This is a genomic window from Staphylococcus sp. HMSC061G12, assembly GCF_001838465.1.
Taxonomy (GTDB): Bacteria; Bacillota; Bacilli; order Staphylococcales; family Staphylococcaceae; genus Staphylococcus; species Staphylococcus simulans.
In genome coordinates, this window is the sequence record NZ_KV837057.1 from 104541 (window position 1) to 162211 (window position 57671).

The 57671-nt window shown below is 33.2% G+C and carries 62 protein-coding genes and 1 riboswitch (1 of these 63 only partly in view); of the genes, 5 read left to right on the forward strand and 57 right to left on the reverse strand.

Annotated features, from left to right (window positions below):
* From accC to HMPREF2937_RS04950, 4 genes are all read right to left on the reverse strand, one after another.
* Window positions 1-1227: acetyl-CoA carboxylase biotin carboxylase subunit (gene accC / locus HMPREF2937_RS04935; RefSeq protein ID WP_070864139.1), on the reverse strand; the 1227-nt coding region annotated here is incomplete at its 3' end.
* Window positions 1228-1229: 2 nt separating this feature from the next.
* A complete protein-coding gene (gene accB / locus HMPREF2937_RS04940; RefSeq protein WP_002481024.1) occupies window positions 1230-1703 on the reverse strand; it encodes an acetyl-CoA carboxylase biotin carboxyl carrier protein in 474 nt (157 codons plus the stop codon).
* A 212-nt stretch (window positions 1704-1915) separates the two neighbouring features.
* Window positions 1916-2473 (reverse strand): elongation factor P, encoded by a 558-nt coding sequence (gene efp, locus HMPREF2937_RS04945; protein WP_002481025.1) that lies wholly within the window; start codon window positions 2471-2473, stop codon window positions 1916-1918.
* Window positions 2474-2500: 27 nt separating this feature from the next.
* Entirely contained in the window at window positions 2501-3559 is a 1059-nt protein-coding gene (locus HMPREF2937_RS04950; protein WP_070864140.1) for a M24 family metallopeptidase, read from the reverse strand.
* A gap of 244 nt (window positions 3560-3803) precedes the next feature.
* Between HMPREF2937_RS04950 and HMPREF2937_RS04955 the strand changes: the two genes are divergently transcribed.
* Both HMPREF2937_RS04955 and HMPREF2937_RS04960 read left to right on the forward strand, forming a co-directional pair.
* Complete coding sequence (locus HMPREF2937_RS04955; RefSeq protein WP_070864141.1) at window positions 3804-4391, forward strand: hypothetical protein; 588 nt, start codon at window positions 3804-3806, stop codon at window positions 4389-4391.
* Between the two features lie 26 nt (window positions 4392-4417).
* Window positions 4418-4630, forward strand: a complete 213-nt coding sequence (locus tag HMPREF2937_RS04960) for an SA1362 family protein (RefSeq protein WP_057510475.1) — start codon at window positions 4418-4420, stop codon at window positions 4628-4630.
* A 49-nt stretch (window positions 4631-4679) separates the two neighbouring features.
* On the opposite strand, the gene HMPREF2937_RS04965 is transcribed toward HMPREF2937_RS04960, so the two are convergent.
* Window positions 4680-5510 (reverse strand): lipoate--protein ligase family protein, encoded by an 831-nt coding sequence (locus HMPREF2937_RS04965; RefSeq protein ID WP_002481029.1) that lies wholly within the window; start codon window positions 5508-5510, stop codon window positions 4680-4682.
* A gap of 224 nt (window positions 5511-5734) precedes the next feature.
* On the opposite strand from HMPREF2937_RS04965, the gene HMPREF2937_RS04970 reads away from it, so the two are divergent.
* Complete coding sequence (locus tag HMPREF2937_RS04970; RefSeq protein WP_002481030.1) at window positions 5735-6121, forward strand: rhodanese-like domain-containing protein; 387 nt, start codon at window positions 5735-5737, stop codon at window positions 6119-6121.
* 99 nt (window positions 6122-6220) lie between these two features.
* On the opposite strand, the gene gcvPB is transcribed toward HMPREF2937_RS04970, so the two are convergent.
* The 28 genes from gcvPB to HMPREF2937_RS05115 form a co-directional block, all read right to left on the reverse strand.
* Window positions 6221-7696: an aminomethyl-transferring glycine dehydrogenase subunit GcvPB gene (gene gcvPB / locus HMPREF2937_RS04975; RefSeq protein WP_002481031.1), complete on the reverse strand. Its 1476-nt coding sequence runs from the start codon at window positions 7694-7696 to the stop codon at window positions 6221-6223.
* Window positions 7686-9035 (reverse strand): aminomethyl-transferring glycine dehydrogenase subunit GcvPA, encoded by a 1350-nt coding sequence (gene gcvPA / locus HMPREF2937_RS04980; protein ID WP_057510473.1) that lies wholly within the window; start codon window positions 9033-9035, stop codon window positions 7686-7688. The genes gcvPB and gcvPA overlap by 11 nt, the downstream gene beginning before the upstream one ends.
* A 21-nt stretch (window positions 9036-9056) precedes the next feature.
* Window positions 9057-10151: a glycine cleavage system aminomethyltransferase GcvT gene (gene gcvT / locus HMPREF2937_RS04985; RefSeq protein WP_070864142.1), complete on the reverse strand. Its 1095-nt coding sequence runs from the start codon at window positions 10149-10151 to the stop codon at window positions 9057-9059.
* An 81-nt stretch (window positions 10152-10232) separates the two neighbouring features.
* A riboswitch (glycine riboswitch) is annotated at window positions 10233-10352 on the reverse strand.
* Window positions 10330-10869, reverse strand: a complete 540-nt coding sequence (locus tag HMPREF2937_RS04990) for a shikimate kinase (RefSeq protein ID WP_002481034.1) — start codon at window positions 10867-10869, stop codon at window positions 10330-10332. (Overlaps the previous riboswitch by 23 nt.)
* A 164-nt stretch (window positions 10870-11033) precedes the next feature.
* A complete protein-coding gene (gene comGF / locus HMPREF2937_RS05000) occupies window positions 11034-11528 on the reverse strand; it encodes a competence type IV pilus minor pilin ComGF (protein ID WP_070864143.1) in 495 nt (164 codons plus the stop codon).
* Between the two features lie 218 nt (window positions 11529-11746).
* Window positions 11747-12172 carry a competence type IV pilus minor pilin ComGD gene (comGD, locus tag HMPREF2937_RS05005; RefSeq protein ID WP_070864144.1) on the reverse strand — a complete coding sequence of 142 codons (426 nt, stop codon included), beginning with the start codon at window positions 12170-12172 and terminating at the stop codon, window positions 11747-11749.
* Between the two features lie 2 nt (window positions 12173-12174).
* Window positions 12175-12504, reverse strand: a complete 330-nt coding sequence (gene comGC / locus HMPREF2937_RS05010; protein ID WP_002481038.1) for a competence type IV pilus major pilin ComGC — start codon at window positions 12502-12504, stop codon at window positions 12175-12177.
* 17 nt (window positions 12505-12521) lie between these two features.
* Window positions 12522-13595 carry a competence type IV pilus assembly protein ComGB gene (comGB, locus tag HMPREF2937_RS05015; protein ID WP_070864145.1) on the reverse strand — a complete coding sequence of 358 codons (1074 nt, stop codon included), beginning with the start codon at window positions 13593-13595 and terminating at the stop codon, window positions 12522-12524.
* A complete protein-coding gene (comGA, locus tag HMPREF2937_RS05020; RefSeq protein ID WP_002481040.1) occupies window positions 13567-14541 on the reverse strand; it encodes a competence type IV pilus ATPase ComGA in 975 nt (324 codons plus the stop codon). Before comGA ends, comGB begins: the two co-directional genes overlap by 29 nt.
* Window positions 14542-14597: 56 nt before the next feature.
* Window positions 14598-15221 (reverse strand): MBL fold metallo-hydrolase, encoded by a 624-nt coding sequence (locus HMPREF2937_RS05025; RefSeq protein WP_057510470.1) that lies wholly within the window; start codon window positions 15219-15221, stop codon window positions 14598-14600.
* A complete protein-coding gene (locus HMPREF2937_RS05030) occupies window positions 15221-15550 on the reverse strand; it encodes an MTH1187 family thiamine-binding protein (RefSeq protein ID WP_002481042.1) in 330 nt (109 codons plus the stop codon). Before HMPREF2937_RS05030 ends, HMPREF2937_RS05025 begins: the two co-directional genes overlap by 1 nt.
* Window positions 15550-16536: an ROK family glucokinase gene (locus tag HMPREF2937_RS05035; protein ID WP_070864146.1), complete on the reverse strand. Its 987-nt coding sequence runs from the start codon at window positions 16534-16536 to the stop codon at window positions 15550-15552. Before HMPREF2937_RS05035 ends, HMPREF2937_RS05030 begins: the two co-directional genes overlap by 1 nt.
* Complete coding sequence (locus HMPREF2937_RS05040) at window positions 16536-16736, reverse strand: YqgQ family protein (RefSeq protein ID WP_002481044.1); 201 nt, start codon at window positions 16734-16736, stop codon at window positions 16536-16538. Before HMPREF2937_RS05040 ends, HMPREF2937_RS05035 begins: the two co-directional genes overlap by 1 nt.
* The gene (locus HMPREF2937_RS05045) at window positions 16720-18177 is read right to left on the reverse strand and encodes a rhomboid family protein (RefSeq protein ID WP_070864147.1); all 1458 of its coding nucleotides are present in this window, start codon (window positions 18175-18177) and stop codon (window positions 16720-16722) included. The genes HMPREF2937_RS05040 and HMPREF2937_RS05045 overlap by 17 nt, the downstream gene beginning before the upstream one ends.
* A 12-nt stretch (window positions 18178-18189) precedes the next feature.
* Window positions 18190-18732 (reverse strand): 5-formyltetrahydrofolate cyclo-ligase, encoded by a 543-nt coding sequence (locus HMPREF2937_RS05050; protein ID WP_070864148.1) that lies wholly within the window; start codon window positions 18730-18732, stop codon window positions 18190-18192.
* A gap of 138 nt (window positions 18733-18870) precedes the next feature.
* Window positions 18871-20931, reverse strand: a complete 2061-nt coding sequence (locus tag HMPREF2937_RS05055) for a peptidoglycan D,D-transpeptidase FtsI family protein (RefSeq protein WP_070848395.1) — start codon at window positions 20929-20931, stop codon at window positions 18871-18873.
* A gap of 202 nt (window positions 20932-21133) precedes the next feature.
* Window positions 21134-21739 (reverse strand): superoxide dismutase, encoded by a 606-nt coding sequence (locus HMPREF2937_RS05060; RefSeq protein WP_002481048.1) that lies wholly within the window; start codon window positions 21737-21739, stop codon window positions 21134-21136.
* A gap of 179 nt (window positions 21740-21918) precedes the next feature.
* Window positions 21919-22326, reverse strand: a complete 408-nt coding sequence (locus HMPREF2937_RS05065) for a Fur family transcriptional regulator (protein ID WP_023015147.1) — start codon at window positions 22324-22326, stop codon at window positions 21919-21921.
* On the reverse strand, window positions 22327-23175 hold the full coding sequence (locus tag HMPREF2937_RS05070) for a metal ABC transporter permease (protein ID WP_070864149.1): 849 nt from the start codon (window positions 23173-23175) through the stop codon (window positions 22327-22329).
* On the reverse strand, window positions 23175-23945 hold the full coding sequence (locus HMPREF2937_RS05075; RefSeq protein WP_002481051.1) for a metal ABC transporter ATP-binding protein: 771 nt from the start codon (window positions 23943-23945) through the stop codon (window positions 23175-23177). The genes HMPREF2937_RS05070 and HMPREF2937_RS05075 overlap by 1 nt, the downstream gene beginning before the upstream one ends.
* 127 nt (window positions 23946-24072) lie before the next feature.
* Window positions 24073-24963: a deoxyribonuclease IV gene (locus HMPREF2937_RS05080; RefSeq protein WP_023015145.1), complete on the reverse strand. Its 891-nt coding sequence runs from the start codon at window positions 24961-24963 to the stop codon at window positions 24073-24075.
* Window positions 24964-24979: 16 nt separating this feature from the next.
* Window positions 24980-26320 carry a DEAD/DEAH box helicase gene (locus HMPREF2937_RS05085; RefSeq protein ID WP_070864150.1) on the reverse strand — a complete coding sequence of 447 codons (1341 nt, stop codon included), beginning with the start codon at window positions 26318-26320 and terminating at the stop codon, window positions 24980-24982.
* Between the two features lie 23 nt (window positions 26321-26343).
* Complete coding sequence (locus HMPREF2937_RS05090) at window positions 26344-27438, reverse strand: Nif3-like dinuclear metal center hexameric protein (RefSeq protein ID WP_070864151.1); 1095 nt, start codon at window positions 27436-27438, stop codon at window positions 26344-26346.
* Window positions 27435-28109: a tRNA (adenine(22)-N(1))-methyltransferase gene (locus tag HMPREF2937_RS05095; RefSeq protein ID WP_031262513.1), complete on the reverse strand. Its 675-nt coding sequence runs from the start codon at window positions 28107-28109 to the stop codon at window positions 27435-27437. The genes HMPREF2937_RS05090 and HMPREF2937_RS05095 overlap by 4 nt, the downstream gene beginning before the upstream one ends.
* Before the next feature lie 125 nt (window positions 28110-28234).
* Window positions 28235-29344, reverse strand: coding sequence for an RNA polymerase sigma factor RpoD (rpoD, locus tag HMPREF2937_RS05100; RefSeq protein ID WP_070864152.1), 1110 nt, complete (start codon window positions 29342-29344; stop codon window positions 28235-28237).
* A gap of 76 nt (window positions 29345-29420) precedes the next feature.
* On the reverse strand, window positions 29421-31193 hold the full coding sequence (gene dnaG, locus HMPREF2937_RS05105) for a DNA primase (protein WP_057510464.1): 1773 nt from the start codon (window positions 31191-31193) through the stop codon (window positions 29421-29423).
* Window positions 31194-31307: 114 nt separating this feature from the next.
* Window positions 31308-32132 (reverse strand): pyruvate, water dikinase regulatory protein, encoded by an 825-nt coding sequence (locus HMPREF2937_RS05110; protein WP_070864153.1) that lies wholly within the window; start codon window positions 32130-32132, stop codon window positions 31308-31310.
* Window positions 32133-32144: 12 nt separating this feature from the next.
* Entirely contained in the window at window positions 32145-32768 is a 624-nt protein-coding gene (locus HMPREF2937_RS05115; RefSeq protein ID WP_081705407.1) for a transcriptional regulator CcpN, read from the reverse strand.
* Window positions 32769-33081: 313 nt separating this feature from the next.
* Between HMPREF2937_RS05115 and HMPREF2937_RS05120 the strand changes: the two genes are divergently transcribed.
* Window positions 33082-34473: a glycine--tRNA ligase gene (locus HMPREF2937_RS05120; protein WP_002481060.1), complete on the forward strand. Its 1392-nt coding sequence runs from the start codon at window positions 33082-33084 to the stop codon at window positions 34471-34473.
* A 53-nt stretch (window positions 34474-34526) separates the two neighbouring features.
* Here HMPREF2937_RS05120 and recO read toward each other — a convergent pair whose 3' ends face one another.
* The 19 genes from recO to lepA all read right to left on the reverse strand — a co-directional run bounded on the left by recO (window position 34527) and on the right by lepA (window position 52437).
* Window positions 34527-35294: a DNA repair protein RecO gene (gene recO, locus HMPREF2937_RS05125; RefSeq protein ID WP_023015139.1), complete on the reverse strand. Its 768-nt coding sequence runs from the start codon at window positions 35292-35294 to the stop codon at window positions 34527-34529.
* A gap of 24 nt (window positions 35295-35318) precedes the next feature.
* Window positions 35319-36218, reverse strand: a complete 900-nt coding sequence (era, locus tag HMPREF2937_RS05130) for a GTPase Era (protein ID WP_023015138.1) — start codon at window positions 36216-36218, stop codon at window positions 35319-35321.
* Window positions 36215-36622 (reverse strand): cytidine deaminase, encoded by a 408-nt coding sequence (gene cdd, locus HMPREF2937_RS05135; protein ID WP_002481063.1) that lies wholly within the window; start codon window positions 36620-36622, stop codon window positions 36215-36217. Before cdd ends, era begins: the two co-directional genes overlap by 4 nt.
* Window positions 36623-36637: 15 nt before the next feature.
* Window positions 36638-36982, reverse strand: coding sequence for a diacylglycerol kinase family protein (locus HMPREF2937_RS05140; RefSeq protein WP_070864154.1), 345 nt, complete (start codon window positions 36980-36982; stop codon window positions 36638-36640).
* A gap of 3 nt (window positions 36983-36985) precedes the next feature.
* A complete protein-coding gene (gene ybeY, locus HMPREF2937_RS05145; protein WP_057510460.1) occupies window positions 36986-37447 on the reverse strand; it encodes an rRNA maturation RNase YbeY in 462 nt (153 codons plus the stop codon).
* A gap of 5 nt (window positions 37448-37452) precedes the next feature.
* Window positions 37453-38400: a PhoH family protein gene (locus HMPREF2937_RS05150; protein WP_070864155.1), complete on the reverse strand. Its 948-nt coding sequence runs from the start codon at window positions 38398-38400 to the stop codon at window positions 37453-37455.
* 219 nt (window positions 38401-38619) lie between these two features.
* Window positions 38620-39255, reverse strand: a complete 636-nt coding sequence (locus HMPREF2937_RS05155; RefSeq protein ID WP_070864156.1) for a superantigen-like protein SSL4 — start codon at window positions 39253-39255, stop codon at window positions 38620-38622.
* Between the two features lie 13 nt (window positions 39256-39268).
* Window positions 39269-40255, reverse strand: a complete 987-nt coding sequence (floA, locus tag HMPREF2937_RS05160) for a flotillin-like protein FloA (protein WP_002481068.1) — start codon at window positions 40253-40255, stop codon at window positions 39269-39271.
* An 18-nt stretch (window positions 40256-40273) separates the two neighbouring features.
* On the reverse strand, window positions 40274-40990 hold the full coding sequence (locus HMPREF2937_RS05165; protein WP_002481069.1) for an NfeD family protein: 717 nt from the start codon (window positions 40988-40990) through the stop codon (window positions 40274-40276).
* Window positions 40991-41203: 213 nt separating this feature from the next.
* Window positions 41204-41380, reverse strand: a complete 177-nt coding sequence (gene rpsU, locus HMPREF2937_RS05170) for a 30S ribosomal protein S21 (protein WP_000048060.1) — start codon at window positions 41378-41380, stop codon at window positions 41204-41206.
* A 130-nt stretch (window positions 41381-41510) separates the two neighbouring features.
* The gene (gene mtaB, locus HMPREF2937_RS05175) at window positions 41511-42857 is read right to left on the reverse strand and encodes a tRNA (N(6)-L-threonylcarbamoyladenosine(37)-C(2))-methylthiotransferase MtaB (RefSeq protein ID WP_070864157.1); all 1347 of its coding nucleotides are present in this window, start codon (window positions 42855-42857) and stop codon (window positions 41511-41513) included.
* Window positions 42858-42862: 5 nt separating this feature from the next.
* Entirely contained in the window at window positions 42863-43615 is a 753-nt protein-coding gene (locus HMPREF2937_RS05180; RefSeq protein WP_070864158.1) for a 16S rRNA (uracil(1498)-N(3))-methyltransferase, read from the reverse strand.
* A gap of 1 nt (window position 43616) precedes the next feature.
* Entirely contained in the window at window positions 43617-44555 is a 939-nt protein-coding gene (gene prmA / locus HMPREF2937_RS05185; RefSeq protein ID WP_070848383.1) for a 50S ribosomal protein L11 methyltransferase, read from the reverse strand.
* Window positions 44556-44560: 5 nt separating this feature from the next.
* Window positions 44561-45694: a molecular chaperone DnaJ gene (gene dnaJ / locus HMPREF2937_RS05190; protein WP_002481074.1), complete on the reverse strand. Its 1134-nt coding sequence runs from the start codon at window positions 45692-45694 to the stop codon at window positions 44561-44563.
* A gap of 170 nt (window positions 45695-45864) precedes the next feature.
* Window positions 45865-47700: a molecular chaperone DnaK gene (gene dnaK / locus HMPREF2937_RS05195; RefSeq protein ID WP_070864159.1), complete on the reverse strand. Its 1836-nt coding sequence runs from the start codon at window positions 47698-47700 to the stop codon at window positions 45865-45867.
* Window positions 47701-47750: 50 nt separating this feature from the next.
* The gene (grpE, locus tag HMPREF2937_RS05200; RefSeq protein WP_002481076.1) at window positions 47751-48341 is read right to left on the reverse strand and encodes a nucleotide exchange factor GrpE; all 591 of its coding nucleotides are present in this window, start codon (window positions 48339-48341) and stop codon (window positions 47751-47753) included.
* 26 nt (window positions 48342-48367) lie between these two features.
* Window positions 48368-49327, reverse strand: a complete 960-nt coding sequence (hrcA, locus tag HMPREF2937_RS05205; protein WP_070864160.1) for a heat-inducible transcriptional repressor HrcA — start codon at window positions 49325-49327, stop codon at window positions 48368-48370.
* 96 nt (window positions 49328-49423) lie between these two features.
* Complete coding sequence (hemW, locus tag HMPREF2937_RS05210; RefSeq protein ID WP_070864161.1) at window positions 49424-50545, reverse strand: radical SAM family heme chaperone HemW; 1122 nt, start codon at window positions 50543-50545, stop codon at window positions 49424-49426.
* 68 nt (window positions 50546-50613) lie between these two features.
* Complete coding sequence (lepA, locus tag HMPREF2937_RS05215; RefSeq protein ID WP_002481079.1) at window positions 50614-52437, reverse strand: translation elongation factor 4; 1824 nt, start codon at window positions 52435-52437, stop codon at window positions 50614-50616.
* Window positions 52438-52702: 265 nt separating this feature from the next.
* Between lepA and rpsT the strand changes: the two genes are divergently transcribed.
* On the forward strand, window positions 52703-52954 hold the full coding sequence (gene rpsT, locus HMPREF2937_RS05220; protein ID WP_002481081.1) for a 30S ribosomal protein S20: 252 nt from the start codon (window positions 52703-52705) through the stop codon (window positions 52952-52954).
* Window positions 52955-52986: 32 nt separating this feature from the next.
* Here the strand turns inward: rpsT and holA are convergent, their stop codons facing one another.
* From holA to HMPREF2937_RS05245, 5 genes are all read right to left on the reverse strand, one after another.
* On the reverse strand, window positions 52987-53961 hold the full coding sequence (gene holA, locus HMPREF2937_RS05225) for a DNA polymerase III subunit delta (RefSeq protein ID WP_023015129.1): 975 nt from the start codon (window positions 53959-53961) through the stop codon (window positions 52987-52989).
* Window positions 53962-54030: 69 nt separating this feature from the next.
* Window positions 54031-56268: a DNA internalization-related competence protein ComEC/Rec2 gene (locus tag HMPREF2937_RS05230; protein ID WP_070864162.1), complete on the reverse strand. Its 2238-nt coding sequence runs from the start codon at window positions 56266-56268 to the stop codon at window positions 54031-54033.
* A gap of 7 nt (window positions 56269-56275) precedes the next feature.
* Window positions 56276-56737 (reverse strand): ComE operon protein 2, encoded by a 462-nt coding sequence (locus HMPREF2937_RS05235; RefSeq protein WP_002481084.1) that lies wholly within the window; start codon window positions 56735-56737, stop codon window positions 56276-56278.
* A gap of 70 nt (window positions 56738-56807) precedes the next feature.
* Window positions 56808-57491: a ComEA family DNA-binding protein gene (locus HMPREF2937_RS05240; RefSeq protein WP_023015127.1), complete on the reverse strand. Its 684-nt coding sequence runs from the start codon at window positions 57489-57491 to the stop codon at window positions 56808-56810.
* A gap of 53 nt (window positions 57492-57544) precedes the next feature.
* Window positions 57545-57671: the 3' portion of a class I SAM-dependent DNA methyltransferase gene (locus HMPREF2937_RS05245; RefSeq protein ID WP_002481086.1), read on the reverse strand. It continues 590 nt past the right edge of the window; the window shows 127 of its 717 coding nt (coding positions 591-717); its start codon lies beyond the right edge, outside the window — the gene reads right to left on this strand; it ends in the stop codon at window positions 57545-57547.

The following is a 57671-nucleotide window of genomic DNA, read 5'->3' on the forward strand; positions in this document are numbered from 1 at the left end:
CTCGCTTAAAGCACGTAGACCTGCCATAATTGTTTCTTCACGTGTAGGTTCATGCACAATTAATTTAGCAACCATAGAATCGTAATAAGGTGGAATAGTATAGTTTGTGTAACAAGCTGATTCTATTCTTACTCCGTAACCGCCTGGTGCTAAATATTGTGTGATTTTACCTGGTGATGGCATAAAGTTTTTATAAGGGTTTTCAGCGTTAATACGAAATTCCATTGCATGACCATTGATTTTAATATCATCTTGAGTGAAAGGCAATGGCTCACCCATAGCAACTAATAATTGTAATTTGACTAAATCAATCCCGGTTACCATTTCTGTAACAGGGTGTTCAACTTGAATCCTAGTATTCATCTCCATGAAGTAATATTCATCAGTATCTAAGTCATAAATATATTCAATTGTACCTGCATTTTCATAGTTTACTGCTTTAGCAGCTCTGATAGATGCTTGACCCATTTCATGTCTTTTTTCAGGAGTTAATATAGGTGACGGTGCTTCTTCGACAAGTTTTTGCATTCTTCGTTGAATTGTACAGTCACGTTCTCCTAACTGAATCACATTACCAAACTGGTCACCAATAATTTGGAATTCGATATGACGGAAATTCTCAATGAATTTTTCAAGATAAAGTCCGCCATTACCAAAGGCAGTTTCTGCTTCTTGTTGTGTCATTTTGTAGCCATTTTCTAATTCTTTTTCATCTCTAGCTACACGAATACCTTTACCACCACCGCCTGCAGTAGCTTTAATGATAACGGGATAACCGATTTCTTCCGCTGTTTTCTTAGCGTCTTCGATTGAATCTACTAGTCCGTCACTACCTGGAACAACTGGTACGTTTGCGTTAATCATTTCATCTTTGGCTACGTCTTTGATCCCCATCTTTTGAATAGATTCGTAACTTGGACCAACAAACTTAAGTTGACACGCTTCGCATAATTCTGCAAAATCCCCATTTTCTGCTAAGAATCCATACCCAGGATGAACTGCATCGCATCCAGTAGAAGTAGCAATAGATAAGATATTTGGAATGTTTAAATATGAATCTTTAGATTGTGTAGGACCCACACAGTACGCTTCATCAGCAATTTGAGTATGTAGTGCTTCTTTATCCCCTTCAGAATAAATTGCAACTGTGTGTAACCCTAAGTCTTTACACGCTCTGATGATTCTAACGGCAATTTCACCGCGATTGGCAATTAAAACTTTTTTCATAATTATTTCACCTTAAATAACGGTTGGCCATACTCTACCATTTGTCCGTCTTCAACTAAGATTTCAGTAATTTCCCCAGAAACTTCTGCTTGAATCTCATTAAATAACTTCATAGCTTCTAAAATACATACTGTTGAATCGTTTGATACAGTATCCCCAACTTTTACATAAGCTTCTTCTTCTGGTGATGGTGATTTATAGAATGTTCCTACCATTGGTGCGTTAATTGTTTTCCCCTGATCAGCTTCTGAATTTGCAGCAGAAGAAGCTTCGCTGACAGCTGAATCATTTTGAACAGGTGCTGGCGCAGCTGCTTGTGCAGGGAAAGCTTGTTGAGAAATTTGTGGTGTAATGATTTCTCTTTCTTTCTCTTTCTTTAAATTAATGATACTTCCCTTGTTATCTTCTATATTAATTTCAGTAAGATTTGAATTATCTAGTATTTCAATTAATTCCTTGATTTCTTTAAAATTCATAGTACTGCTCCTTCAGATTGTTTTTACTCTTCTTGTATATTTTACTTGACTGAAATTATCAATTCAAGCATATCACTGTAACTTTAAACTTTCTCATCGTGTAATTTAACGATAATAAAATAAAAGAACCCCTTTCATTCATCGAATCCATCAGCATAAAATTGCTGATAATCATTAATGGATAGGATGTCAGAAAAGGGGTGATTTAAAATTTAGGCTCTTGAAACGTAACTGCCGTCGCCAGTGTTGATTACGAGAACGTCTCCTTCGTTAACGAATAGAGGTACGTTAAGCGTATATCCAGTCTCTACTGTAGCTGATTTAGTTGCACCAGTTGCAGTATCACCTTTAATACCAGGCTCAGTTTCTGTTACAGTAAGCTCAACAGTTTTTGGTAATTCTACACCAATCGTTTCGCCTTCATAAGTTTGGATTTGAACTTCCATGTTTGCTTTCAAGTATTTTAATGCTTCTTCTAAATAATCTCCAGGCAATTCAGTTTGTTCAAATGTTTGATTGTCCATAAATACATGAGTGTCACCATCTGCATATAAATATTGCATACGGTGGTTTTCAATCATTGCTTGTTCTACTTTTTCACCTGCGCGGAATGTTTTTTCTTGAATTGCGCCAGTTCTTAAGTTTCTTAATTTAGAGCGAACAAATGCTGAACCTTTACCTGGTTTTACATGTTGGAAATCAATAACTTTCCAAATACCATTATCAACAGATATTGTTAAACCTGTTTTAAAATCATTAACCGAAATCATTCAGTTTCCTCCTCATATACGCTTTCATTATAAAATAATAAGGTCTTTTGTGCATTTAGTAAAGACTTCATTACCATTTTCTGTGATTAAGATGTCATCTTCTATTCTGATGCCACCCAGTTCCTCTATATAGATACCCGGTTCTACCGTTACGCAATTATTTGGGACTAATATATAATCAGATTGTTTTGCAAGCATTGGTTGTTCATGAATTTCTAAACCAATACCATGACCTGTTGAATGTCCGAAATTATCTCCATAACCGTAACTTGCGATAATATCACGTGCGATAGCATCTGCCTCTTTACCTGTCATTCCTGCTTTAATTTGTGCGACTGCAGCTTTCTGTGCTTCTAATACAATATTATAAGCTTCTACTAGTTTAGGATCTGGTTGGCCAATTGCAAAAGTACGTGTGATATCAGATACATAACCATTATAATATGCACCAAAATCTAAAGTGATCAACTCACCTTCTTCAATCACTTTATCGCTTGCTACACCGTGTGGTAAAGCACCTCGATATCCTGAAGCAACAATCGTGTCAAATGAAGGGCCGCTTGCTCCTAATTTTAACATTTTACTTTCTAATTCAGCTTTTAATTCTTGTTCAGTCATTCCTGCTTTTGCGATACTTAAAATATGCTCATACGTTTTGTCTACAATATCTGCAGCTTTTTGAATCGTATCAATTTCTGATTGATCTTTAATAGCTCTGATATCTTCAATTACATTACCGACACTTTGATATTCAACGTCTGAATCATTTAATTGTTGGAATGTATCATAGCTTACGATGTGCCCTTCAAATCCTGCATATTTCACTTGGTTTTGTTCGAGAACATCTTTAACTTCGTCAATTAAACCTGCAGAACTATTCACAATTTCAAATTCAGAAGCTTGATTTGTAGCTTGATCGATATAACGGAAATCCGTGATCAAGATGCGACGCTCAGGTGTAATTACTAATGCACCGCTCGTACCAGTAAAACCTGATAAATAACGGCGGTTGTAATCAGATAATACAACTAACGCATCTAGATTTTTTTCTGAAATAATTTGATTTACTTTTTCAATTCTAGACATACATACTCCTCCTATGTCATTCTTAATCATGTAATTTTATGGAGCTGTGATAGTGACTATATCACTTTTATTATAACCAAAGTTTATCACAAAGCGCATAGAACTATAAGCTTTTATACCTTATATCAAAGAAGAATTCCCAAAATGTATAAGAAAATTAAAGTGCAAACTGAAATATAAGAATCTGAGAACTAAATATGATAAAATATTGCTATAATATTTGCTTTTGAATTAGGAGAAGGTTATGAAAAAGAAATTTATTTCGATTATTGGAGCAACGATTTTACTAACGGGCTGCGGGAGTCAAAACTTAGGTCCACTTGAACAAAAAACTACTAAATTAAGAGATGATAATCATCAATTAAAATTAGAAAACCAAGAACTAGAGCAAAGTATCAGTGATTTAAAAGATAAAGAAAAACAACTCGGCGCTGATAAAAAGAATACTAAAGAAGCAGCACAAAATAGCATGAAAACCAAAAATGCTAACGCGACATCAGATTACTATCAAAAAGTGACTGATACATTAAAGGATTATCACAAAATTGAAAGTGATGTCCAAAAGAATAAACGAAAAGAAGCTGTGGTCAGCAAACTCGATAAAATAGTCACTGATTTACAAAGTGCACATGATAAATACAAAATCGATCTTGAAAAAAGTAGTATGTCTGATAAAGATAAATCTGATAATAAAAACATTGAAGAACTTAATAATAAGTTGGTCAGTGCATTTAAAACTATCAGAGATGGTTACTCTACAAAAAGTGATAAGAAAATAAAACAAGGCCAACAAGAATTAGCACAAATTAAAGTTAGTAAAACTAATTCATAAAGCAAGAAGTATTGAAAGGTGAAAACATGCGTAAAGTATTATTTTATCTCATATTATTAATTGCGCTTATCGGGTTAATATTGAACTTAGATTCAATATTATTTTCCCTTGTAAGAACGATAATTAGCTTAGCTATTATCGCAGGTATTGCTTACTTACTGTATTTCTTCTTCTTTTTAACAAAAGATCAAAGAAAATATAAAATAGCAAAATGGAAATATAGAAACCGTCGTAAATAAAAATAAAATCCCCTGACCGCCGTTTAAATAGAGGTTCAGGGGATTTTACTTATTTTCTATAAGTCCACTCTTCAGATTTGTATTTTTCTGCAAGTTCTTTTACTTCAGCTTGTTGTTCTTTAGTAAGTTCTAATGGTTTAAAATTAATATTCAACCCTTTTTGGAATCCTTTTTCAAATGCTACTTCCATTTCTTCAATCGAAATTGTTTTATCCGAAATATCATTTATCGCAACAGCTTTATCTACAAAAGCTTGCTTCATTTTATCTTTTAAGCGGTCATTTTTAAAGATAAACATATCAAATAAGTCATCAATATCAATATCTTTTAAAATAGAACCATGTTGAAGAATAACGCCTTTTTGTCTAGTTTGTGCGCTACCTGCAATTTTTCTTCCTTCTACGACGAGTTCATACCAGCTTGGAGCATCAAAGCAAACAGAACTTCTTGGTTGTTTCAATTTTTCTCTTTCTTCTTTACTTTTAGGAACAGCAAAATAAGCGTCGAAGCCTAATAACTTAAATCCCTCTAATAAACCTTGTGAAATGACTCTGTATGCTTCTGTAACTGTTTTAGGCATATTAGGATGAGACTCAGGAACGATTACGCTATATGTTAGTTCTTTATCGTGTAACACGCCTCTTCCACCTGTTTGTCGCCTTACTAAGCCATAGCCTTTTTCTTTGACCTTTTCAATATCAATTTCTTTCTTTAATCTTTGGAAATAACCAATAGAAAGCGTTGCTGGATCCCATGTATAAAATCTGATGACAGGATCGATTTCACCTCTGGATACAAAGTTTAATAAAGCTTCATCCATAGCCATATTATAAAATGGGTCATGACTGCCCGAATTAATAAAATTCCATGTTTCTGTCAATTTTAAAATCTCCAATCACCTTGTATTTAACTATATGTATGTATATTACCATACATACAGCATATTTGATTAATATTCATGGCTGGATTTTCTTCAGTAAATATTAAATCTGATTTGCATTTTTGTACAAAATGAAATCTCGGTTCATTTCTGAGAAAAACTTTTTGATAAATGAGTGAAACAGTCTTATAATTGTAGTATCGGTAAATATAGGAGGAAGCAAGATGAATAGCTTTTGGATAATCATTTTAGCTGTTTTAGTTATTATTGCTGTATATATGTTAATCCAATTTTTCATCAATAAAAGAGCTGTAACAGAATTAGATCAAGAAGAATTCCATAAAGGTTTACGTAAAGCTCAAGTGATTGATGTAAGAGAAAAAGTTGACTATGATTATGGCCATATTATTGGTGCCAGAAACATTCCTATGACGCTTTTTAGTCAACGATTTAAAGGTCTAAGAAAGGATCAGCCTATTTATTTATGCGATGCCAATGGTGTAGCAAGTTATAGAGCAGCGCGTATTTTAAGAAAAAATGGATATAGAGATATCTACATGCTTAAAGGCGGTTACAAAAAATGGACCGGGAAAGTTAAATCAAAAAAATAGCATTATAATTAAAATGTAGCAGCGATGAATTGTCATTGCTGCTTTTTTCATGAAGAAAACCCTCGTTCATTAAAAACGAGGGTTTAATTATTATTGATATTAAAGTTTTTCTTCGTGTAAGTTTTCGAATTTCAAGACTGGATGTCTAGCTGCTTTAGTCTCATCAAGTCTATCGATTACTGTATTATGAGGTGCTTCAAGCACTTTATCTGGATCTTCTTTTGCTTCTTCAGCGATTTGAATCAATGCATCACAGAAGTAATCTAATGTTTCTTTAGATTCTGTTTCTGTAGGTTCAATCATCATACCTTCTTCCACATTAAGCGGGAAGTAAATTGTAGGTGGATGAACACCGAAGTCTAATAAACGTTTCGCCATATCTAATGTACGAACGCCTTCTTTTTTCTGCTTAGATCCACTTAATACGAATTCGTGTTTACAATATTGGTTATATGGAATTTCAAATGCATCTTTCAGACGTGCTTTAATGTAGTTGGCATTAAGCACTGCTGCTTCTGAAACTTCTTTAAGACCAATGTTACCCATTGTTCTAATATACGTATAAGCACGTAAGTAGATTCCAAAGTTACCGTAGAATGGTTTAACACGACCGATAGAATCTTTAATATCGTTGTCATATTTATAAGTGTCGCCATCTTTGATTACCATTGGTTTTGGTAAGAAGCTAGCAAGTTCTTTTTTAACTCCAACAGGACCTGAACCTGGTCCACCACCGCCGTGAGGCCCAGTGAATGTCTTGTGTAAGTTCAAGTGAACAGCATCAAAGCCCATGTCTCCAGGTCTTACTTTATCCATAATCGCGTTTAAATTTGCGCCATCATAGTATAATAAGCCGCCAGCATCATGAACAATTTTTCCAATTTCCATAATGTTATGTTCAAAGATACCTAAAGTATTAGGGTTTGTTAACATAATTGCTGCTGTATTTTCATTAACAAGAGTTTTTAAATCTTCTACGTCTACTTCGCCGTTTTCATCAGATTTAACTGTAACTGATTTGAAGCCAGCGAAAGCTGCAGAAGCAGGGTTTGTACCATGTGCTGAGTCAGGTACAATGACTTCATCACGGTGACCTTCACCGTTTTTTTCATGATAAGCTTTGAAAATCATTAATGCAGTCCACTCACCATGTGCACCTGCTGCAGGTTGTAATGTTACTTCATCCATGCCTGTAATTTCTTTTAATTCTTCTTGTAAGCTATGAATGATTTCTAAAGAACCTTGAATTTGAGATTCTTCTTGTAATGGATGTGCTTCAGCAAATCCAGGAATACGTGCTACTTTTTCATTGATTTTAGGGTTGTACTTCATTGTACATGAACCTAAAGGATAGAAACCAGTATCTACACCGAAGTTCTTGTTAGATAACTCAGTATAGTGTCTTACTAAGTCTAATTCTGATACTTCAGGGAATTCTGCTTTGTTTTTACGGATGAATTTATCATCTAATAATTCTTCAACTGCATTTGTATCAATCTCTTTTTTCGGAAGAGAGTATGCATATCTTCCTGCTCTTGAACGTTCGAAAATTAATGGACTTGATTTACTGACCATTAATCTCACCCACTTTCTTCACAAAAGTATCAATTTCATCTTTTGTTCTTAATTCAGTGACAGCAACTAGCATTGCATGTCCCATATCGTCATTGATTTCAGTTAAATCGAAACCGCCAATAATGCCCTCTTCTAATAATTGACCATTTACTTCTTTAACAGGTTTGTCCAACTTAATAACGAATTCATTATAAGATGTACCTGGTAATACTTCTACACCTGCTTTTTCAAACTCTTTCTTAGCATAGTTAGCATTTTCAAAGTTTTGTTCAGCAATATCTTGAATACCTTGTTTTCCTAGAGCTGACATAGCAATTGAAGATGCTAGAGCATTTAAAGCTTGGTTTGAACAGATGTTTGAAGTTGCTTTATCACGACGGATATGTTGTTCACGCGCTTGTAGCGTTAATACGAAACCACGGTTTCCATGATCATCATTCGTTTGACCAACTAAGCGACCTGGGATTTTACGCATTAACTTTTTAGTTGTTGCGAAGAAACCACAGTGTGGTCCACCGAATTGACTTGGAATACCAAATGGTTGTGTATCACCTACAACAATATCTGCACCGAATTCACCTGGAGGTGTTAACAAGCCAAGTGAAAGTGGATTTGCGTAGACAATAAATAATGTCTTTTTACTTTTAATAAATGATTTAACTTTTTCTAAATCTTCGATAGAACCATAGAAATTAGGATACTGAACAGCAACAGCTGCTGTATCTTCATCAATAGCTGCATCTAATTTTTCTAAATCAGTTACAGTACCGTCTAGATCAACTTCTACAATTTCATATTCACTTCTAACTTTTGAATATGTGTGAAGTACTTGTAATGCTTGATAATGCAAACCTTTAGATACAACAATCTTATTCTTTTTAGATTGACTTAATGCTAAAATACATGCCTCAGCAAATGCTGTGATTCCATCATACATAGATGAGTTTGCAACATCCATACCTGTTAATTCACAAATTAAAGTTTGGAATTCAAAGATTGCTTGAAGTTCCCCTTGTGAAATTTCTGGTTGGTAAGGCGTATAAGCTGTATAGAATTCTGAACGTGAAATCATAGCATCTACAACAGCTGGTGCATAATGGTCATAAACACCCGCACCTAAGAATGAAGTATGATCTTCTTTTGTAATGTTTTTATTAGCAACTCTGCTAAGACGTTTGAATAAAGTAGTTTCATCTTCTCCATTTGGAATATCTAACTCTCTATCCAATAAAATTTCTTTTGGCACATCTCCAAATAATTCTTCAATTGAGCTTGCGCCGATTGTTTCTAACATTTCTTTTTTGTCTTTTTCAGTTAATGGTATATAACGATGACTCACCACTGCCACCCCTTCATTAAATTATTTACTGATTTGATTTTTCTTGACAATTTTAGCTTTGACTTGACGTTTTCTTACTTGAACGATGACTTCTTTGCCCATTTCGAATTCATCACGGTCAATCATTGCTAATGCAATGCCTTTTCCAGTTGCTGGCGATTGCGTACCAGATGTAACTTGCCCAATTTTGTTACCTTCTAAGTCTAGCACATCATAGCCAGTTCTTGGGATACCTTTTTCGATCATTTCTAAACCAACTGATCTAAGTTTTGCTCCATTTTCTTTTTGATCTTTTAACACGTCTTTACCAATGAAGTCTGCTTCAATCAATGGTTTAGCAGCAAATGCAATACCACCTTCATAAGGTGTGATATCTTCTGATAACTCTTGTCCATGTAGAGGTAAACCTGCCTCTAAACGTAAAGTATCACGTGCACCTAATCCAGCTGGTTTTAAATCAGCATTTTCTAAAAGACCATCCCAAATATCTACGACGTCTTTAGAGTCGCAATAAATTTCAAAACCGTCTTCACCAGTATAACCTGATTGAGATAAGATAACATTTTTTCCAAAGATTTCAACATCTTTTTTGAATTCGAAAGGTTTCATTTCAGATATATCTACATCAACCAAGCTTGCAACATAGTCGCGTGCTTTTGGTCCTTGAACTGCTAATTGACCGTATTGATCAGAAACATTTTCAACATTTACATCAAATTTGTCTGAGTGAGATTTAATCCACTCATAGTCTTTATCTGTATTTGCAGCATTAACCACTAATAAAAATTTATTATCATCTAATTTATAAGTGATTAAATCATCAATCACGCCACCTTTTTCATTGCAAAGTGCAGTATATTGCGCTTTGTTATCTGATAATTGATCTGTATCATTTGAAAGCACATATTGAATGAATTCTGATGCTTCTTTGCCTTCAATTAACACTTCGCCCATATGGCTGACATCAAAGATTCCCATAACTTCCCTTACTGCGTTATGTTCTTCTTTGATACTAGAAAATTGAACAGGCATTGCCCATCCACCGAATTCAACAATTTTTGCTCCGCTTTCAATAAAACGGTCGTATAATGGTGTCTTTTTTAAGTCGTTTGACATCTTGCAACCCCCTATATGTGATTAAATATTAAAAACAGGATAGCAAAGCCAATTGCTATCCTGTAGTTACCTTCAGGAATGCGTCACAGTATTATCCTTTTGCCTGAGAGATTCGATATAACATCTTGCACCTTCGGCGATGAATACAAGCTAAAACACAAATAATGTTTTAGATAATTCATTCTCTCCAATACTGATCATTCGCTATAATGATATTCATCAAATTTTGATGTAATAAACTCAAATCATTGTCTGTATCCATTCTGCTGAATGCGATTTCATTATATCGTGAAACCCTTGATAAATACAACCTTTTTAATTCATCGAATGCTTTATTTGCAGCGTTAGGTCGATTACTATCGTTTTTAATTCTATCGTATATAAGTTGAATGCTTGCATCTAACCAAATTATAAATTTATAGTGGGATAAAATTTCCATAGAATCAGGGCTTTCAATCACACCCCCGCCAGTAGAAATGATGTCATATTCATTAATAGCTTCCTGTAAATATTGCGTTTCTAATTTCCTGAAGCCACTCTCTCCTTTCAATTCAAAGATTTCAGGGATTGTTTGATGTGTTCGCAATTCGATAAGTTGATCTAAATCAATAAAGCTCTTACCCTCTTTTTCAGCGATATATTTTCCTAATGTTGTTTTGCCCGTTCCCATAAATCCTATAAAAATAATGGGTTCTTTTTTAACTTCCTTGTTTTTCATATTTCTCATCCTTCTCAACAATTTGTTCTAGTTGTTGTTTGTAGTAGATGTTAAGGTTGTGTATTGTCTTTAATTTTAAGCTATATTGATAGCTATAGGAAGTCAAAATAAGAATAAAAATCATAAAAATTATTGTTGTAAACGGTAACAGGTAACCTTTCAGATTATAAGTATAGTACTTTGTAATATTTTTCTTCGTTTTCAATCAGAATCATTTCCACCTTTAAGTATTTATCGTCAATTTTTGTTACTTTGAAGTCACTTATATCCTGTATCAGCGTTATATTTCCGCGTGAATTTATATTTTTATAAATTTTCCGATTAGAAAAGATATACGCTGTTTGTTTGCTATCTTCTTGTAACGTTATGCGTCTATTACTGACATTGATTTTATCTATTGGTATATGTTTAATCTCTCTAGATATGTCTTGTGCAAAAAATTCATAGTGAATCAAAGATGCATCATCCATGTGTTTATTTAATGTTTTTACAGATTTGAATAAAGGTGGTATTAGACTCATTGTAATTGAAAAAATACATAACGCAAAAATCATTTCGATGAATGTAAAGCCTTTAATTCTTTTTTGATTTAACTTTAAAACAGTAGTGACTATTAGTTTCATTGCTTTTAATACAAATAGATTGTTCAATCTTTTCAATGGTATAATGCTCCAGTTGTATCCCTTGTTGAATTTCATTTATGTTAAAACGATTAATTACCGTTATTAATGTGCGATACATATCTGCTTTTTCAATTTCTTTACGAAACTGTAAGTGCTGATTAATTAATACAGGCAAGAAAATTAGAAGTAAAGTAATGATAAGAGAAAACGAAGTCAATGCATCAAGCATAAAAGATCCCTTGATATAATTTTTACTACGATGTCTTTTCAATTCTTAAACTTCCTTTCTCAATATGGAAAATAAAGCGAAATGTTGTTTGATTAAACATAATGTAAACAGATCCAAACCGATTAAACTCACCTTCTGGACTAATAACAACAATATCCATATTGTTACTTCTTACTATTTCTCCTTTTGTGATTGTTATATAACTTACTTGATGATTTTGATTTATTACTTTGATTCTATTGCTGCCACGATTAAAAAATAGTATAACATCATCATGATTTTTAATAGCAGTAGATTTCATGTATATTATTTGCGCAGCAAGATTTTTAGCTAATAATTCATTTTCCACGTCTTTTAAATGTGTTGGGCTTTTAACATTTAAACTTAGATATGTTAAAAGGCTAATAATCGCAAGAACTAGCAAAGTTTCAATCATAGTAAAAGCTTTCATGACTATTGACTAACGGTAGCTTCGCCGTCGCTGATTGTAATCGTTTTTCCAGATTTACATGTTTTTTGACCTTCTTTTAAAAATCCTTCACTAACTAATTCATCGATTGAAGAAGGCGCTCTATTTTTATTCAGAGTAAAAGCTTCTATTTGGCTATTCACCATTTTTTGTTGTGCTTCACACCCAGTATCTTGAACATGCTTAGATTGTTTAGCGATATTTGGAATAATGAGTATCAATAAAACGCTGATAACTAAAAGAACTAAAAGCATTTCTAGTAAAGTAAATGCTCGTAAATATTTATGTTTTAAGTTTTTGACAAGGTTTTTCATAGGTTTCTCCTTCTTTGTTATTTGATGGATTGAAGCATGTCGAACATTGGCAACATAATGACTAGATAAAGTGAGATAATTAGAAATCCTAGCAATAAAAAGATAACTGGTTGAATAAACTTTATTTGTTTGTTCATTTGACGCTCGATTTGACTTAGAAGAATCTGTGCGTAGATGCTTAATTCTATATCAATTTTTCCGCTCTTTTCACCTTGTTCAATAAAATGAATAAGTTCTTCTTGAAAACAACCAACTGCTTGTAAAATTTCAGGTAATCGCATCCCTTTTTCAATATTTTTAATCATGAAATCACCAAGGTAATTTAAAAACAAATCAACCTTCTGTTCTGTGTAAATATTTGATATCTGCTGTAAAACAATACCATTTCGAAAAAACAACGATAATTCATTTGTAATTTGATAAGTTTTAAAGAGTTTGTAGTAGGTGTTGATGAATGGGAGTTTAATAATAAATTTGATTCGTTTTTCTATTGGCAGCTTTCTTATATATTGGAATAGAATTAGGAAAATTATTGATAAAAATGCAATAAGGGAAAGAATGATGTGAGGAAAATGTTGAATTGTATAATTGAGTATCTTTAAAAGCGGAGACAATTGAATGTCCATTGTGGTATATATTTGTTGGAATTCAGGTAGTATAAAATAATTGATACCAAACAGCATGCACATAAATACACCTATTAGTATCACAGGATATTGAATTGTTTTGATCAAGCGTTGTTTTGATTCGCATTTCTGTTTTAGAAATGTATATGACTCAGTTAAGCTGTCAGACAGCCTTCCGAACTTTTCGGAAAAATATATTTGAGTCACAATAGTTTGAGGATAGTTTAGAAACGAGAGGATAAAATGACAATTCTTACCATCTTTTAAAGATTTTATAATCGTATGGCGCGTTTCTTTATCTTTATAATCAATGTGCATATTCAAGAATTCAAATGATTCTATCAAAGTAAATCCATGATCAAGTAATATTTTCAATCTGTTTAATAATATGAGTTGATCTTTGTCACTTATTTGTTTCTTATTACGAATCTTGGAATTAAGTATATCTTTTAAACACTTCTTCACAAATAACGCCTTCTTTGTTCATCTGACTAAGTACTTTGCTTAATTTTATAAAATGTTTGGGCAGCATATGATTGTTTTTAAAAAAGTATTGAATATCTGATTGATATAATGTCTCATATGCTAGTTCACGATGTCCTGATTGATTTGTAACTAGCCTTTGATTTGATATTAAGGCTATGGCTTGTTGCGCCTCTTGCGGTGTTATGCCCATTTCTAGTAAACGTAACAAGGCACCCTCGCAATCATTAGAATGTAATGTAGACAACACCAAATGTCCGCTTAATGAGGCTTGAATAACACATTTAGCAATAGATGCTTCACGAATTTCTCCGATAAGGATAATATCTGGATCACATCGTAAAATAGCTTTGAAAGAACTTTCATAGTTGATACCGGCTTTTTCATTTACAGAGATTTGAGTTATCCCAGGAATCCTCTTCTCTACTGGGTCTTCGACTGTAATAATGTTTAGGTTTAATTTTTCTTTCGCAAAAGAAACCATTTCATACATCATAGTACTCTTCCCTGAACCCGTTGGACCTGTAAATAAAATTAAACCTTGTTTTTTATTCATTAGGTGATGAAAGTGTTTTGGACCTTCACATTCAAATTCTTGAGTAAAATACTGTGGGGAAACTCTAATAACGCAGCTTTCCATTCCTAATGAGAGCGGCAAAGTAGATACTCTTAAATTGTAAAGCATTTGATGCTTGAAAGTTGTTTGGCCACTTTGTGCTTGGTGATAAGTAGAAACATCTAAGCCAGATAAGAACTTCATAAAAGTAAGTAACTTCTGATACGTTGTTATCTCAATGGATTCATAATTTAATAACATATCATTAACTCTGAACTTAATAAGTACGGCATGTTCTATTGGTATAAAATGAATGTCTGATACGCGTTGCGCGATTGCGTCGATTAAAATTTTTTCAAATAGTCTTTTCATAAAAAATCACCTCCTACATATACAAACGTAGGAGGTGAGAATATTACTTTTAAATTTTAGCCGTGTAGATAAGGATTTAATTGTTCACCTTCTACAGTGGTAGAAGGGCCATGTCCTGGATATAACGGTAGATCATCTTTTATAGTGAAAATTTTATCTTGTATAGAGTCTACTAATGTTTCGTAGTCTCCACGATATAAATCTGTTCTTCCGATACCGTTATTAAATAAAGCATCTCCAACTAATGCGAAATCATCAAAGATAAAAGTGAGCCCTCCTGGTGAATGACCAGGTGTATGCATGACTTCGACATTGAATCCTTCGATATCATGTTTACCTTCATCGAGTGCAATGGGCTTTGCATGACTTGTAATAGGCTTTAAACCATATTGACTGAATTTTTCAGAACCATTTTTTGCAGGTTCAGTAAGAAAATCAAATTCTTCTTTATGAAGATAAACAGGCACATCATAGTGCTCCAACACTTCGTCTAATGCACCGATATGATCAAAGTGCGCATGAGTTAAAATGATTGCTTTCAACGGTTTGCCAATAGATTTAAGTTTTGAAATAATCTCTTGTCCATCACTTGATGGATCTACAAGTAAAACACTGTCTTCATTTTCTATAAAATAAGTGTTTGTATCCGCTATACCTAAAGTTAAAAATGAAATTTCCATTATTTTTCACCACTATTTTTGTCTAATTGTTTTTGAACAGAGACCAATTTATCATTCATTTTTCTAGATTTGTCTCGACGGTCATCTATTCTTATATTAGTACATACCCTGTCTAGACCTTTATCAAAAGGCAGTTCATGAATTACTTGAACGACATGCAATAAGTCTTTCAAATCACCTTCTATTAGGGTATTCATAGGTGTTAGCTGGTAATCAATGATACCTTGTTCTTTGAATTCTTTTAATTTTGTTTGAATTTCCGCAATATATTTACTTACACTTGGACCTTCTGTTCCTACCGGAATTACGACTACGTCTACGATAGCCATTATTCAACACGCTCCTCTTCAATAACATATGTTTTTATTAAACCTGCAGCACCAGTAATGCCAGCATCGTTTCCTAATTGTGCTTTCACAATTTCAGTGCCGTTTTGTGCAGGTGTAAAAGTAAGGTTTCTATATTCAGTTTTAATATTTTCAATTAGAATATCTCCTGCTTCAGACATTCCGCCACCTAAGATAATATATTTCGGGTTGCTCATTACACTGATGATACTGCATGCATAAGCGATATAGTTTGCAACACGTTCAGTAATAAATAAGCAGAACAAATCACCTTTTTTAGAAGCATCGAAAACGTCTTTTGCAGTGACTCTATCTTCTTTAATGAGCTCTAAAATCGAAGATTTGATTGTAAGTTTAGGATGATAAAATTTAACTAAGTTAACTACACCTGTTGCTGAAGCAACAGTTTCAAAACAACCATTTTTACCACAATTACAAGCAAACCGTTGATCAAAGTCTACTCTGAAATGACCAATTTCAGCACCAGAACCATTATGACCGTGGACTAACTTACCATTTGAGATAATACCGCCACCTACTCCAGTGCCTAATGTAATGGCTACAACATCATCTGCATCATGACCTGCACCCTTATGTTTTTCACCTAGTGCCGCTGCATTAGCATCGTTGTCAACAAAAATCGGGAAACTTACAAATTGTGAAAGAATCGCTCGCACGTTAACATCCCCAGGCCAGTTTAAATTTACTGCTCCATGAACAATACCTGATTCGAAATCAACAGGTCCTGGTACACCAATTCCCAATCCAATAACATCTTCCATTTTTAGACTTAATTCATTCATTTTTTGTACAAACGCACTGTAAATAGATTTAAGTAAAACGACACCTGATGGATCACTGATATCAGTTTGTATCGACCATTTAGTGATTCTTTCAAGTTTGTTATCAAAAATTCCTAGTTTACATGTAGTTCCACCGACATCGGCTGCCAATATTAAATTTCTCATTACTTATTCATCCTTCTTTGATTGATTATTAAGATACACTTGATAAATGCGTCCTTAGAGATAAGTTGATATTCAAATAGCTCTCTAATTTCTTGTTCCATCATTTCATACATGTCGTGTTTATCTTTAAAGTAAATTATAAACCCAAATTGTTTAAGTAACTGTTGTACGTCGTAAAACGTGTTAATTTGACGATTCATTTTGTTTTTCCAACTCTTTTTTTAGATACTTATATTTTTCATTATGAGGATTTGATTTTACTGCAACCTTTATATGTTTAAGTGCCGATTTTTTATCTCCTAATGAACGATTAGCAATTGCTAGTTCATAATTTAGAACGCCAGAGTTAGGGTAATGTTTTAATCCGCGTTCCCATGTTGAAATTCCTTCAGCTTTTGAATCTTTTGTTGCTTTTAATAGACCACTTAAATAATATGTATAATCATCTTCGTAGCCTTTATTCATAGTATGTTTAATAAGCTCTTCAGCTTTGTTGTAATTACCATTGCTCATCTCTTCACTTATTAATTTATCATAAATATTATCCTCTTTAATAGTGAATGTTCTTATTAACAAGATAATCAATAGTAAAATACCGACACCAAGTAAAATCCAAAATAACTTTCGATCTTTATTAAAATAATAACCTATAAAAGTAGCTAGTAATCCACCAATAAATCCACCTAAATGTGCGTAGATATTTACATTAGCCATAAATAATGAAAATACTGTTAATAACGCTAATACACCAACTAATTGTAATAGCATTTTTGGTGTATATTGTTTACTAAGATACATAATTGCGAATAGACTGCCAATCAAACCGAAAATTGCACCACTAGCACCTACTGAAATCGAGTTTGTGTCCAGTGCTAAAGATACAATGTTACCAAAGATACCAGAGACGAAATAAATCCCTAGCATTTTCCAATGACCAGCAATGGCTTCAACAAGTTTTCCGAAGATAAACAATGAAAGCATATTCATCAATATATGTTCAAAGTTAAAATGAATGAACATAGATGAGATTAAACGGTATATCTCTCCATGCACTACATTAAAATGAACTAAACCGCCCCAATCTAATAAACTTCTGTTTGTAAATGCATTGATGATCAAAAACATAAACAGCCAAATTATTATATTAATAGCAATAAGCGAGTATGTGACTGGAGCAAATTTCAACATATATTTTTCTATAGGATTGTTACTATAAAGTCGTTTCTTGTAGTAGAGTGATGTTTTATCATTTTGACGCGAATAAAGCTTAGCTATAATAGGGTTCGGCAAAGTTTTTAATAAATCTTGTTGGTTTCGAATGACATTAAAATTCATGTGAATAGGATGAACTTCATTCAAGTTCTCATAAGTGAAGATTTTTTCAGTTAAATAATTGAAAGTCACATATTTTGGAATGAATCCTGTGTATTCACTTATTTCGTTTTGATGTTCTAAAACTCTGCTTTTGTCAAAACGTATTTCTTGCGAGCTGCTTACTCCAGTTTTAACAATAATAAGTTTTTTCTTATTTTTATTGGATAGCCAAACTTCTGTATCATTCTTACTGATATGTGCGATTTCGTAGTTGAAGTATTTAACATAATAATAAATTAATTTCCAAAATTGTTTTTCTATATTCATGGTGCCTCCAGTTTAACTAGTTTTAGCAATGATCAGACGTTCAACGACTTCATCATGTGCTTCTGGTTTAAATGTATTATCAATTTGTGTATCATACACTAGGCTTATTGTTTCTGTACGATGTTGATTTAAAAACTTATCGAAATAACCCCCACCATAGCCGATTCTATAGCCTTCTTGGTTAAAAACAACGCCTGGTACAATTAATAAATCTAATGAATTTGTGCGCTCTGTATCAGCATCAACGTATTGGATACCTTTTTCATCCGTGCTTAATTGGTTTAAATCATTTAGTCTTTGGAATGTCATACATTTAGTTTCATAATCAGTTGCTGGTACAAAAGGGATTTTTCCTTGACTGATGATTTCTTTAATAATCGGAAATGTATTAACCTCATGTTCCATAGACAATACAATGCCAACCGTTTTTGCGTTTCTAAAAGCGTCAGTCTTTAATAATTGTTCTTTTAACCATTGATCAGCTTTTTCTTTGTTGAGATTGTTAATATTTTTCATCTTCTGCAAAACTTGTTTGCGAAGTTCAGATTTTTTCATGATAACACCCCAATATTTTCTATTTGAATTAATATTTTCATTATAACGTTTATCTGCATAAGTGTCATTAGACTTAATATTTGAAGGTATATAGAAACAAAAAAGCTGATACTCGATGAGTGAGTATCAGCTGAAAAATTATGATTTTGATGATTTCTTTTCTTTACCGAAATAATAATTGATAATGTCGCGACCTAAATCTCCACCTTGTAACCATGGTTCTGGAACGGGTTGATTAGTATAGACAATTGAGAAAGCTAATTTAGGATTATCTTTAGGAGCATAACCGATATAAGTTGAGTTAACTCTTGGCTTTCCGTCTTGGAATACTTCTGCTGTTCCTGTTTTACCAGCAGATGGTACGACTGTGTCATGGAAACTCTTATATCCAGTACCTGGTTCCTTATTAAATGCCATATCAAACCCTTTTTGAACTTGTTTAATTTCATCAGGTGAGTTGTTAAGACGATTCAATACATTACCGCGTATTTTATGTTTAACCGGTCCTAAACTATCTTTATCTGTTGCTTTTCTGATTTCAAGACCAACGTGTGGTGTAATTCTATAACCGTTATTCGCAATCGTAGAAACATATTGTGATAATTGTAATGGAGAGTACGTATCATACTGACCAATCGCAAGGTCTAAGTAGTTACCGCTGTTTGAATCTAATTTCTCTATTTGACCTGCAACTTCATTAGGCAAGTCAATTCCTGTTTTAACACCCAAACCTACTTGATTTAGTCCTTTACGTAACTTTTGACCTGCATCTCTAATATCGTTTGGTAATGCCATATTATAATGATATGGATCTTTCGCTAGTTTTAAAGCTGTTTTAAACATATATACGTTTGATGAATGCATTAATGCCTCTTTATCGTTAATATCTACTTTTCCATTTTGGTTGAAGTAAGAACGTTTTGTAAGCCCACCTTGGAAATGTAGAGGTTCATCAATCATATGTTCTCCTACATGTATGGCTTTGTTTTGATAACCTGCTAATAAAGTTCCACCTTTAACAGATGAACCAACCGTATATTGAGAAGTAAAGTTACCAATATCATAATCTGTCATGGAACCATCTGGCTTAATTTGCTTACCAGCCATAGCCAAGATATCTCCATTATTTGGATCTTGCACTACAATGAATGCATTATCCATGTTCTTAGCACCTTCACCACGAAGTTTATTAATTTGATGTTCTAAAGATTCTTCTACTTTCTTTTGTAAGTCAATATCTATTGAAAGTACTAAATCATCTCCACGTGAACCTGGATTAACTACTTCTGCATTCGTTATTTCTCCTGATTTATCAGTTGTGTATTTCATTTCTTTCTTTTTACCACGTAATACATTTTCATATTGATACTCTAAATATGATTTACCAACTCTATCATTTCTTGAATAGCCTCTTGATAAATAGTAATCAGTTAGTTCTTTTGGTATACCTTCTTCTGATGTTGAAACACTTCCGAATAAACCTCTGAGTACATCTCCATAAGGATATTTACGATCCCAATCCATAGATGTATTTACACCTGGTAATTTTGAAAGTTGTTGTGACACAGCAGCATATTCTTTATTGCTGACATCATCCTTTTTAATAGTTTGAGGATTTAGTGTTGAACCTGACATCATTTCACGATAAATTGCTAATACTTGTAAGTCTTTGTCAGATAAATCATCAAGTTGTTTTTGCTTGATTTTATTATGCAATTCTTCATCGTACTGTTCTTGTGAAATTTTCCCTTCACTAAGCATCTTATCTTCTTTTTTCATCATGTCTGAAACTTTATCAGGATGTAATTGAATCCAGAAGTCTTGTTTATCTCTTTTGGTAATACGATCAGTATCCATTTTTATTAATTTAGATAAGCGTTCTGCTACGTTGAGTATATCTTTTTGTGAAGTCTTTCTACCTCTAGTATATGTAATAGACTTTTTAGAAGCATTATCAACAAGAATTTTACCATTACGATCTAAAATTCTTCCTCTTGGGACAGATTCATTTACCGTAATATTTTCATCATTTTTAATGAGTTGCTTGTAATGAGAACCTTGTGCAATTTGTAAGTAACCCAATCGTAAAACAATGATTACAAATACTACGACAACGAGACCGAAGAAGAATCCGATTCGTTTATCCATCAGATTCCTGATTTTTTCATCATTCGTTTTTTCCTTTAATCTTTTTAGCAATACAACCTACCTCAATTCAACAGTTCTCTAAACAAATGATATATGAAATCGGAACTTTTTTCTATAATTTGCATAGAAAACCAAACATAAATTTAAGATTTCTTCGTAAAAGAAGTGAAAATCAAATGAAACAATAAAAAAACAGCAATTGGATAACCAATTGCTGTTAAAGTTATAATTTAACTTTTCGTGGGTATTAAGATTATTTAGTTGCAGCGTTGTATAGCTCGTCAACTTTTTCCCAGTTAACAACGTTCCAGAATGCATTGATATAATCTGGACGTTTGTTTTGATATTTAAGATAGTAAGCATGTTCCCAAACGTCTAAGCCTAGGATAGGAGTTTTGCCTTCAGTAATTGGGTTGTCTTGGTTTGCTGTAGTAACGATTTCTAATTTACCGTCTTTATCTACTACTAGCCAAGCCCAACCTGAACCAAATTGTCCAGCAGCTTTTTTAGCAAATTCGTCTTTGAATTCGTCTAAAGAACCCCATTGTTCTTTAATTTTATCAACTACTGTACCTTTCTCTTCAGAGTTAGGTGAAAGGATTTGCCAGAATAATGAGTGGTTTAAGTGTCCACCACCATTATTACGGACTGCAGTTTGGATGTCAGATGGTACACTATCTAAGTTAGCAACAATTTCTTCGATTGATTTGTTTTCTAAATCAGTTCCTTCGATTGCTGCGTTTAATTTTGTAACATAAGTGTTATGGTGTTTGTCATGGTGAATTTCCATCGTTTCTTTATCGATGTGTGGTTCCAATGCATCAAACTCATATGGTAAATTTGGTAATTCAAAAGCCATAAATAATCATCCTCCTAAATTGTTTTCATATTTACTATATCAAGTCGTTAGATACCTTACAATTTTTATGCTTATAAAATAATGAAGTATCTAATTAATATGAACTCTTTCCTCTATATGTTTATCCTGAAAGTAAGGAGTTAAACATTATAAACTGATATAGTTACTAAATTTAATGGTTACTGACATTTTTCACAAATGCCATAAACTTCAAGCTTGTGTGTGTGAATTGTAACATTAGGAAGTTGTTTCCTAATTGCGTCCATCGGACAGTAGTCAATTACTTTCGTGTCTCCGCAAATTTCACAAATGAAATGATGATGATGGTGATGTGTACAAGCAATTCTAAATTTCATTTCACCATCTAGTTCAGTATTTTCGATAATTCCTAAATCTTTAAACAAATACAAATTTCTATAAATTGTATCGAAAGATATTCCAGGATATGCAGTATCCATAGTTTGTTGGATTGTTTTCGCACTTACATATTTGTTTTCCTTCACGAAAATATCGATAATCTTTTTTCGTTTATCTGTATATTTATGACCGTTATCTTTTAATAATTTGATAGCATCAGTCGTATTCATTTAACTATCTCCTTTTTTTACCCTAGTACGTAAAGTCTGAGTGAACATTGTAGCTACTAAAATAAGTACTAATAATACTACAATAACCCCACCTGGTGATAAATTTAAATAAAAAGCAATTACTAAACCACCAATAACAGATACTTCTCCAAAGATAATACTATAGAGGATTAATTGTTTAAATCCTTTTGTCATTCTCATTGCTATGGCCACTGGTAAAGTCATCAATGCACTTACAAGTAAAATACCAACTACGCGCATAGATGCTGAAATAACCATGGCTACAATGATAATGAATAAGAATTGAATCCATCTTGGTATACCAATAACTTTACTATATTCTTCATCAAATGAAAGGATAAAGAGTTCTTTATAAAATAACATAATGAAAAGTGTTACAAGTACAGCAATGGTCAAAACAGTAATCATATCACTTAAAGATACAGCACTGATTGATCCAAATAATAAACCTACTAACTCTTGGTTAAATCCGTCTGCAAGTGAAATAAAAATGGCACTTAAGCCAATACCTGCACTCATAATAATCGGTATCGCAATTTCTTGATAGTTTTGATAAGATGTTCTTAATTTTTCTATTAAAAGTGCACCGACTACCGCAAACAATATGCCACCCCACATAGGATTTATAAAGATAAATATCGGTGATAATGTGGTTAAAAACATTCCGAAAGAAATACCGCCTAAAGTTACATGACTTAATGCGTCAGCAATCAAAGAGAGTCTGCGTACTACGATAAATGCACCAATAAATGGTGCAATAAACCCAATCAAGATACCACTTAAAAGAGAATAGCGCATAAAATCGAAATTCATTAATGCTTCAATCATTAGTTACAGCACTCCCTTTCATGTTGATGGTCAACAAATTTAATTGGATAGCCGTAAATTTTTGATATTTCAACTTGATCTAGCGACTTAAACTCTTGTGCAGGACCATGGAAATGTAAATGTCTATTTAAGCAAGCAACTTTTGTTGCAGTATCCACGACAACTCCGATATCGTGTGTAACTAAAATAATAGTGACACCTTCATTTTTTAATTGCTCTAGAGTTTGATAAAACTCACTGACATGTTTAGCATCAATACCATTAGTAGGTTCGTCTAAAATAAGTACTGATGGGTCTGAAATCAATGCTCTTGCGATTAACACGCGTTGTTGTTGTCCACCTGATAATTCAGCAATGTTTTTGTTTAATAAGTGTTCAATATTTAAGCGTTTTAGGATGTTTTTTACTTTTTGTACATCCTTTTTATTAAACCATTGAAAAAGGTGTTTTTGTTTTGTTAATCCACTTAAAACAACTTCTTTTACACTAGCAGGAAAACCTGAATTAAATGCTCTTGCTTTTTGAGATACATAGCTGATTTTCAACTCTGATAATTTTCGTTGGTATTTCTGGCCATCAATATACATCTCACCGCTTTGAAGTGGAAATAAACCTAGCATAATTTTTAATAATGTAGATTTACCTGCCCCATTCGGTCCGACAATTGCCAAGAAATCACCTTTATATATTTTAATGTTTATGTTTTCCAGTACTTGTTTGTTTCCAAAATAGTAATTTATATTTTTTAATTCAAAAACTGGGGTAGACATATCTTCACCTCGCTATAAATATAACCTTGAATAAATAATATGTAAATTGTAATGCTTACGATTGAGCATGTAAAATTAAAAGACAAAGTAAGCTTTGTCTTTTAATTACATAATTACTCTAATAGAATTATTCACTCATAATGATATTCTTCATATCAGGATTGAAAGTTTGACTTTCCAACATTTCAATCTCATGTTTATATGGTGGTTTTTTATTTTTCTTATCTTCGCCTACAAAAGGTGTTTCTAAAATTTTTGGAATGTTTTCGAATACTTCATGATGAACAATATAATTCAATGCATCAAATCCGATATGACCAAAACCGATGTTTTCGTGACGGTCTTTATGTGCACCGACTTCATTTTTACTATCATTAACATGAAGTACTTTAATTCTGTCTAATCCAATTATTTTATCAAATTCCTCAAGTACACCGTCGAAATCATTTTTGACATCATATCCTGCGTCATGTGTGTGGCAGGTATCAAAGCAAATTGATAGTCGTTCGTTATGATTTACGCCATCTATAATTTGTGCTAATTCTTCAAATGTACGACCTACTTCAGATCCTTTACCAGCCATAGTTTCTAATGCAATTCTGACATCATTTTCATTTGTTAGAACTTCATTTAAACCTTCAATAATTTTTTTAATGCCAGCTTCAGAACCAGCTCCTACGTGTGAACCTGGGTGTAAGACGATGTCTTTTGCACCGATTGCTTCGGTACGTTCAATTTCTTTTTGTAAAAATTCAACACCTAAATCAAAAACATGGGGTTTTTGTGTATTTGCAATATTAATAATATAAGGTGCATGTACAACGATATTAGAAAGACCATATTCTTTCATTGCTTCGTGTCCGGCTTCAATATTTAGTTCTGAGATATCTTTTCTTCTTGTGTTTTGAGGTGCACCTGTATAAATCATAAATGTTTTTTCGCCTAATCTATGTGCTTCTTCTGCTGAACCCAGCAGCATTTTTTTACCATTCATCGGAACATGAGAACCAATTAACAATCTGTCCACCTAACCTTTACTTATTTTTTCTTTGTTGTCTGTTTTGACGTTTACTGTATTTCTTACGTTCTTGACGTTTTAAATTTTCTAATTCTCTCTTGAACTTTTTCTTATACCCTGGCTTTACTTTTTTCTTATTACCGCGCTTAACTTGTTGTTTCACTCGAGTAGTTAAGTGATCATCTTTGTTTTTACGTGTTTGTCTTGTATTATGCGCTTTGATTTCTTTTAGTTCACCATTTTTTATATCAACATCTTGGAATTTATAACCTTTTTTCTCAATCTCAGCAATTAAATATTCTTCATCGGGCATATATAAAGTAAATGCTTCACCTTTATATTGGCCTCTACCAGTTCTGCCGACACGATGAGTAAAGAAATCGATGTCTTTAGGAACATCATAGTTAATTACATGACTGACACCTTCGATATCAATACCTCTTGATGCTAAATCACTTGCGATTACAAACTGAAAGTCTAAGTTGCGGATGCGTTTCATTTGTTGTTTTCTTTCTCTAGGACTTAATCCGCCATGAATCATACCAATTTTTAAGCCTTCTGCAGTTAATGATTCTGCTAATTCATCAGCATTTTCTCTGCTGTTACAGAAAATAAGGCATAGATATGGATTGATAATATCAATTAAAGCTTTAGTTTTATCTAATTTTGATGAACCTTTTGTCGGTATCAAGTAAAAATCAATATTTTTCTTGTTTTGTGTTTTACTATCTACTTCAATAAGTTCTGGTTGATTTAAATATTTATTTAAGAACGGATGTAGAGATTTTGGAATCGTAGCGCTGAATACAGCGATATGTGCACTGTCATCTAAACGTGCTGCGATATGGTCGACGTCTTCAATTAAACCTAAATCAATCATTAAGTCAGCTTCATCTACAACTAAATACTGAGCTAAATGTGCATGTAATGTGCCGTCCTTTGATAAATCATTGATACGTGTTGGTGTTCCAATGACTAATTGAGGTTGCACGTTACAACGTTGTTTGTCACGTGCAAAATCAGTTCCCCCAATAAATAAAGTAACTTTAACTTCATCTTTAAATTGTGCTAAATGATGTGCTGCATTATAAAGTTGTTGTGCTAATTCTCTAGTTGGTGCAACGACGATAGCTTGGGGTTCTTGAATTGAAGTATCAATTTTTTCCATTAATGGTAACAAGAAAGCATGAGACTTCCCAGTACCCGTTTGTGATTGCCCGATAATATTTTGACCTTTGATAATTTTAGGGATTACTCTTTGTTGGATTTCAGTTGGCTGATTAAAATTCAAGTCAGCTACAGCATCTATAAGTTGTGGACTTAAATCAAATTGTTCAAATGGGTGTTGTGTGGCCATTAAAATCCCTCCTTTTTAGTTTTTTATACATAATTAAATGGATCTGTATTTAAAGTTGAAGCTTCAATAGTAAGGTTATCATTACTAATCCATTCTTTAAGTAATGATTTTAAACCTTCTTTCATAACATATTCACTATAATGATTGATATCGATTAAGTTATATCCTTCTGTTTCAGCATCTAATGCATCATGATGTTTAATATCACCAGTGATAAATACATCTGCACCTTTTTGATGTGCGAATTTTTCATAACCAATACCAGAGCCACCAATAATTGCCGCTTTTGAGATTACTGTGTTTGGATTCCCAGTGAAACGGACGCTTGGTATATCTAATTGTTTTTTAATAGTCGTAGCTAATGATTTTAAAGTTGTTTGTTCTGGTAATTGTCCTATCATGCCTAAACCGCGTTTTACCGATTTAGTTAATGGAATAAAATCATATACCGGTGTTTCATATGGATGTAGTACATTAATACAATCCTCTGCTTTTGTACGTTCGTACTCTTGAATCATGAATTCAACTTTTACTTCTTCTACTGTTTCGATTTGATTCAACTCACCGATATGAGGATGTGCATTCTCGACAGGTTTAAATTGACCAGCACCTTTAGTAGAAAAGAAACAGTATTCATAATCACCTTCAGATGCAAAACCTTCATCATTCATTTTATTTTTAAATGTCTCTACATTTTCTTCAGGAATAAACACTTGGACTTTATAATAATTTGTTTGTTGAGGTTCTAAAATTTCAGTATGTGTAAGTCCAATTTGCTTTGATAGCATCGCATTGACACCAAGACGATATACATCTAAGTTTGTATGCAAGGCAATTAATTGGATATTGTTTTGTATCAAACGACGAATAATAGCGCCATAACCTTGTTCATTGATGTTTTTAACTCCTTTAAAGATAAGTGGATGATGTGCAACAATTGTATTAATGTCTTTTTCTATTGCTTCATTTACCACTTCCATTGTACAATCTAACGCCGTCAGTATACCTGTGATTTCTTGTTGTTTGTCCCCGATTAATAAGCCAACATTGTCCCAACTTTCAGCAGAAGAAAAAGGAACATGCTGATTTAAAATATTTAGTAACTCTGAAGTTTTCATGATAACACCTCTTGAATTAATTTGATCTCATGATTAATCTCTTCTAAGCGGCTTTGATGCTTGTTCTTATCCAAGTGAGATTGGATGTTTTTTAAAGCTTCTAATTCTCTATTCCATTTTTTAATGAATAAAGCTGATTTAGAATTCATTAAAATCGGACCGAATTTCAACTCTACTTCTTTTAATTCTTTATGACCATATTCTGCAATAACTATTTCATAAATATGGCCTTTTTCTTCCATAATCTCTTCATCAATAATATGGTAATCCAATTGCATTAATGTACGTCTTAAAGTAGATGTTTGAATATTACTTTGTAACGCTAAACGTGGTTGATTCATTAGCTTTTCTTTTCCATTTTGGAGTATTTCTGCAATTAATGGGCCGCCCATTCCACATATTGTAATAGTATTAACGTTATTTGTTTTTTCTAGGACATTTAATCCATCTCCCAGTTTAACATCAATCCTATTTTGCATGCTATATTTTTTAACGTTATCTAAAGCAGCTTGATATGGTCCTTTTACCACTTCTCCAGCAATAGCAGAAGTACATAATTCGTTTTCTATCGCATAGATTGGCAAATATGCATGGTCTGAACCAATATCTGCCAATACATCACCAGTTATATATTTACTCACTGCAGTAAGTCGTTGGTTTAAAATCATCACTTTGGCTCCTCTAATAAAAGAGCGAGACAATAAGCAAGATATTCGATTGACTGTAGGTCTTTACATGATTCCTTGCCTTCGTCAGCCAAACATTATCAGCTCATTGTCTCGCTATTTTTACTTAATTAATCCATAAAGTCTTTAAGGCGTTTGCTACGGCTTGGATGTCTTAGCTTTCTAAGTGCTTTAGCTTCGATTTGACGAATTCGTTCTCTTGTAACACCGAATACTTTACCAACTTCTTCAAGTGTTCTTGTACGTCCATCATCAAGACCGAAACGTAATCTTAATACGTTTTCTTCTCTATCAGTTAGTGTATCTAAAACATCTTCTAATTGTTCTTTCAATAACTCGTACGCTGCGTGATCAGATGGGCTTTGTACTTCTTGGTCTTCGATGAAATCTCCTAAGTGACTGTCATCTTCTTCACCAATTGGTGTTTCTAAAGAAACAGGCTCTTGTGCAATTTTTAAGATTTCACGTACTTTTTCTGGTGGTAAATCCATCTCTTCACCAATTTCTTCTGGTGCTGGATCACGACCTAAATCTTGTAGTAATTGACGTTGAACACGAATCAATTTATTAATTGTTTCGACCATGTGTACTGGAATTCTGATTGTACGTGCTTGGTCAGCAATAGCACGTGTAATTGCTTGACGAATCCACCATGTTGCATACGTAGAAAATTTGAATCCTTTACTGAAGTCGAATTTTTCTACCGCTTTAATTAAGCCCATATTTCCTTCTTGGATAAGGTCTAAGAACAACATACCGCGTCCTACGTATCTTTTAGCAATGCTGACAACTAAACGTAAGTTTGCTTCTGCTAATCTTGCTTTAGCTACTTCATCACCTTGTTCGATACGTTTTGCAAGTTTAATTTCTTCTTGGGCGTTTAATAAATCAACACGACCGATTTCTTTTAAATACATACGCACAGGGTCGTTGATTTTAACACCTGGAGGTGCACTTAAATCATTAGGATTAAGTTTTTCGTCTGTATCAGAACTGTCTTTTTCATTAATAAGATTTATATCATTATCATTTAATTGTTCAAAGAACTCGTCCATTTGATCAGAGTCCATATCGAAGTTTTGCAGTTTTTCTGCTACTTCTTCATGGCTTAAATGACCTTCTTTTTTCCCTTTATCTAATAATTGTTTTTTTACATCTTCCAAAGTTAATGTCGGATCGATGGTTTGTTTTTTTACTACTTTCACTTGGTTTTCAGACATAAAAAGGCCTCCCGAAATTAATATAAGCACACAATGCGTTACTTAAATAAAACTCTTTAAATATATATTAACAATTTTAATACATTCGTTTTTGATTTAAAGCGACAATCTTTTGCAAATAATACTTTTGCAGTTCTGAATCACCAATACGTGTAGCCTCTCGTAACTTCTGGTTTAATGACTCAGAGGTCTCTTCATCTCTACTGCTAACAATAATTTGAATATACTCATCAATCTCATGTTCATATGGATTGTTATTGAGTAAAAGATTGTCTAATGCAATTAAAGTTTCTCTATCTATTTCTTCATCACTATATAATAATGCAGTACTCAGATTATAATATTCATTTTCAGCATAGTAGTCGTGCAAAATATTAAATATACGCTTAAATTGCTGATTTGTAAAGTCATCTGCTTCTACACGCTGGCTATGTTCAAGAAAAATGTCTTTATTAAACATAAAATGTTTTAATAGTTTACGTTCAGCATCTTCTTGTTTTGAATATTTTTTTTGTTTAACTTCTGGAACTGCAGCAGGTATTTGTTGAAATGAATGTTGGTTATGTCTTGACACTTCATTATTTAGACTATCAAAACTTACTTTAAACAATTCAGAAACGTCTTGCAATACTTTTTTCTGTAAAATCCCTGATTGCATTAATGAAACATCGTTCGTTATCTCTTTAAGGTATTGTTCATAAGCCATGTCGTTATTTTCGATTTCGTCTTTATATAAATTGACTTTATACAATACAAAAGCACGTTTTTCATGTTCCACGTATTTTTTAAAAGCATCTTCCCCATATTTAGTAATATACTCATCTGGATCCATTTTAGAAGGAAGTTGAATAACAAAAACATTCAGACCTTGCTCTAGTAAGTGCTGCCCAGTTTTAAGTGTAGCTTCTTGTCCTGCAAAATCGCCATCAAATAGTAATGTGACATTTGATGTTAGTTTTTTGATGAACGCTATGTGTTCTTGGGAAATTTGTGTTCCCATACTTGCCACAACCTGTTTAACCCCAGCATTGTCAGCTTTAATAACATCCATAAACCCTTCTAATAGTATAATTTCATTTTTTTGACGTATAATACGTCTTGCTTTGTCAACGTTGTATAAAAGTCGTCTCTTTTGAAATATAGGTGTTTCCGGACTGTTTAAATATTTAGGTTCTTGATTTTTGTATGTTCTTCCCGAATAACCTACAGTTCGTCCTTGTGCATTATGCAAAGGAAACATAATTCTATCTCTAAATCGATCATAATAACTAAAGTTTTCTTCATTGCGAGATAATAAACCGGCTTCATACGCTAGCTCAATATCATAACCTTTCTTTTGCAAGAAATCATGACAAAAGTGAGAGTTGTCGGGTGCAAAACCGATTTTTCTGTCTTTTAACAGTTCTTCAGTGAAACCTCTAGACTTCAAATATTTTAAAGGCTCTTCCCCTTCCACTGTTTTCATCAGTACATAATGATAATATTCTTGCATAAGTTCATGCATTTTAATCATCATTAAGTCATCAGAAGCGATTTGGTTTTGCTCATTATTTTGTCCAACATCTACTTTTATATTTACCCTTTCTCCAAGGGCTTTAACAGCATCGACAAACGAAATACCTTCTATCTCTTGAGTAAATTGAAAAACATTACCGCCCTTTTTACAACCGAAACAATGACAAATTTGTTTGTCCTCCGAAACAGTAAACGAAGGTGTTTTTTCATCATGAAAAGGACACAAACCAATATAATTGCGCCCTCTTTTCTCTAATTTCACATATTCACTTACAAGGTCAAGAATATCTGTTTTATCTTTTATTTCATTTATTACTGATTGCTCTATTCTCACCATAACCACCTGTATACATTAGTCTTATTATTATATCATTTTCTATAAAAAATAAAAGTTATTAGCTCAATAAGAAATACGCTGAGTTTAAAACACCAGCGTATTGTATTAGGCTTACTTATTCATTTTATTTTGTTCAATTATATACATGATATCATTAGCTGTTTCTTCTATAGCTTTGTCTGATACATCAATCACAGGACAGCCTATTCGATTAACTATTTTATCAAAGTAATCCAATTCTTCTTGAATACGTTGCCCTGTAGCATAACGTGCTGAATCTCCAAGCCCGAGTTGTTTCAATCTTTCTTTACGGATTTTATTCAACTTTTCTTCACTGATTTTTAATGCAATACATTTTTTGGGATCTACTTCAAATAACCCTTCAGGCGGATTGATTTCAGGAACGATTGGAATATTCATAACCTTATAACGCTTATGTGCTAAAAACTGTGATAAAGGTGTTTTTGAAGTACGTGAAATACCAATTAATATAATATCAGCTTTAGGTAAACCTTTCGGATCTTTACCATCATCATATTTAACTGCAAATTCAATCGCTTCAATTTTTTTGAAGTATGCTTCATCTAGTTTATGCACTATACCTGGTTCATAGTATGGTTTTTCATCGATTTCATCAATTAAAATATTCATTAATGGTCCCATGATATCGACATGTTTTATATTTTTTTCGGCTAATTGCTGTTCCATATATTCTTTAATGTCAGGTTTTACAAGCGTGAAAACAACAATATTCATTTCGTTTTCTTTCGCAACTTCCATAACTTCATCAACATTCTCTAACGTTTCAATATATGGATAACGTACAATCTGACTTTGGAAATTTTTCGAATTAAATTGAGAAACACAAGCTTTTGCAACTTGTTCGGCTGTTTCTCCCACCGAATCAGATGCAATTATTATTTTTATCTTTTGCATTAAATCCTACTCCTACTCATCGAAAATTGATACAAATAATTTTGTTATCGTGGTTTTTGAAATGCGCCCGATGACTTCCAACTTACCATTATCTTTACCACGAACTATCGGCAGAGAATCAATTTCTTTTTCAATCATAAGCTGTGCAGCTAGTACGACCAAATCATTTTCTAAAACGTGTGTTAAATTCGGCATACGTGTCATGATAACACTGACTGGCATCGTATGTATATCCTCGCCAATCATGGATGCTCTGAGTAAGTCTTTTCTTGAACAAACTCCAACAAAATCATTATTTGTATTCACAATAAATAACGTGCTGACGTCTTCAAGAAAAATTGTACATATTGCCTCATAAACAGAAGTATCGCCTTTTAAGACAATCGGCAAAGATTGATAGTCTTTAACAACATATTGACGTAATTTTTCTGTTAATAATTGATTTGTTGATTTACCAGAATAAAAGTATCCTACTCTAGGTCTAGCTTCGAGAAACCCAGACATTGTCAAAATAGCTAAATCAGGTCTAAGTGTCGCTCTAGTTAAACTTAGTTGTTCGGCAATCTTTTCACCGGTAATCGGCCCATTTTGCTTTACTATTTCGATAATTTCACTTTGCCTACTACTCAGTTCTATATGTCTTCACCCCTTCACACTTACAATTTATATTATAACTGTAATTGTTTTGGTCTACAAATCTATATAAACACTTGCCTTTAATTTTCGGATGCATTAGAATTAGGTTTGAAGCGAGTTAAGGATGGTGCGAGCTTAACAATTAAATTGGCCTAACAACTTTTATAATCTAAGCGAGTGTCTACACTAATTTGGGTGGAACCGCGGGTTATTACGAATTTCAATGAGAAATGAGATAACTCGTCCCAAGATTTCGAAATGTTTATTTCGTTATCTTGGGGCGTTTTTTTATTATTAAAGAGGAGTGTTATTTATGGCAAAAGATATGGAATCAGTAGTTCAGCTAGCAAAACACAGAGGTTTTGTATTTCCAGGCAGTGAGATTTACGGTGGTTTATCAAACACTTGGGATTATGGTCCATTAGGTGTTGAATTAAAAAATAATATTAAACGTGCATGGTGGAAAAAATTTATTTCACAATCACCTTATAACGTTGGCTTAGACGCAGCAATTTTGATGAACCCTAAAGTATGGGAAGCATCAGGTCACTTAGGTAACTTTAATGACCCTATGATCGACAACAAAGATAGTAAAATTCGTTACCGTGCAGATAAATTAATTGAAGAATATATGCAAAATGAAAAAGGTGACGAAAACTTTATCGCAGATGGTTTAAGTTTTGATGAAATGAAACGTATTATTGAAGAAGAAGGTATTAAATGCCCAGTAAGCGGTACTGCTAACTGGACTGATATCCGTCAATTCAACTTGATGTTCAAAACTTTCCAAGGTGTAACTGAAGATTCAACTAACGAAATTTTCTTACGTCCTGAAACTGCACAAGGTATCTTTGTCAACTACAAAAACGTCCAACGTTCAATGCGTAAAAAATTACCATTTGGTATTGGTCAAATCGGTAAATCATTCCGTAATGAAATTACACCAGGTAACTTCATTTTCAGAACACGTGAATTCGAACAAATGGAATTAGAATTCTTCTGCCGTCCTGGTGAAGAAATCGAATGGCAAAATTATTGGAAAACATTTGCTGAAAAATGGTTATTAGACTTAGGTCTTCAAAATGAAAATATTCGTTTAAGAGATCATGACCAAGATGAGTTATCTCACTACTCTAATGCAACTACAGACATTGAATATAAATTCCCATTTGGTTGGGGCGAATTATGGGGTATTGCAAGCCGTACAGACTACGACTTGAAAAAACATAGTGAATATTCTGGTGAAGATTTCAGATACCATGATCCAGAAACAAATGAAAAATTCATCCCCTACTGTGTTGAACCTTCTTTAGGTGCTGACCGTGTGACATTAGCATTCTTATGTGATGCTTATGACCGTGAAGGTGTTGAAGGCAGTAAAGATGAACGTACAGTATTGCACTTCCACCCTGCTCTAGCACCGTATAAAGCAGCAATTTTACCATTAAGCAAAAAATTATCTGAAGAAGCAATTAAAGTTTACGAACAATTAAGCGAAAACTTTACAGTTGATTTTGACGAATCACAATCAATTGGTAAACGTTACCGTCGTCAAGATGAAATTGGTACACCATATTGTATTACATTTGACTTCGATTCATTAGAAGATCAACAAGTCACAGTACGTGAACGTGATACTATGGAACAAGTTCGTATGCCAATCTCTGAATTAAACGATTTCTTAGCTGAAAAAGTTAAATTCTAATATTAAATAAATAAGGGTATATCGCGAAATTGCGATATACCCTTATTTTTCTATCATTTTTTCTGGTTATTGGACTCTAAACGATGCAATTGATTTATTAATTTTTGACTTCTGAAAAACACACCCGCATATTCCCGGTATAACATGATAAGCAAATCAGACATCTCATCTACTATATCCTGATGAATATTAACTGAATTCATTTTATCTATAGGCAGTTTTTGAAGTACATCCAATAAATAAAGTGTTTTATTAGATATAGGAACTGCTCGTTCATCTCTATACAAATTCTCCTGAGCAATCACACCATGATATTTAAAACTGTAGCCACATAAATTTGCTTGGTTTGTATCGCCTGAGATAATATCTTGATTGAATGCGATAGTAAAACCAAAGTCAGGCATTTTTTTTAATAAAACAATAACGGACATCAGTTGGGCACTGTAACCTTTTTCAACTCTGTTCAAGCAAAAGTGTAAGAGTTGATAATTAAATTTAGAAATTTGTTCTTCGTCCATAGATTTGTCAATGATTTCAGCACAAAGTGCAGCATAACTGCTCTCATAAATATCTAAACGAAGTTGATAATTTTGACTGATAACATCAACTGAATTAAGTATGCCTAAACCACGTAATTTAGCATAGATAAACAGGCCATATACAAATAATTGTGTATTAGCCTGCATACCTGTTCTACTTTTTTTAGCACGTTTGACCATCAAAGGAATCTTCGCGCCACTTTCGCTTAGGATGGTAATAATTTTATCTGATTCGCCATAATCGACTGTTTTAATAATAATTCCTTTTTGTTTTACTAACATAAAAGGTACCACCGACCTTCTAGTTTAATCTTGATCCTCTATATAGCCCATTTGGCGAATAAAGTTGATTTTATTACGCCAATCTTTTTGTACTTTTACCCATAAATCGAGATACACTTTTGAACCTAATAGGTTTTCGATATCCAATCTCGCACGTTTTCCAATTTCTTTTAACTTTTTGCCGCCTTTGCCGATGACAATTCCTTTTTGTGAATCTCTTTCAACAAAAATTGTAGCTTCTATACGAACTTTATCTTCAGATTGTTTAACCATTCTATCAACGTTAACACCTATTGAATGTGGAATTTCTTCGCTCGTTAAGTGAAGAATTTTTTCTCTTATTAATTCACCTACCACAAATTGTTCAGGGTGGTCAGAAATTTGACCATCTGGATAATATTGAGGCCCTTCTGGTAAATATGATTTAAGTACTTCGATAAAGTGTTCAACATTTAAACCTTCTAATGCTGACATTGGAACAGTTTCAGAGAAGTCCATATATTTTTGATATGATTCAATAATAGGCATGATTTCATCAGGGTGTACTAAGTCAATTTTATTGATAACAAGGAATACTGGAGTTTTGACATTTTTCAGCATTTCCATAATATATTCATCACCGCGACCAATCTTTTCATCAGCGTTAACCATGAAAATGACTGCATCTACTTCTGATAAAGTATTTTTAGCAACTTTCATCATATAGTCGCCTAATTTATGTTTGGGCTTGTGAATACCTGGTGTATCAACAAAGATAATTTGTGCATCATCTTCAGTCATAACACCTTGTATTTTATTTCTAGTTGTTTGTGCTTTGTCTGACATAATTGCGATTTTATGCCCAAGTACTCTATTCATAAACGTAGATTTACCTACGTTAGGTCGGCCTATAATTGAAACAAAGCCTGATTTATGTTCTGTCATATATTCAAATCCTTTCCTGAAAAACCTAGCGGCAGTAATTCGGCGACAGTCGTTTCAATCATATCGCCTTTATGATTTGTTAAATAAATCGGCATGTCGTCATCACACAGTTCATTAATAACTTGACGACATGAACCACATGGTGATGAAGGCTTATCAGCATCTACTGTGACTGTTAAAGATTCAAAGTCACCTGGTCTATAACCTTGACTAATTGCTGCAACTAAACTTGAACGCTCTCCACAAATTGCTTCGCCATACGCAGCATTTTCCACATTTGCGCCGAAAAATTCTTTGCCATCTTTAGTTCTTAAATAAGCACCCACCTTAAAGTTGCTGTAAGGTGAATAAGAACGTTTTTGTGCTTCTCTTACTTTTTCATAATGTTCTTGAGTATAAGCCATTTTTATCTCTCTCCTTTATAATAAGTTAACGATGTAAGGGATAAAGATAATTAGACCTATAATTACTGCTGCGATAGATATTAAAAGCACACTTAGTGCTGCGATATCTTTAGCATATTTAGCAAAAAGTTTATAATCATCCGTTACAAGGTCAACTACATATTCAATTGCGGTGTTAATTGCTTCAAATGCTAACACTAGAAAAATTGTTAAAATAACCGCAATCCATTCCATGCGGGTAATATTGAAGTAAAAAGACGCGCCAATGACTAAAAAGCCAATTGGGATATGCCATAAAAAGTTACGATCTTTTTGTAGTATGGTCAACAACCCTTGAATGGGATACTTAAAACGATTCATAGACTATTCTCTTGTTAAGCCATAAGCATCTAAAATAGATTTTTGTCTTCCAAACATTTCTTTTTCGTCGGCTTCGTTCATATGATCATAGCCAAGTAAATGTAAGAAGCCATGCAAACTTAAAAAGCCGAGTTCTCTCTCAAAGGAATGTCCATACTCTGCAGCTTGTTCTTTTGCAACATCTGCGCAAATGATAATGTCACCTAGTACACGAGGGATATCTAAACCCTCAATTTCAGGTTCATCTTCTTCTAACGCAAATGAAATGACATCAGTAACTTTATCTTTATCTCTATAGTCTCTATTAATTTGTTGAATTTCTTCTTTATCAACAAATGTCACTGATAGTTCTGCATCTTCTTCAATATTCTCTTGTTCTTTCGCAAAGTTTAATAACTTTTCAATCTGGTCATACCATTCTTCTTTTACTTCATCCGTATGATTTGAAAAATCAATCGTGAACATGGCGTTTATTCATCTCCTTCATAACGGCTGATAATTTTACTTACTAATGGATGACGTACAACATCACTTTGGTCTAATGTTTGTACACTAATGCCTTTAACGCCTGATAAGCGTTTAACAGCTTGTTTTAATCCGCTTTTAATACCTCTCGGCAAGTCTACTTGAGTCATATCACCCGTTACGATCATTTTTGATCCAAATCCTAAACGTGTTAAGAACATTTTCATTTGGGCATGCGTCGTATTTTGCGCTTCATCTAAAATAACAAATGCATCGTCAAGTGTACGTCCTCTCATATAGGCTAATGGTGCAACTTCAATGATACCTCTTTCAATAAAACGCGCTGTTTGCTCAGGTCCCAGTACCGTATGAAGACCATCGTATAAAGGTCTTAAATAAGGGTCTACCTTTTCTTTTAAGTCGCCTGGTAAGAAACCTAATGATTCGCCTGCTTCTACAGCGGGACGAGTCAGCACTATTCTTTTTACGTTACCTTGACGCAATTCTTTAGCAGCATAAACAACAGCTAAGAAAGTTTTACCAGTACCAGCTGGTCCAATACCAAAGACTAAATCATTATGCTTCATCGCATTCAGATATAAACGTTGACCCATTGTTTTTGCACGAATTGTTTTACCATAAGCATCTTTAGTAATTGCTTCATCGTATAAATCAACGAGGTGTTGGATAGATCCTTTCTCTGCCATTTTAATTGCTGCTTCTACATCTTTAAGATTAATTGATACGCCTTGATCAATTACTTTTAAAAGGTTTTTTATTACAGCTTCTGCTTTTACAATTTCTTCTTGTTGTTGCCCTTTTACAGCTATTTCTTGCCCCCTAGCATGAACAATAACATTGAAAGCTTCTTCTATTGCTTGTAAGTGTTCATCGTTATTACCTATTAGTGCTTGGGCTTGATTGATATCGTCAATAACTATTATTCCTGGCATACATTAACTCCTTTTCATTATTATCGCTTTTCAGCATATTTTTTAATAAGATGCAGAATATAATGGTTAACGGAAACTACGGACTTAGTTAATAATTTCCACATATTCATACAATCATTATATCATGTTCTCGCTGTTTATTAATCCAATAAAGTTTAGCTTGCATAAAAGAAAAATGGATTGGATGACATAAAATTATGTCCATCCAATCCATTAAATTTATTGTAACTGTTTCGGCTTTTTAAGTACTTCTGACCAAACAAAACCATTTAGTATTTCATCTTCATCAAAGCGTAAATCTTCATTAGTTCGTGTGCTTGTTTGATTAAACTTATTAGCAAATAGTTGTTTGAGTCTTTCTTTTTTAGCACGTTCTGAAAGATATTTATCACTAATGATTGCTTGAGCACGACGTTCTAATATCTCAATTTGCTTTTGTTTCTCTAAATCCATTTGAGAGCGTAAATCATGTAACTCATTATTTAAAGAATCATTCAGTTGTTTTGTCAATACTTGCTCTTTTTGATTTGAATCGAGTCTTGGTTGAGATGATTGCTCGCGCGTTTGTCTCGGTTGAGATTTACGACGGTTCGGACGTGTAGTTTCTTCTGGTTTAGGTGAGTGATCAGGTTGAGAAGATGGCGGCGTACCTTCTAATTCTTTTTGCATTTCCTCAAACTTTTCACCTAATTGTTCAAGAAATCCTTTTTGTTGTTTACGCTCAGTCGTAGGTTGTCTTCTAGGTTGTGATGATTTTGGTTGATTTTGTTGTCTCTTTTTATAATTTTTATCGTTAATTGCTGATATTAATGAGATAACAACACTAACGACAAATATTATTAGACCGATATTCATTTAATCACCTCGTTTACTTGTCTGGTGACTCGTTATCATTTGGTTGCGTACGTTTATTGATAGACTCACGCATACCTGTATCAGCTTCTATGTTTTTCAAATTATAGTAATCTTTAACTCCGATATTACCTTTTCTTAGAGCTTCAGACATTGCAAGTGGAACTTCAGATTCTGCTTCCACAACTTTCGCACGCATTTCTTGTACACGTGCTTTCATTTCTTGTTCAGATGCAACTGCCATTGCACGACGTTCTTCTGCTTTAGCTTGAGCAATATTTTTATCTGCTAATGCTTGTTCAGTTTGTAAGTCTGCACCGATGTTTTTACCGATATCCACATCTGCGATATCAATAGATAAAATTTCAAAGGCTGTTCCTGAATCTAGACCTTTACTTAATACAGTTTTTGAAATATTGTCTGGATTTTCTAAAACAACAGTATGATGTTCACTTGAACCGATTGTTGAAACAATCCCCTCACCGACACGTGCAATGATAGTCTCTTCACCAGCACCGCCGACTAAACGAGAAATGTTTGCACGAACTGTGATTCTAGCTTTAGCTTTTACTTCAATACCGTTCATAGCAACACCTGTAATAAATGGCGTTTCAATAACTTTAGGGTTTACTGACATTTGGACAGCTTCTAAAACGTCACGGCCTGCTAGGTCAATCGCTGCGCCACGTTCAAAAGGTAAGTTGATGTCAGCACGTTGTGCAGCAATATTTGCATCTACAACGCGGTCTACATTACCACCTGCTAAGTAGTGTGATTCTAGTTGGTTAGTTGTAAGGTTTAAACCAGCTTTATGTGCCTTAATTAATGGCGCGATAACTTTACGTGGTGAAACACGTCTTAAACGCATTCCGATAAGTGTGCCAATGTTTACTTTGACACCGGCTGCTATTGCAGAAATCCATAAACCGATTGGTACAAATGAAAATAAGATTAATAGAGCAATGACTGCAATAATAACAATGATTATTAACGGTACTAACATAGTAAGTGCCTCCTAGTATTATGTGTTTTTTGGAATCTCTCTGACAACTACTCTCGATCCTTCAACTTCAGTTACTTTGACTTCTACATCTCTTTGTATAAATGTTCCATCTGACACTGCATCTATGCGTTCATCATTTAATGAAATCATTCCTGCAGGTCGTAATTCTGTTAAAGTGATTGCAGTTTGTCCTACTAGATTAGAGCGGTCATCGTGTGAAGTATAGCCAGCTTCAGACGTTGTCGAATCTCTGAGTATAACTTTTTCAAATAACGAAATCTTTTTGTTATATCCTTTCACTAATATCACCCATTCTATAATAGTCAGTATTAAAGCGATTATAACATTGACTAACATCCAAAGAATGTTTTCACCAAGCATAATCATACTTACTGTGATGAGAATCATGCCTATAATGCCGATTACTGCACCAATAACAAACAATTCAATGACTAGCAGTATCACACCTATAGAAAATAATCCAACAGAAATTAAGGAAACTTCTCCTTGTATCAAATAGCCTAAAAATAGTATTAATAAGGCTAGTGCAGCAAGAATGCCTGGAAAGTTAATACGCTTGGAATAGAGTTGATAAAGAAAACCTAAAAAGATAATACAGGTTAAAATTAATGAAATAAATGGACTTGTTATAAAATCGCTGATTTGATGTAGTGTGGAATTTGAACTTGCCTGAAATACCGAAATATTATGTAGGATTTCAGCTTGGTATGACATAGATTCACCTCGCTCTCAAGGTTCATTATACATGATTACTTAGTGTAATTATAGGATTATCGTTTTATTTTAACATCAATAGAAAAATTATATTATGTAGCATCAAAACATAAGAAAAAACCCTAAGTTTTACATAATTGTAAAACTTAGGGCTGTTTAAACTGCATTATATAATAATTAATTGTTTGTTGAGGGAGTCAACAGACTTAATAATTATTTGAATTTACGTTTACGTGCAGCTTCTGATTTCTTTTTACGTTTAACACTTGGTTTTTCGTAAAATTCACGTTTACGTACTTCTTGAATTGTACCGCTTTTAGAAACTGAGCGTTTGAAACGGCGTAATGCATCTTCAAGTGATTCGTTTTTACGGACTACTGTTTTAGACATCTGTATTTCCCTCCCTCCAAATAACAACGGAACTTTAAAATTCGTTTGCATAGTTTTTTATAAACCATGCAATGCTAATTATAATATATGTGATTGATGCGGTCAATTAGAATAATTAATTTTTTGAAGCTTACACAATAGCTGTAAATTCACTGCTATTTGTTGCATGATCAATCACACGAGTAACATAACCATTATTTAAAGGATAACCTGCTTCTGTGATTTTCACACGTACAAGTTCTCCGATAAGCGAATCATCGCCTTCAAATTCAACTTTCATGTAGTTATCTGCATAACCCACTAATGTACCTGGTTTTTCACCGTGCTCTTCTGGAATTACTTCTAATACTTTTTGATCAAAGTGAGAAGCATATTCTTTCGCTAATTGGTTACTTAATTCAATTAGTTTATGAACACGATCATTTTTTACACTTTCATCAATTTGATCATCCATTCTAGCAGCTGGTGTCCCTGTTCGAGCTGAATATGGGAAAACGTGTAATTCTGAGAATTGATGTTCTAAAATAAAGTCATATGTTTCTTGGAATTCTTCCTCAGTTTCACCTGGGAATCCTACAATCACGTCACTAGTGACTGCTAAACCTGGTAAAGCATCATGTAACTTCATCAATCGTTCTGAGAAGTGTGCCATTGAATATTTACGTCTCATGCGTTTTAATACTGTATCTGAACCAGATTGTAATGGCACGTGTAAGTGACGTACGACTTTATTTGAATTTTTGATTACATCAATGACTTCATCAGTTAATTGACTAGCTTCGATTGATGAAATACGAATTCTTTCTAATCCATCTACTGATTCTAAATCACGTAATAATTGTGCTAGGTTATAATCTTTCAAGTCTTGACCGTAACCACCTGTATGAATACCAGTCAACACAATTTCTTTATAACCAGAATTTACTAATGTTGTTGCTTGTTCTACTACTTTCTCAGGATCTCTTGAACGCATTAAACCACGTGCCCATGGAATAATACAGAAAGTACAGAAGTTGTTGCAACCTTCTTGGATTTTTAAAGAAGCACGTGTTCTATCAGTGAAATATGGTACATCTAATTCTTCATATGTACGATTTTTCATGATATTGCCTACACCGTTAATTGGTTGACGTTCAGCTTTGAACTCTTCAATATAACCTAACAACTTCGTTCTATCCTGTGTACCGACTACAACGTCTACTCCAGGGATATCCATGATTTCTGCTGACGATGTTTGTGCATAACATCCTGTAACACAAACGACTGCATCTGGATTTTTTCTGATAGCACGTCGGATGACTTGTCTACTCTTCTTATCTCCTGTATTTGTAACTGTACATGTATTTATAACAAAGACATCGGCATTTGTATCAAATTCAACTCGATCATAGCCGGCATCTTTAAATAATTGCCAAATTGCTTCAGTTTCATAATGGTTTACTTTACAACCTAAAGTATGAAAAGCTACTGTTGACATTTATTTCACCCCATTAATTCTTTTTCATAACTAATTGCACTAAGCGCATAAAGCGGAGCCGTCTCTGCTCTCAAGATTCGATGACCTAGGCCGACTATGTAACTATTATTTTTGAACATTTCAATTTCATCAGGACTTAAACCGCCTTCTGGTCCAAAAATAATTAATACACGATCTCCTTTGCTGAATTTTTCGAGTGCGCGTTTAAACTCACTCATCTCGCCCTCTTTTGCTGCATCTTCATAAGCGATTAGTACATAATCATATTTATCTATATTAACATATACTTTCTTTAAATTCGATACAAATTCAATAGTTGGGATTACAAGACGATAACTTTGTTCAGCTGCTTCTTTGACAATTTTATTCCATCGTGTCAATTTTTTATCTGCTTTACTTTGATTTAGTTTTACAACAGAACGATCCATTTGTACTGCAATAAAGTGAGAAGCACCTAATTCCGTAGATTTTTGCAGCAACCACTCATATTTATCTGCTTTAATCAATCCACTGCAAATTGTTACTTCAATAGGTAATTCAGTATCATTTGGTTGTTCTTCTAATAATTTAAATTCAACGCCTTCATTATTTATAGCTGTAATCTCACAGAGATAAACTTTTAAGTCCTCGAAGGTTACGATAATTTTAGCCCCGACTTGACGACGCATGACATTTGAAATGTGATGTATATCGTCTTTGTCAGTAATAAAAAAACGCTGACTTTCATCAGCGTTTTGATTTATAAAATATCTTTGCATATTATTTGCTCTCTTTCTCTCCAACGATACAAACCCAACCGTTGTCGTGATTAATTGAAATGATATTAAAACCAGTACGCTTCATATGTTCTATAATTTCATTGCTCTTCTCTTCAATGATACCAGATGTTATAAATAAACCATCTTCATTTAGAGTATTATAAGCGTCATCTATCATTTCTTCAATAATATGCGCCAATATATTTGCGATTACAATGTCATATTTATCTGTTTCGCCTTGTAATAAATTACCGGTTGTTGTTTCAATTGAATCAGCACAAGCATTTTTTATGAAATTTTCTTTTGCTACTTTTATAGCTAGTTCATCCAGATCTAAAGCTTTGATACGCTTAACACCTAATAATGAGCAAGCAATACTTAAGATACCTGATCCAGTACCAACGTCAATCACAGTATGTTCTGGTTTTACATATGTTTCAATCGCTTTTAAACACATGCTAGTTGTAGGATGATCTCCTGTACCAAAAGCCATACCTGGATCTAGTTCAATACATAATTCTTCATTATTTTCTTTATCATATTCTTCCCAACTTGGCACAATAGTAAAGCGTTCTGAAGCTCTGAATGGATGGAAATAATTTTTCCACTCATTCTCCCAATCTTGTTCTTGAAGTGATTGTTCAGAATAGCTAAACATATTTTCGTTTAAAGTATCAATCTTCTTGATAGCACTTAAAATATCTTCTTTTAGTTCATCTGAGTATTCTAATTCGTTGAAATATGCTTTAATTCTTACACCACGTTCAGGATAATCACTAGGATTCAATTCATATATTTCGCCAAATTTATCCTCTAAGTTTCCTTTTAAATCTTCTGAGTCTTCTATCACTACACCGTTTGAACCCAAGTCTTCTAAAATGTTTGTACTTGCATCTTGTGCTTCATGATTTACTACAATTGAAAGTTCCACCCAGTTCATTATTGTTATTCTCCTTTAAAGAATCTACGTGCGCGTTCTTTGAAATTAGAAGGTTGTTCTTCAATTTCTTCACCGCTAAGTTCCGCAAATTCTCGCATTAATGATTTTTGTTTTTCACTTAATTTAGTTGGAGTCACCACATTAATGTTCACAAACAAGTCACCATATCCATAGCCATGAACGTTTTTAACACCTTTTTCTTTCATACGGAATTGTTTTCCGTCTTGAGTACCTTCTGGAACTGTTAAAATAACTTCACCATCTAATGTAGGCACTTTAACTTCATCACCTAGAGCTGCTTGTGGGAAGCTGATTTTCAAGTTATAGAAGATATCATCACCTTCACGGATGAATTTATCAGATGGTTTAACTCTGAATACAACATATAAGTCACCTTGTGGTCCACCGTTATGTCCTGGAGCGCCTTCACCGGCTAAACGAATTTGTTGATCAGTGTCTACACCTTTTGGTACTTTGACTTTGATTTTAACGTTTTTAGTTTGTGTGCCTTTACCGTGACAAGTTGGGCATGGTTCTTCAATTTCTTCACCTGTACCATTACATACTGGACAAACTTTTTCAGTTCTTACACGACCAAGTATTGTATTTTGTTCTACAGATACGTGTCCTGCTCCATTACAATAGTGACACGTTTTCTTTTTAGAACCTGGTTTTGCACCTGAGCCGTCACAAGTTTCACATTTTACTTCCTTACGAATTGAAATTTCTTTTTCAGCACCAAAGACTGCTTCTTCGAATGAAATAGTCATAGTGTATTGTAAGTCGTCCCCTTTACGTGGTGCATTTGGATCACGTTGTGCACCACCGCCTCCGAAGAACGTACTGAATATGTCCTCGAAACCACCTCCGAAGCCACTGAAGTCTTGACCGCCGAATCCTTGGCCGCCAAAGCCGCCTTGTGGTCCGTTATGACCAAATTGATCATAATTTGCGCGTTTATTCTCATCACTTAGCACTTCATAAGCTTCAGTAATTTCTTTGAACTTTTCATCTGCGCCTTCTTCTTTATTAATATCTGGGTGATATTTTTTGGATAATTTACGGTAGGCTTTTTTTATCTCGTCCTTTGACGCATCTTTACTGACACCTAAGACTTCATAATAGTCTCTTTTTGCCACTGTAATCTCTCCTTATCTTTCTGCTAGTTTAGAATCATTATACCTTTTAAAGTATAGTTGGTTAAATAATAAAAAGTCAAAGCCAATGTACAATTGACTTTGACTTAAATTTTTAAGAAGCCGCTTTTTTCTTTATTTAGTTAAAGCTGCTCTTTTGAGAAAGCATGCACTTATTTATTATCTTTGCTGTCGTCGTCTTTAACTTCAGTGAAATCAGCATCTTCAACATCACTGTTGTTAGAAGCATCTCCACCTTGTTGTTGTTCTTGAGCTTGTTGTGCTTGTTGGTAAACTTTCATTGATAAATCTTGAACGACTTTTTCAAGTTCTTCTTTTTTAGCTTTGATATCTTCTAAATCGTCGCCTTCAAGTGCTTTTTTCAATTCTTCTTTTTTGTCTTCAGCTTGTTTTTTATCGTCTTCGCCGATATTGTCAGCTAAGTCTTTTAATGTTTTTTCAACTTGGAATACTAAGCTGTCAGCTTCGTTACGTAAGTCACTTTCTTCACGACGTTTTTTATCTGCTTCTGCGTTTTGTTCAGCATCTTTAACCATTTGATCGATTTCATCATCTGAAAGTGCAGAGCTTGATTCGATTGTGATATTTTGCTCTTTGTTTGTACCTAAGTCTTTAGCAGTAACGTTTACAATACCGTTTTTATCGATATCAAATGTTACTTCGATTTGTGGTACACCACGTGGAGCTGGTGGAATATCAGTTAATGAGAAGCGTCCTAATGTTTTGTTATCTGAAGCCATTGGACGTTCACCTTGTAATACGTGAATGTCTACTGCTGGTTGGTTATCTGCTGCTGTTGAATAAACTTGTGATTTTGATGTTGGGATAGTAGTGTTACGTTCGATTAATGTGTTCATACGACCACCCATAATTTCGATACCTAATGATAATGGTGTAACGTCTAATAATACAACATCTTTAACATCACCAGAGATAACGCCACCTTGGATAGCTGCACCCATAGCTACAACTTCATCAGGGTTAACACTTTTGTTTGGTTCTTTGCCGATTTCTTTTTTAACTGCTTCTTGAACAGCTGGAATACGAGTAGAACCACCAACAAGGATTACTTCATCGATATCTTTGCTTGTTAAGCCAGCATCTTTTAGTGCTTGACGAGTAGGTTCCATTGTACGACGAACTAAATCATCTGAAAGTTCTTCGAATTTAGAACGAGTTAGAGTTAATTCTAAGTGTAATGGACCACTTTCTCCTGCAGAGATGAATGGTAATGAAATTTGAGTTTGTGATACACCAGATAAGTCTTTTTTAGCTTTTTCAGCTGCATCTTTCAAACGTTGTAATGCCATTTTATCTTGTGATAAATCAATGCCATTTTCTTTTTTGAATTCTGAAACTAGGTAGTCAATGATTACTTGGTCAAAGTCGTCACCACCAAGTTTGTTGTCACCTGCTGTTGATAATACTTCGAACACGCCATCGCCTAATTCAAGGATTGAAACGTCGAAAGTACCGCCACCAAGGTCGAATACTAACACTTTTTCGTCTTGATCAGTTTTATCTAAACCGTAAGCTAAAGCTGCTGCAGTTGGTTCGTTGATAATACGTTCAACTTCTAAACCAGCAATTTTACCAGCATCTTTAGTAGCTTGACGTTCAGCGTCATTGAAGTAAGCTGGAACAGTAATAACTGCTTTATCTACTTTATCTCCTAGATAGCTTTCTGCAGTACTTTTTAAGTTTTGAAGAATCATTGCAGAAATCTCTTGTGGAGTGTATGATTTTCCATCAACGTCTACTTTGTGGTCTGTACCCATTTCACGTTTGATTGATTGAATAGTATTAGGGTTTGTGATCGCTTGTCGTTTAGCAACTTCACCTACTTGAGTTTCACCATTTTTGAAAGCTACAACAGATGGTGTTGTACGTGCACCTTCTGGATTTTGGATTACTTTTGGTTCGTCGCCTTCTAAAACAGACACGCATGAATTTGTTGTACCTAAGTCAATTCCGATAATTTTACCCATAACTAATAATTCCTCCTAATAACATTTGTTGTATATTTCATCAGTTATATTTATTGATTTACTTTAACCATTGAAGGGCGTAATACACGATCCTTCAATTTATAACCAGTTTGAAGCTCTTGTGTAACTTCGCCTGATTCATATGAATCATCACTATCTTGCATAACAGCTTGATGGAAGTTTGGATCAAATTGTTGTCCTAAAGCTTCTATTTTCTCAAGGCCGTTTTCTTCTAGTGCGCGTAATAAGCTTTCATAAACCATTTGTACCCCTTTTTGCAGAGATTTAAATGATTCGTCTTCACCTTCTATTTGTAACGCACGTTCAATGTTATCAATAGTCGGCAAGATATCCGTTAAAACACTTTGAGCTTGATATGTTTTTAATGTTTGATTTTCTTTTTGAATACGTCTCTTATAGTTTTCAAACTCTGCATACAGACGTAAATATTTTTCTTCTTGTTCTTTTAACTCATCTTTTAGTTGTTGGATTTCATTCTCTTCTTGATTCTCTTCAGAACCATTTTGAACGTTTTCGGTATTCTCAGTTGATTGAGTATCTTCTTCAGTATTTGAATTTACAGTTGCATCTTCGTTCTCAGCAACTTCTTCATTGTTAACTGATTGATCTTTTTCTGCCATTTTCTGTCCTCCAATACATTTCAAAACTATATTTTATATAGTAATTGAATTACATTTTGATAACGCATAGCGGTCGGTCCAATAACAGCTATGTGTCCTTTAAGATGTTCATCAATATGATAATCACTCATCACAATTGAGATGTCCTCTAGGTCATTATCAATTTCTTTTCCTATTTTAACATCGATTCCAGAATGATTATCTTTTTCGAACAGTTTCAATATCTTATTGGACTCTAAATATTGAAGAATTTGTTGTATTGAATTCACATTCTGCTCATTCAATGTATCAATTAAATTTGATTTACCACCAAGGTAGATGTCTTTCTTGTTATCATTAACTCTTTGATAAAGTAAATCTGTTAATTGATGAATTGTTGTGATGTCGCTCGAATGTTCCATTGCTTCATCAACAAAACTTTTATTGTTATAAAGTTCTTTGATGTAATTCGCTATTTGAATTAAACGCGCTTTAGAAATCTTTTCGTCTACTGCTAATTGAATATGTTCAACATTTCCTGTTTCGAACACAATTACCATAATAACCAAATTAGCGGTTGCGTTAAACAAATGAACATCGCTGATCAAATCTTTTGATTGATTTGGTTTCATTACCAACGTAGTATACTGTGTAAATAATGACAATTCATTCGCATACACACTTAGTGCAGCAGATAAATTAAAATTATATTCCATTAACAGTTTATTTAAACGTTGGTTATTCGTTTCTTTTAGAGGAGAAGTATTTTCCAACAGTTGGTCTACATAGTATCTAAAACCCTTTAATGAAGGTGACCTTCCTGATGATGCATGAGATTTTTCTACTAAACCAAATGATTCTAATTGTTTCATTTCATTTCTTATAGTAGCTGGACTCACATCAACATTATGTCTCTCAATAATTGTTTTAGAACCGACAGGTAGACCATAATCCACATAATCTTCAACAATGGCATTTAAAATGCTCAATTGTCTATCTGTAATCATGTTTCCACCTCATTAGCACTCTCTTCTTCCAAGTGCTAATTATAATTTATCAAATTGGTCAAAGTAAGTCAATGTTAAAGCCTTGACCTCTTAAAATTAATCTAATAAGAATGCTTCAAAGACTTCATTGCCAATAACTTTACCTCGATCAGTCAATTTAACAGCGTTATTGTCATTAATAATTAAGCCCTTTTTACTTAGGTCAGTAAGTGCCTCAGCATAGATTTGATCAATGTTTTCATTGAATTTATGATTGAACACAGACTTATTTACCCCTTGATTCATTCTTAAACCTAAAAACATCTGTTCTTCCATTTGTTCGCGATGAGTGGGTGTGGTTTGATGTAAAATCGGACGTTCGCCGTTTCTAATCTTCTTAATATAGTGATTAACAGGATTGACATTTGAGTATCTTATTCCATGAACGTATCCACTGGCACCTGCTCCGAAGCCATAATAACCTTCGTTCATCCAATACACTTTGTTGTGTTCAGATTCATGACCAGGTTGACCAAAATTTGAAATTTCATATTGATGCATTGAAGATTGATTAATTTTATCAAGTAATAGCTCATACATTTCTTCCCCTACATCTTCGTTTGGAAGTTTTAACTTTCCTTTTCTATATAAATTATAAAATTGAGTTTTAGGTTCAAGAATTAGACCGTAACTTGAGATATGATTAATATCCATTGATAACGCAATATCTAAACTGTCTTCAAATTGTTTAAGTGTTTGACCAGGAAGATGATACATCAAATCAAGACTGATAGAGTTAATCTGGTATTGATTAGCGAGCTCGACAGCATTGTATATATCTGCCGTATTATGTGTACGCCCAAGTACTTTTAATAAATCTTGGTCAAACGTTTGAACACCCATTGAAATGCGATTGACGCCGTAGTCTTTTAAAAGTTTAATCTTTGATGGTGTAAGTTCATCTGGATTTGCTTCAAAAGTATATTCTCTTGAAATAGTAAAGTGCTCATTGATAGCTTTTAACAAACGCTCTAATTGTGACTCATTTAACGCTGTAGGTGTGCCTCCTCCTACAAACATTGTTTTTAATGTGCGATTGTCAGCTGTTTTAAATTCTTCAATTAAGCAATCTAAATACTCATCAACTGGTTGATTTTGTATAAAGTATTTATTGAAATCACAGTAAGTACAAATTCTGACACAAAATGGAATATGAATATATGCACTTTTAACTTTCATATTTTCGCCTCGCTTTTAGGACAAAATTCAAAATAAAAAGCTGGGACATTAGAGTCCCAACCTTATTATTAATCTTCATCCATTTTTAATACTGCTAAGAAAGCGTCTTGAGGTATTTCAACATTACCTACTGCTTTCATTTTTGCTTTACCTGCTTTTTGCTTTTCTAATAATTTACGTTTACGGCTGATATCCCCACCATAACATTTCGCAAGTACATTTTTACCCATTGATTTAATATTTGTACGGGCAATGATTTTATGGCCAACTGCAGCTTGTACGGGTACTTCGAATTGTTGTCTAGGGATTAATGTTTTTAATCTTTCAACAAGCGCTTTACCGCGTTCATATGCAAATTCTTTATGAACAATAAAACTTAAAGCATCTACTTTTTCGCCGTTTAATAAGATATCCATTTTAACTAAATCACTTTCTTTATAGCCGATAAGTTCATAATCAAATGAAGCATAGCCTTTTGTATTTGATTTAAGTTGGTCGAAGAAATCAAATACTACTTCTGAAAGTGGAATTTCATAAATAATATTGACACGAATATCATCTAAATAGTCCATATTGATAAATTGTCCACGCTTACGTTGGCATAATTCCATAACAGCACCTACATAATCATTCGGTACCATCATTGTTGCTCTAACGTAAGGCTCGTAAATTTCATCAATTTGATCTCTCTCAGGCATTTGTGCTGGATTATCAACGATTTTTTTCTCACCATTTTTTAGAATACATTCATAAATTACAGATGGAGCTGTCGCTATTAATTCGATTCCAAATTCTCGTTCGATACGTTCCTGAATAATTTCCATATGCAGCATGCCTAAGAATCCTGTACGGAAACCAAAGCCTAAAGCTTGAGAAGTCTCAGGTTCGAATTCTAGTGATGAATCATTCAGCTGTAATTTTTCTAAGGCTTCTCTTAAATCATTATATTTTTTATTATCAATTGGGAATAAACCACAGAACACCATTGGATTCATTTTTTTATAACCTTTTAATGGTTGTGCTGCTGGGCGTTCTGCATGCGTGATAGTATCCCCTACACGTGAATCATCCACATTTTTGATGCTTGCGATGATGTAGCCAACATCTCCAACAGTTAGTTCTTCGACTGGAAGTTGTTTAGGTGTGTTAATACCAACTTCGGTTACCTCGAATTCTTTACCAGTCGCCATCATTTTGATTTTGTCCCCTGCTTTAACTACGCCATCCATAATTCGAATTGAAGAAATAACACCTCTATAAGCATCATATTCAGAGTCGAAAATTAATGCTTTTAATGGTTCAGAAGGATCCCCTTCTGGTGGTGGTACGACTTCAACGATTTTTTCTAATATTTCTTCAATACCAATATTAGATTTAGCACTTGCTAAAACAACATCATCTTGATCTAAACCAATAACATCTTCAATTTCTTGTTTAACACGTTCAGGATCTGCAGCTGGTAAATCAATCTTATTCACTACAGGAAGTAATTCTAAGTCATTATCAAGTGCAAGGTATACGTTTGCCAGGGTTTGTGCTTCGATACCTTGTGCAGCATCTACAACTAAGATAGCCCCTTCACATGCTGCTAAAGAACGAGAAACTTCATAAGTAAAATCGACATGCCCTGGTGTATCAATTAAGTGGAAAATATAATTCTTACCATCTTTAGCTTCGTATTTTAATCTAACCGCATTCAACTTAATAGTGATACCGCGTTCTCTTTCTAAATCCATTGAATCTAATAATTGTGACTGCATTTCTCGTGTTTCAACACTTTTAGTGTTTTCTAAAATTCTATCAGCCAACGTTGACTTTCCATGGTCAATATGGGCAATGATAGAAAAGTTTCTAATATTTTCTTGTCGGTTTAACCGTTCTTCATTATTCATTCTATCTACTCACTTTCATAATATTCAAATAGAGCATTATGTATGATATTCTTTGATATAATAACGTGTTTGCCCCATAATTGCAACTAATGGCAATTTCATGTACATTTTACTGACAGACTCTATTTTACTGTAAATCATCGCTTGTTAAAAGCCTCATTGAAAATAAATGATTGCAGTTTAATAGTACATTTGATAAAATGTTTCTTGTTGTAATCAAATATTTATTTGATGATCATAGATCACTTTTAGGAGGTGACATTCAATGCCAAATATTAAATCTGCTATTAAACGTGTTAAAACAACTAACAAAGCTGAAGCACAAAACATTTCTCAAAAAAATGCTATGCGTACTGCAGTTAAACGTGCGAAAACAGCTATCGCTGAAAACGCTGAAAACAAAAATGAATTAGTACGTATCGCTGTGAAAAAAGTCGACAAAGCTTCTCAAGCTAACTTAATTCACTCAAATAAAGCTGACCGCATTAAATCAAAATTAATGGTTGCAGCTAAATAATGAAAAAGTTCAAGCATCTGCTTGAACTTTTTTTATATGGATAAAATAAAGAGTTCTAATATAAGCTGTTTGTCCATATACGAAGATTTTAATTTATAATCAGTTTCAGCACATGCATTCATAATATTCATCAAGTGCTTCAAATCATACTGTCTAGATGCTCTCAATGCTAATTTCACTCTAAATGGATGGACACTGACAGTTTTAGCGATTTGAGCTTGTGAATAACCTTTTTTAGCTAGAATTTTGCATTGATAATATAACCTGAAATTACTAGCAATCAAAGCCAACAACTTAATTGGTTCTTCTTTTAGAGTAATTAAATCATTCACTAAATGCACTGCTTCAGTTTTTTTTCCTTGTTGAATATAATCTGTTAATAAGAAAACGTTCTGCTCTAGGCTTCTATTTACAATTGTCTCAACATCTTGTTTAGTTATAGTTGGACGATCTCCTAAATATAAGATAATTTTTTCTAACTCTTGTTTAACTAAGTTAAAATTTATACCTGTTAAATCAATAAATAAGTTCAAAGCATCTTGTTTAATATCCTTATATTGTTCATTTAAGGTATGCTTAATCCAATTTTTAAGCTCATCTTCAGACATTTGCTCGATTTTAACCAGTTTTGTATATTTTTTTAAGCTTTTAACAAGCTTTTTACGCTCGTCTAGCTTAGGATTATAAACTTCAAATATAACCAATGAAGGACCATCATATTTTTCAATAAATTCCTGCAGTTGCTCTATATTATGATTTAAATCTTTATTACCTCTATCACCTGTAAAGATATAAGCATTTTTCACAATAACAGCCTTCAAGTCAGAGAAGAACGGTAAAGTTAAAGCTTCTTCAATACATACACTGATTTCAGTTTCATTTAAATTAAAACTTGCATAATTGAATTCATCTTTTTCACCTTGCAAATACTGTTGTGTAAGTTCTTGCGTTTTCTTTTCTATAAGCTCTGGAACTTCACCATAAATAGTAATAATATTATTTTCCACAACTTGCACCCCTCAAAATTAGCATACTTAAGTATTATATCATTTGTCCGATAGTCAGACCATTTATAATTATTTTTCAGTTTCCACCTCAATTTCCTTATTTAATTTGAAAGTCACTTCCCCATTGTTTTGCGTATTGTATAACTTAGTACCTACTTTTTTTAATCTATCTACTACAGATTTATTAGGTAATTTATATACGTTGTTTTGACCGCTCGATATAATACTATAAGTAGGATGAATAGTATTTAAATATACTTCACTATTACTTGTTTTACTGCCATGATGTCCTACTTTCAATATATCTATTTTCGGAAGTTTATAATTCGATAGCAACTTCTGTTCATTTTTTATTGTCGCATCTCCAGTTGTTAATATGTTATATGTCTTAGTTTGTATCAAAGCTATTATTGAATGATCGTTTAAATCCTTACTTTGAGTGATTGCCGTATTATAAAATTTTATTTTATTATCTCCTAGTTTAATCGAAGAAATACTATTAACATCTAATAGAGTGGTTTTATATTTATGACACAAGTCTTTTAATTGCATTAATGTGTGAGTGGGATAACTTTTAAAATTAATGATTAAGCGTTTAATGTGAACATGGCTAATTATATAATCTAATTCACCGATATGATCAGCATGTGGATGTGTAATAATGACATAATCTAATGAAGAAATACCCCTTTTACGGAGGGTTGGAAGCACATGAAACTTGCTGATAGAATGAGAAGCATTTGCATTCTTGGTACTAAAATCAAAGAGCTCATTTTCGTTTTGTGCCTTACCTCCTGTGTCTATTAAAATGCGTTGTCTAGCTCCTGTTTCAAATAAAAAAGAATCTCCTTGTCCAACATTAAGTGCTGTAAATCTTAAATGTGGTAATGATGCTGAATAAGTAATAATGATACTTCCAAGTATAAAAATAACAGTAGATTTTTTTATTTTGCCATTTGTAGTTAACGTAAGCATCAATACGAGCCAAATAAGGGTACCAGCTAAAAGTAAGCTGTTCATTTCCCCTATAAACCATCTATAGCATGTTAAATGCTTGAAAATCGGAATTAAGAGCGTGTCATGTAACCAATAACTAAACGAGATTATTTGATTTAATAACAGATTTGAACCAAAAAATTGATAATAGAAAAAAGTTAAGATAGCAATGGGAAATAGAATGAATGAATAAAATGGTATAAAGATGAAGTTAGCAACAAAACCAATCCACTGAATCTGATTAAAATGAAACGCACTCACTAAAAATGATCCGATTTGTGCTATGAATGTCATTGCATACATAGATTGTATAGTTGTTAATGTTTTTAAAATTGGAGCGCATAACATAATGAAAAAAGTGATTAAGAATGAGAATTGAAATCCAATATCAAAAACGATATCAGGATTGGTAACACATAAAAAAAGGAAGACAGTTGCTAGTATGTCTAATAGTGATTGATAGAATCTTTTTGGAATAATCATGACTAAGGACATACAAAGTATTGCTCTTAAAGCGCTCGGTGCAAAATTAGTATAATAAGCAAATAAAAACAATACGAAGATAATAAAAGTCTTTGTAATAAAAAGAGGAATAGAGAAACGATTAAATACAAAGTAAAATATGGATGCTATTACAACGACATGTGAACTACTTACGGCCAATAGATGAAAAATGCCGATTTCTTTATCAAGTTCAATTGCACCTTTATCAATATAACTGACATCCCCTGTAATCATTGCATAAGTATTTTGCCAGTATGGAGAATTTAATTTTAAGCGAGTTAATGAAAAAGCCTTGTGTTTTTCAATTATTGAATGAACGGAATTAGACTCGATAGCAGTGCACGATTTCGTATTAAATTTATTTACCATAAGTGAAATCGTGTCGTTAAAATCCGAATCAACTTTTAGCTGCCCTTCTACAATACAATTTAAGTTTGAGGGTAACTTTTTCAATTCAATTAAATGACTTTTTTGCTTTGGAAAATAGAAAAGTTTGACTGAATGATTTTGTAATTTTGCTATCCCTTCTACATATTTTTCGTTTTTAACCTTTAATTGAGTAATTTCAATGCGATTATTCAAATGACTATGAATCTTAAACCACTTTAAATCTTGAATATTAGACTTTATATGGCTAGAAAAAATTTCATAACTTATTATAGGTTGACATAATATCAATATGGTTAATAATATTGGTAGCTTTCTTTTGTATAACATTAAAAATAATAAGCCGGCAAGAGTGTATGCAAGCGGCTTATTATATATCAATAAGATGCCTTCTAAAAATGCAAGTGCGATATATATCAAATATGAATCACTTCTTCGTTAAGAATTCTGCAACTTGATCGGCATCAAATGGTATTTTTTTATATTCAATCCCTGATTGTTTCAGTAATTTTAAAGCATAATCATGGTTATGGTAATCTTTGGCATAGTAGATTTTCTTAATACCTGCTTGAATAATAGATTTCGTACAGTTCAAACATGGGAAATGTGTGACATATATCGTTGCTCCTTCAGTTGAAACACCCTGTTTTGCACACTGAAGAATCGCGTTCATTTCTGCATGTATTGTTCTTATACAATGTCCATCTTCCATTAAACAACCTTCGTCAATACAATGTACTTCACCTGCAACTGAACCATTATAGCCACCAGCTATGATTCTATTATCTTTCACTATAGTAGCCCCTACAGATAATCTTGTACATGTTGAGCGAAGAGATAACAAATGGCTTTGAGCCATAAAGTATTCTTCCCATTTAATTCTTTCCACACTTTGAACCTCCTTTGTCTTATAACAATACTATTTTATTACAAATCTGCACAGTAATAAATCAATATTGTTAAACTGTAAAATATTCTTTTAACTTCTCGAACGATTTTTCTCCGATACCTTTAACATTTTTCAATTGATCCACACTATTAAAAGGTCCTTTTGTTTCTCTAAATTCAATGATCGCCTTTGCTTTAGAAGGTCCTAAGCCGTTCACAGTAGTTAATTCATTTTCTTTGGCACTGTTAAGGTTAACTTTCGTTTGTGGTGATTTATTAGTGCTTTGTGTACTAGAGGTGCTTATGCTACTACTTGTTGTTAGATTTTGACCTTTCTCTGGTATGAAAATCATTTTTTGGTCAGTTAATTTCTCCGAAAGATTGATAGTTGTTAAATCAGCCTTGCTCGTTAGCTTTGCTTTATTTAACACATCTTTTATACGTTGATTATCTTTCATTTCATAAATATCAGGGTGTTCAACAGCCCCTTTAACATCTACCACTACTACTTTAGTTTTTCTATTTGCTTCAGTTTCTGTGTCGGCCTCTTTGTTTGATTCTCTCTTTTTTGAAAAATTTTGTTTGTCATTATCTAAATGAGAGTTGCTCACATTTTGAGCAGTTGATTCTATTTCTTGGTTACTACTATCAGAGTGTAGTTTCATTAAAATAAAAGCAAGCACAATAACTGCAATAACCAATAACCATGAGAAATGCTTATATTGGTTATAGTAGTGTTTTAACTGTTCTAACATAAAAAATTCACTCCTTTATCTTTTAAACGTTTAAAGGAGTGATTTTTCTTCTTTTATTTTTTAACTATGAAGAATAAGCGATCGCTTTGTTCATCATGATTTTCAATATCAAAGTCATAAAATGTATGAATGTGGCTAAAACCAACTTCATTAAGCATTTCAATATATGCTTGTTCGCTG

Bases quoted from the DNA above. Each gene is read 5' to 3' on its own strand.
- accB (WP_002481024.1), bottom strand. From the start codon at position 1,703: ATGAATTTTAAAGAAATCAAGGAATTAATTGAAATACTAGATAATTCA.
- efp (WP_002481025.1), bottom strand. From the start codon at position 2,473: ATGATTTCGGTTAATGATTTTAAAACAGGTTTAACAATATCTGTTGAT.
- HMPREF2937_RS04950 (WP_070864140.1), bottom strand. From the start codon at position 3,559: ATGTCTAGAATTGAAAAAGTAAATCAAATTATTTCAGAAAAAAATCTA.
- HMPREF2937_RS04955 (WP_070864141.1), top strand. From the start codon at position 3,804: ATGAAAAAGAAATTTATTTCGATTATTGGAGCAACGATTTTACTAACG.
- HMPREF2937_RS04960 (WP_057510475.1), top strand. From the start codon at position 4,418: ATGCGTAAAGTATTATTTTATCTCATATTATTAATTGCGCTTATCGGG.
- HMPREF2937_RS04970 (WP_002481030.1), top strand. From the start codon at position 5,735: ATGAATAGCTTTTGGATAATCATTTTAGCTGTTTTAGTTATTATTGCT.
- gcvPB (WP_002481031.1), bottom strand. From the start codon at position 7,696: ATGGTCAGTAAATCAAGTCCATTAATTTTCGAACGTTCAAGAGCAGGA.
- gcvT (WP_070864142.1), bottom strand. From the start codon at position 10,151: ATGTCAAACGACTTAAAAAAGACACCATTATACGACCGTTTTATTGAA.
- HMPREF2937_RS04990 (WP_002481034.1), bottom strand. From the start codon at position 10,869: ATGAAAAACAAGGAAGTTAAAAAAGAACCCATTATTTTTATAGGATTT.
- comGD (WP_070864144.1), bottom strand. From the start codon at position 12,172: ATGAAAGCTTTTACTATGATTGAAACTTTGCTAGTTCTTGCGATTATT.
- comGC (WP_002481038.1), bottom strand. From the start codon at position 12,504: ATGAAAAACCTTGTCAAAAACTTAAAACATAAATATTTACGAGCATTT.
- comGA (WP_002481040.1), bottom strand. From the start codon at position 14,541: ATGAAAAGACTATTTGAAAAAATTTTAATCGACGCAATCGCGCAACGC.
- HMPREF2937_RS05025 (WP_057510470.1), bottom strand. From the start codon at position 15,221: ATGGAAATTTCATTTTTAACTTTAGGTATAGCGGATACAAACACTTAT.
- HMPREF2937_RS05030 (WP_002481042.1), bottom strand. From the start codon at position 15,550: ATGGCTATCGTAGACGTAGTCGTAATTCCGGTAGGAACAGAAGGTCCA.
- HMPREF2937_RS05035 (WP_070864146.1), bottom strand. From the start codon at position 16,536: ATGAGAAATTTAATATTGGCAGCCGATGTCGGTGGAACTACATGTAAA.
- HMPREF2937_RS05040 (WP_002481044.1), bottom strand. From the start codon at position 16,736: ATGAATCGTCAAATTAACACGTTTTACGACGTACAACAGTTACTTAAA.
- HMPREF2937_RS05045 (WP_070864147.1), bottom strand. From the start codon at position 18,177: ATGAATATAGAAAAACAATTTTGGAAATTAATTTATTATTATGTTAAA.
- HMPREF2937_RS05050 (WP_070864148.1), bottom strand. From the start codon at position 18,732: ATGAAAAAATCTGAACTTCGCAAACAAGTTTTGCAGAAGATGAAAAAT.
- HMPREF2937_RS05060 (WP_002481048.1), bottom strand. From the start codon at position 21,739: ATGGCTTTTGAATTACCAAATTTACCATATGAGTTTGATGCATTGGAA.
- HMPREF2937_RS05065 (WP_023015147.1), bottom strand. From the start codon at position 22,326: ATGAATACGACTGATGCTATCAAATTATTAAAAGATAACGGTCATAAA.
- HMPREF2937_RS05070 (WP_070864149.1), bottom strand. From the start codon at position 23,175: ATGATTGAAGCATTAATGAATTTCGATTTTATGCGCTATTCTCTTTTA.
- HMPREF2937_RS05075 (WP_002481051.1), bottom strand. From the start codon at position 23,945: ATGTCTACCCCAGTTTTTGAATTAAAAAATATAAATTACTATTTTGGA.
- HMPREF2937_RS05085 (WP_070864150.1), bottom strand. From the start codon at position 26,320: ATGGCCACACAACACCCATTTGAACAATTTGATTTAAGTCCACAACTT.
- HMPREF2937_RS05090 (WP_070864151.1), bottom strand. From the start codon at position 27,438: ATGAAAACTTCAGAGTTACTAAATATTTTAAATCAGCATGTTCCTTTT.
- rpoD (WP_070864152.1), bottom strand. From the start codon at position 29,344: ATGTCTGAAAACCAAGTGAAAGTAGTAAAAAAACAAACCATCGATCCG.
- HMPREF2937_RS05110 (WP_070864153.1), bottom strand. From the start codon at position 32,132: ATGCAAAAGATAAAAATAATAATTGCATCTGATTCGGTGGGAGAAACA.
- HMPREF2937_RS05120 (WP_002481060.1), top strand. From the start codon at position 33,082: ATGGCAAAAGATATGGAATCAGTAGTTCAGCTAGCAAAACACAGAGGT.
- recO (WP_023015139.1), bottom strand. From the start codon at position 35,294: ATGTTAGTAAAACAAAAAGGAATTATTATTAAAACAGTCGATTATGGC.
- era (WP_023015138.1), bottom strand. From the start codon at position 36,218: ATGACAGAACATAAATCAGGCTTTGTTTCAATTATAGGCCGACCTAAC.
- cdd (WP_002481063.1), bottom strand. From the start codon at position 36,622: ATGGCTTATACTCAAGAACATTATGAAAAAGTAAGAGAAGCACAAAAA.
- HMPREF2937_RS05140 (WP_070864154.1), bottom strand. From the start codon at position 36,982: ATGAATCGTTTTAAGTATCCCATTCAAGGGTTGTTGACCATACTACAA.
- ybeY (WP_057510460.1), bottom strand. From the start codon at position 37,447: ATGTTCACGATTGATTTTTCAAATCATACGGATGAAGTAAAAGAAGAA.
- HMPREF2937_RS05150 (WP_070864155.1), bottom strand. From the start codon at position 38,400: ATGCCAGGAATAATAGTTATTGACGATATCAATCAAGCCCAAGCACTA.
- HMPREF2937_RS05155 (WP_070864156.1), bottom strand. From the start codon at position 39,255: ATGAATATCGGTCTAATAATATTTGTCGTTAGTGTTGTTATCTCATTA.
- floA (WP_002481068.1), bottom strand. From the start codon at position 40,255: ATGTTAGTACCGTTAATAATCATTGTTATTATTGCAGTCATTGCTCTA.
- HMPREF2937_RS05165 (WP_002481069.1), bottom strand. From the start codon at position 40,990: ATGTCATACCAAGCTGAAATCCTACATAATATTTCGGTATTTCAGGCA.
- rpsU (WP_000048060.1), bottom strand. From the start codon at position 41,380: ATGTCTAAAACAGTAGTCCGTAAAAACGAATCACTTGAAGATGCATTA.
- mtaB (WP_070864157.1), bottom strand. From the start codon at position 42,857: ATGTCAACAGTAGCTTTTCATACTTTAGGTTGTAAAGTAAACCATTAT.
- HMPREF2937_RS05180 (WP_070864158.1), bottom strand. From the start codon at position 43,615: ATGCAAAGATATTTTATAAATCAAAACGCTGATGAAAGTCAGCGTTTT.
- prmA (WP_070848383.1), bottom strand. From the start codon at position 44,555: ATGAACTGGGTGGAACTTTCAATTGTAGTAAATCATGAAGCACAAGAT.
- dnaK (WP_070864159.1), bottom strand. From the start codon at position 47,700: ATGGGTAAAATTATCGGAATTGACTTAGGTACAACAAATTCATGCGTG.
- grpE (WP_002481076.1), bottom strand. From the start codon at position 48,341: ATGGCAGAAAAAGATCAATCAGTTAACAATGAAGAAGTTGCTGAGAAC.
- hrcA (WP_070864160.1), bottom strand. From the start codon at position 49,327: ATGATTACAGATAGACAATTGAGCATTTTAAATGCCATTGTTGAAGAT.
- hemW (WP_070864161.1), bottom strand. From the start codon at position 50,545: ATGAAAGTTAAAAGTGCATATATTCATATTCCATTTTGTGTCAGAATT.
- lepA (WP_002481079.1), bottom strand. From the start codon at position 52,437: ATGAATAATGAAGAACGGTTAAACCGACAAGAAAATATTAGAAACTTT.
- rpsT (WP_002481081.1), top strand. From the start codon at position 52,703: ATGCCAAATATTAAATCTGCTATTAAACGTGTTAAAACAACTAACAAA.
- HMPREF2937_RS05240 (WP_023015127.1), bottom strand. From the start codon at position 57,491: ATGTTAGAACAGTTAAAACACTACTATAACCAATATAAGCATTTCTCA.